Origin of the sequence: Aeromonas sanarellii, from assembly GCF_000820085.1 — a bacterium.
Lineage (GTDB): Bacteria > Pseudomonadota > Gammaproteobacteria > Enterobacterales > Aeromonadaceae > Aeromonas > Aeromonas sanarellii.
Map to the genome: position 1 here is coordinate 1 of NZ_CDBN01000007.1, position 55446 is coordinate 55446.

The window sequence follows — 55446 nt, forward strand, 5'->3', positions numbered from 1 at the left end:
CTGGTGCTGAGCCGCTTCGCCCAGCTGCTGCAGCTCGTAATGCAGCTGGCCGAGCAACTGGTCGTGCTGGCCCCGCAGCTCGAAGCGATAGCCGTGCAGCACCTGCCTGGCCTGGGGCGGGTGGGAGATGAGGGGATGGGGCTGGCCACAGTCGAAGTGGAGGGCGTGGATCCGGACAATCTTTGCCACCCGCTCGGCAAAGATTGCCAGCAGGGCGTCAAGATCCCGCTGTCCCAGCAACTGCTCCAGCTGCTGATAACGGTCCTGCCCGCTCAGGGGCGCAAGGCGCTCCATCTGCTGCACCCACTGCTCTATGCCATGTCCGAAGCCGTTCAATGACGATGTGTTTTCCACGTTACAGCCCTTACACCTCTCCACTCATTGCGTGGGTTCTTGCAATCCTTGTGCCCAAAATATGTCCGATGAAAAACAAAGGGGCTGGCTAGGCTTAACGGGATGAAACGGGAGGGAAAAAGGGGGAGCCTAGCCCCTTCCCGGGCCGGCTTCGCAGGGCATCGCAACGGCGAGTCGGCAGGCCTGCCGACGGGCAAGTCACGAAGAGAAAAGGGGAGGAGTGCGTGTACGCCGATGTGTTGATCCTGCTGCTGTTCGCCGTCCTGCTGGTGGCCATTTTTCGCCGCCTAGGCCAGCCGGTGATCCTCGCCTATCTGTTCGTCGGCATGCTGCTCGGCCCCCACGGGATGGCCATCGTCACGGGGCAGGCCATGATGCAGACCATAGGGGAGCTTGGCATCGTCTTCCTGATGTTCTCCCTCGGCCTCGAGTTCTCGCTGCCGCGCCTGCTCGCCATGCGCAAGCTGGTGCTGGGGGTCGGCGGCCTGCAGGTGCTGCTCACCTCCTTGCTGTTTTTCTGGCTCGCCTGGTGGTGGGGGCTGAGCCTCTCCCAGGCGCTGGTGGTGTCGGGCACCCTGGCGCTCTCCTCCACCGCCGTGGTGATCAAGCAGCTCGGCGAGCTCAAGCAACTGCATACCCGGCGGGCCCAGCTCGGGGTGAGCGTGCTCTTGTTCCAGGATCTCGCCGTGGTGCCCCTGCTGGTGATGATCCCCATCCTGGCCCAACCCGAGGTGCAGGGCAGTGCCCTGCTGGCGGAGGTCGCCTGGGCCTCCCTCAAGGGGCTGTTCGCCCTGTCGGTGCTGCTGGCGGTGGGCAAGTGGCTGCTGCCCATGGTGTTTCACGAGGTGGCGCGGGCGCGATCCGACGAGCTGTTCGTGCTCTGCACCCTGCTGGTGGCCCTGCTGGCGGCCTCCCTCACCCAGTGGATGGGGCTCTCCATGGCCCTCGGTGCCTTCCTGGCGGGCATGATGCTGGGGGAGTCCCACTACCGCCACCAGCTGGAGGTGGACATCAAGCCGTTTCGGGACGTGCTGATGGGGCTCTTCTTCATCACCATCGGCATGACCATGGACTGGGCCCTGGTGGCGAGCGCCTGGTGGCAGGTGCTGCTGTGCGTGGCCGGCCTCATCCTGTGCAAGTCGCTGCTGGTGCTGCTGGCGGGCCGGCTGATGGGGGAGCGCAAGCGCGACGCCATGGCGGCCGGCATCATGCTGAGCCAGGTGGGGGAGTTCGGCTTCGTGCTGCTGGCGCTGGCGAGTCACCACGGCCTGCTCGACCACCGGCTGGTCTCCCTGCTCATCGGCATCGGCGTCATCTCCATCGCCCTCACCCCCTGGCTGGTGTTGCGGGCCCTGGGGCTGGCCCGCTCCCTCACCGACAGCGCCCTGCTCTCCCGCGCCGAGGTCGCCCAGTCGGGCCTCGGCAAGCATCAGCACGTCATCATCGCCGGATTCGGCCGCGCCGGGCAGACCTGCGCCCGCTTTCTCAAACTCGAGGAGATCCCCTTTCTGGCGCTGGATCTCGACCCCGAGCGGGTGAGCGAGGCCAAGCTGGCGGGGGAGCAGGTGGCGTTCGGCGATGCCAGCCGCCGCGACATCCTGCTGGCCGCCGGCCTGCTGCGGGCCAGGCTGGTGATCATCACCTTCGACGACATCAAGCGGGTCGACGCCATGCTGACGCTGATCCGGGAGCTGGCGGGGGAGCTCAAGGTGCTGGTGCGCACCCGGGACGACAGCTTCCTCGAGCACTACAAGCAGGCCGGCGCCTTCGAGGTGATCCCCGAGTCCCAGGAGGGGGCCCTGATGCTGGTCTCCCACCTGCTGCTCAACTGCGACGTTCCCATCGGCCGGGTGATCCGGCGCATGGAGCACGAGCGCAGCAGCCAGTACCGCTTCCTGCACGGCTTCTACTGGGGGGGACAGAGCGCCGGCAATCTGGAGACGGACCAGCTGCTGGAGCGGCTGCACCCCGTGCTGCTGCACGATCAGGCCTGGGCGGTGGGGCACAGGGTGCGGGAGCTCGCCCTGGGAGAGGTGCGCATCAAGGCGGTACAGCGCGGGGAGCGCAGCCTGGAGCCGAGGGCGGAGCTGCGGCTGGCGGCGGGAGATACCCTGGTGCTCTTCGGCACCGCCGTCGCCATGGAGCAGGCGGAGCAGCGCCTGCTGGAGGGGCGCTAGGCTCAGGCCTCCTCGCGAAGGCGCTCCTCCCTTCGGCCAGGCAAGTCCAGAAATGCCTCTATGCGCTGGCGCTGCGCCATCGCATCCTGATACCCCAGCTTGAGCAGGCGCTGGCAGTAACCCGGATCAAACATCAGGAAGCTGGCCAGGCTGCTGCTCTCCTCGCCGTTCACCCCGAGCACCCGCAGCAGGCGGCGCACCTGGGTCGGCAGTCTGGCCAGGTAGTCGAGGGCGATGAGGTCGAGATCCTGGCTAGGCCGGATGACGCAGGTCTCCACCTGGCGCAGCTTCAGACGGCTGCGCTCCCGCGCCGGGATGAGCGACAGGGTCTGGTTGATGCGCCCGAGCCGCTCCAGATCCGAGTTCAGGGTGTCGGAGAAGACGGTGTTGAGCAGGTGGCTCGCGATGTTGGAGCTGGTCAGATGGCGTTGGCGGGGGGCCGCGCTCCCCTGGTGGGGGGAGTCCAGGGTGACCAGCAGGATCCGCTCCGCCCCCAGGTGGATGGCGGGGCTGAGCGGGCTCAGCTGGTGGATGGAGCCGTCCCCGTAGAAGCGATCGCCTATGGGGGTGGCGGGAAAGACGAAGGGCAGCGCCGACGAGGCCAGCAGGTGATCCGAGGTGAGCAGGGTGCGCAGGCCGCGCCGCCTGGCCCGCTCCCAGGGCTGATGCTCGGCCCGTCCCTGGAAGAAGGTGGTGGAGAGGCCGTCGTCGTAGTCGGAGGCCGTGATGGCGATGGCCTCCAGGCTGCCGTAGAGGATGTTGTCGTCGATGCGGTGATAGTCGATGAGCTGATCCAGCAGGCGGCGCAGGGGGGCGTTGTCGAACAGGTGGAAGGCGTGGTTGCTCTGGGGCGTGATGAGACCGGCCGAGCCCTGATAGAGGGTGCGCCACAGCAGCTGGCAGGGATGAAAGTCGAAGATGTGGTGGGTCTCGAAGCGTCGCCAGACCCACTCCAGCTTGCGCACCCCCAGGTGGAAGCAGGAGGCGTAGCAGGCCAGCGCCGTGATGTTGAGGGCCCCCGCCGAGGTGCCGCACAAAATGGGGAAGGGGATGCCGATGTTGCGGGGGTAGAGCTCGGCCACCGCCTTGAGGACGCCGACCTGATAGGCGGCACGGGCACCGCCACCGGTCAACAGAAGCGCTGTATTGGGTCTGGCCATGCTGCTGTCCCTTGTTGTGATGGCGTCACGGCTGATAAAAGGAGGTCGGTCATAGGGGACGCCTTATGGTGATCGCCAGGGCGGGTTGCCACCGCGCAATTTAACTATAAGACGTTGTATCGCGGATAAAAACGGGCCGCGCACGCATTTTTTGCGACCCGTTTTCCGGGCTCAGGCCCGAGGGGACGTCTGGCTCAGTTGATCGAAGGCGGCGAACACGGGGGGGCTCGCCAGGATGCGGCCATGGCCGAGACCCCGGGTGCTCACCAGCCGGGTGCGGCCATCCTGGGTCGCGCGCAGGGAGTCGCCATGGGGAGCAAATCTGTCCTCTTCGTCGTGCACTATGATGGCCTCGCCCGTCCGGCTGGCGAGCCGGCCCAGCGGGTCGACCGTACTGAGAGGGTGCTGGTATTCGTGTTCAATCTCCTTGACCACCGCATCGAACAGCCGGATGGAGTAGCCGGAGCGCGCCACCATGCCGTAGAGCTGGGGCACGTAGTCGAGCACGGGGGAGATGAGCAGCAGCGGCAGCGCATCCATGGCCGGGTGACGGCTGCTGAGGGTGACGGCGCCCCCCATGCTGTGGGTGATGACCCCCTGGACGGGACCGACTCGTTCTAGGATCTCGTCGAAGGCCCGCACGAAGCGGGGCAGGTGGCCCGTGCTCCCCTCGCTCAGGCCGTGGGCGGGGTGATCATAGGCCAGCGCCGTGAAGCCCTGGGCGGCGAGATGGCTCATCAGCGGATAGAACTGGCTGGCGCTGCCGGACCAGCCGTGCATCAGCAACCAGACCGGCCCCTGGCCGAGCCGGTAGCTCATCAGAGTGCCTTCGCCGGTGTGCATGGCCTGCTGCACCAGGCCGGCTGGCGTGGCGACCTCCCGGGTGAGCCGCTGCGGGGTGAGCAGCAGTTTGCTGGCGGTGCGTTTTGCGTGAGCGGGGGCCAGCGCGTGATGCAACCGGGTGCCGAGGCCCAGCAGCAACTTGCTCGGGCTGAAGCGGCGGGTGTTGAAGTAGATCTTGCTGCTCATGATGGTCCTGTGGTTTTTGTGTTCGAACGGTCGTGCTTTTTTGTGACTTTTTAAAAAGAAGGGCCGATCGGCTCAGCGCCAACTGGCCAGCAGGGCGGTCACCTCCGGCCAGAAGTGGCGGGCCGGATCCTCGCAGAGCGCCAGGGCGTGGAACACCTGATCCCCGAGGTAGAGGCCGTAGAGCCGATAGACGGCGCGCCAGGGATCGAGATCGCTGCGCCACTCCCCCCTGGCCTGTCCCTGCACCACCTGGCGGGCCAGGTAGTCGAGCCAGAAGCGCACCAGCTGGCGTGCCGCCTGCTGCACCTCTCCCTCCTGGGCCGAGGTCCAGGCATCGAGGAACATGCAGCGGCCGGCGAAGCTCTGGTTCCAGGCCAGCCAGGCCTGCAGCAGGGCGATCAGCTTCTCCTGCTGGGTCTGGTGCTGCTGCTGGCGCACCGGCTGGATCACCCGCTCCCGGAACACCTCGGCGGAGTAGGTGAGCACGGCGATCTGCAGGTTGTCGCGGGACTGGAAGTGGGCGAACAGACCGCTCTTGGACATCTCACAGGTCGTGGCGAGCGAGCCTATGGTGAGGCTCTCCAGCCCCTGCCGGCTCGCCTGCTCGAAGGCGGTCTGCAAAATCGTGTCGCGGGTCTGGCGTCCCTTGCTCATCCTGGTCTCCTCTGATGGCCGCGGCCAGCATAAAGTACGACCGTGCTAATTGTCGAGTCACAAACCACCATAGTGGTGGGGACAAGGGGCTGGTCAGCTGTCCTTGATATCCATCTGCTACAGGGCGATCACCGCCTGGGTGCGGTTCTTGACGCCGAGTTTGCGGAAGGTGGAGTGATATGGGCCCTGATGGTGGCAGGGGTTCAACTGTCCTTGATATCCATCTGCTGCAGGGCGATCACCGCCTGGGTGCGGTTCTTGACGCCAAGTTTGCGGAAGGCGGAGTGATATGGGCCCTGATGGTGGCAGGGGCTCAACTGTCCTTGATATCCATCTGCTGCAGGGCGATCACCGCCTGGGTGCGATTCTTGACGCCGAGTTTGCGGAAGATGGCGGTGATATGGGCCTTGATGGTGGCCTCGGAGACGTTGAGCTCCCAGGCGATCTGCTTGTTGAGGCTGCCGTCCCGCAGCATGATCAGCACCTTGTACTGCTGGGGAGTGAGGCTGGCCAGCTTGCTGGCGAAATCCGGGCCGTCGACGGGCTCGGGATGGAGGGAGACCCCTTCCGGCACCCAGTTGTCCCCCCCGATCACCGTATTGAGGGCGTGGACCAGCTCCTTCATGGGGGCGGACTTGGGGATGAAGCCCAGGGCCCCGAGCCGCAGCACCTGCTGGATGATGGCGGGATCTTCCGACGCCGAGACCACCACTATGGGCAGATCCGGATGGTGGCCGCGCAGATAGGCGAGCCCTTCGAAGCCATTGGCCCCGGGCATCTTGAGGTCCAGCAGCAGCAGGTCGACTTCGGGGTGCTCGGCGAGCAGGTGGGTCAGGCTGTCGATGGAATCCGCTTCCAGCAGCCTGGCGTCGTCGATGGCCATGTGCACCGCTTGATAGAGGGCGCCCCGAAACAGGGGGTGGTCATCTGCGATGACGATGGTAAATTGGCTGTCCATTGCTCACATTGTTGCTAACTGATTGTTTTGAAAAATCAAACTAGCACCGCTCCCCAAGAGGGTCAAACCCGCGGGTGCGCAAATGTGAGGCGACCGTCGGATGTCGTGCCGTTGGGGCAGATGGGATGGTCGTGAACAACCCACGCAGGAGGCAATCGATGGGATCCCTGGTATTGACGGTAGGCACAGGTTCCACCTGGGCAATGAGGGCGACGCTGGTGCTCGCCATGAGCGGGCTGGAGTGGCAGGAGCAGGTGTTCGATCTGGAGGATGCCAGGTCGCTGCAGCGGCTCAAGCGGGTGGCACCGGCCGGCCTGGTGCCCTGGCTGGATGACGGGACGCTGCGCATCCACGACTCCCTGGCCATCGCCGAGTACCTGCACGAGCTGTGCCCGGGGCGCCACCTCTATCCGGCGGATCGGGCCGAGCGGGCGTTGGCGCGCAGCCTGTGTGCCGAGCTGCACGCCGGTTTTCGCCAGATCCGCACCCTGCTGCCCTTCTTCCTCGGCGCGCCGACCCAGAGCGAGCCACCGGTGGAGACCCTGGGTGAGCTGGCGCGGCTGCAGACCCTCTGGTCCCAGGCGCGGGGGCCCTTCTACTTCGACGAGGCGGGCATTCTGGACGCCTTCTATGCGTTGATGGCCTATCGGCTGGCGAGCTACGGCATCCTGCTGCCCGGTCAGGCCGGCGCCTATCAGCAGGCCCTGCTGGCCTGGCCCCTGTGGCAGCAGACCCTGCTCAGGGCGCGCCTGCAGTGGCCGGTGGCGGCCCGCCAACCCGATTGACTCTGAGTGGCAAGACGACAGAGGGGAGCCATGGGCTCCCCTCTGTTCGCTTGATCTGCCGTTATTGCTGTCGGCCGGCGAAGACCACCACCACCTTGTCTTCCCCCTTCTCCCGCACGAAGCCGTAGGGGGCATCGGACAGCTTCTTGTGGCTGCCCGCCGCAATGGCCGGATGGGCGGCGCGGAACTGGCCTAGCCGTTGCCAGTGTTTGACCAGCTCGGCCTTCTCACCGCTCCCCAGCTCCTGCCAGTTCATGTCCGAGCGCACGCTCTGATCGAACACGCCGCCATCCTTGGCGAGCCCGCGTCCCGACTCGTCCCCGTAGTAGATCTGGATGCCACCCGGCAGCATCATGAAGCTGCTCGCGACCCGGCGCTGCAGCGCCACGTCCTGGTAGTCGCCGAAGAAGAGCTTGGTGTCGTGGGAGCTGATGTAGCTCAGCACGTTGAACTCGGGATCCTGGTTGATGCGGCTGGCGTAGCCGGCATAGGTGGGTTCGGCCCCCGCCATGCACTGGGCCTGGGGCAGGGCGAACTCCCGCTGATAGTCGAAGTTGATCAGGGAATCGAAGCCGTTCTGGTACCAGAAATCCTTGGCGACCCCGTGATCCCACACCTCGCCCACCATGTAGAAGGGGAGGTCGTCGAGCTTCTTGGTCGGGTTGGCAGCCTTCCACTCCTTGAGCGCCGTCGTCCCCGCCTCCTTGAGCTTGGCCCAGACGGCGGGCTCCAGGTGCTTGACGGTGTCGGCCCGGAAGCCGTCGATGCCAAAGCGACGCACCCAGTCGGTGTGCCAGGCGATGAGATAGTCGCTCACGGTGGCGTTGGGCAGGGCCTTGGCCCTGGTGTCTTTTTTCGCGGCCAGCAGCGGCGGCAGGCCCACCGGTTTGGTGGATTCGGTCAGGAAGTCCGGCAGCCCGGCCACCGAGCCGGTGACGTCGTCGGTGCCGGGCTGGGGATAGCCGGGCAGACCGGCCCGCACCCAGTCGGGCCCCCACCACTTGCTCCACTCGCTGGACTGGTAGTCGATAAACTGGTTGTAGCCATGCCAGTTGAGGCCGCCGCTCGGGCGCCATTCGTTCCAGCGGGTCGGCAACTTGCCGGTGTTCTGGGTGAGATCGGTGAGCCCCAGATCCTGCAGATCCGCCAGGGTGGCGTAGCCCGCGTGGTTCATCACCACGTCCAGGATGATCCGCATGCCGCGCTTGTGGGCCTCGTCCACCAGGGCCTTCAGGCTCTCCTCGTCGCCGTAGTTGGGGTCAATCCTGGTGAAGTCCAGCGCCCAGTAGCCGTGGTAGGCATAGAAGGGGAAGTTGCCCTGCTCGCCACCGCCGATGAAACCGTGCACCTGCTCCACCATGGGGGTGATCCAGATGGCGTTGATGCCGAGCTGCTTGATGTAGTCGAGCTTCTCGGTCAGCCCCTTGAAGTCGCCGCCATGCCAGGTGGCGACTTCGTCCTGGCCATCCTTCTGGCGGCCGAAGCTGTGATCATTGCTCGGATCGCCGTTGTGGAAGCGGTCGGTCAGGAGGAAATAGACGCTCGCCTGATCCCAGCTGAAGGGCTCGGTCTTGGCGGCCTTGACCGGCTCTAGCAGCAGCAGGCCGCCGCTCTCCTTGCTCGGCGTCAGGGTCAGCTTGCCCCCCTTGACCACCCCTTCCTGGCCGGAGTAGGCGTCCCGCAGCCGGGTGCCGTCTGGCCAGACCCCCTTGAGTGAGGTCGTCACCGGGCCGCCATCCCAGCTGATGCAGGGCTCTGTCGGGGGCTGGCGTTTGAACTCGCTCTTTTTGGTCGCCCGCAGCACCTTGAGGCTGGGGGTATCCGGGTTGAAGGTGAACTCGTAGTCCCCCGCCAGCATCACCCTCAGATTGAAGCTCGCCCCCTTGCTGCACTTGTTCATGGGCTGGGCGGTGCCGAAGGGGAGCGGCTTGGCCTCGGTCGGCCCGAAGCTGGTGCCGCAGCTGTTGCCGGCATCGCTGATGCGGATCTGGTGGCTGCCCTTGTCCAGCCTGTGGGTCAGGGTGACGGTGCCCTTGTCCAGCGCCAGCGCCTCGGCCACCGGTTTGCCATCCACATGGAGATAGACCTCGGGGGCGGCCAGCGCCTGGCCGGCGAACAGTGGCGTGGCCAGCACGGCGAGCCACAGGGCTGATGGACGGAGATCGAGACGAGACGAGGAGCGCATAGGCCATTCCTTGAGCTGAGTGGGGTCCGTTGAGGCACTCATTCTAGGGGCCATGATGCCGGGCTTGGACCGGCAAAATGCCGATTTGTGACGTCAGTTCAAATGGTTACGTTTTCAAGAATGGAAAAGTGTGAAGCGGGTGTCGCGCCCATGAAAAAAGCCGGTCAGTTGACCGGCTCGTTGGCGTTCGGGGCTCGTCACACGGTGAAGAACTTGAAGTTGACGAAGGCCACCGCGATGAAGGAGGCGACCATGCCGCTGATGCAGAGCACTGCCGGACGGATGGCGGGCCAGCGATGGGCCAGCAAGATGATGGCCAGCAGGGTCGGGTAGAGGCCGAACATGTAGCGCGGCATGGCGTTGAGGCCGGTCATCAGCGGTATGGTGGTACAGATGAACATCAGGGTCGCCTCGGCCCAGCGTTTCTGGCTGAACAGGTAGCCGTTCAGACACCAGCCGAAGATCACCATGATGGAGAGGTAGGCCTTGCGACCGCCCAGCTCGAAGCCGCTCAGCCACCAGTCCAGCGGGCTGTCCATGTAGCGGCCCCAGGCGACCTGGATGTGCTTGAAGGCGAGCGCATCCCCGGTCAGGTGGTAGAGGTAGACCATGTAGGAGAAGAGGCCGAGGGGGATGAGCCAGAGGGTGAATACCACCTTGAAGGCCCGCTCGGTGAAGCGGAAGAACTCGCGCCAGCCGTAGGCCTGCAGGGCCAGGATCAGCACGGGGAACACCATCATGACCCCCAGATTGCGGGTCGCCGAGATGAAGATGCCGAGGAAGGCGACCATCAGCCACTGCTCGCGATAGGCGAACAGGAACATCCCCAGCATCAGCGCCATGAACATGGGCTCGGTGTAGCCGGAGACGAAGTAGGCGGAGAAGGGGGAGAAGGCCAGCAGCCAGACCCCGAAGCGGGCGGTCTCATCCCCCAGCTTGAGCTGGCGCAACACCAGCAGCATCAGGGGCAGGCTGATGAAGAAGGCGAGGTTGGCCACCAACATCAGGCCGATGAGGCTCTCGATGTTGAGCAGGCTGGAGAGCCCGCCGGCGAGCATGGGATAGAGCGGCATGAAGGCCCAGTTCGCCGCATTGCCCTTGCTGAGCCAGCGCGGATAGAGGTCGTAGCCGTTCTCTATGATGCGCTGGAACCAGACGCAGTCGAACTGGCAGTAGGCCTGCAGCGGGCCTATGTCGGTGGTGCCGTAGAGCTGGACGCCGAAATAGCCCATGCCGTACAGCGCCACCCGGCTCAGCACGAAGGCGGCGACGATCATCAGCCAGTCGCGGCCGCTGATGCGCAGTGACGGGCGATAGGGGAGTGCAGCCCCGGTTGACGGGGCAGTATTGGTCATATCATTCATCAGGCAAAAACCCAGACGCGGGAGAGAACGTAGGTGAGCACGGTGACGGTCAGGGTGGCGATCACCACCGGCAACAGGCCGGAGAGACCGGCAAACAGCAGACCGCTCAGGATGAGGTTACGCACCGCCAGGGAGAAGAGGGCCACCAGCAGGAACTTGCTGGCGGCACCCTGTTTCTGGAAGGTGATGTAGCGGTGGCCGAAAAACGAGAACCAGAACGCCACGGCAAAGGCCAGGGTCGTGACCAGGTGCTCGGAGATGGCGGGCCAGGTATGGAACAGGGCGACTGAGGTGCCCAGATCGACGAGGGTGGCCCCCCCGCCGACGAAACCGAAGCGCACCAGCCGCCAGAATTCCTCGCGGGAGATCATTGGGGCGTCGGCTCCTGGTCATTCTGCTGGCCGTCGGCAGCCTGCGGTTTGTCCGCCTCGGGCCGGGCATACTGGCCGTAGACTCCCTCGATGAGGTAGACGGGGCGCTGCTTCACTTCCACGAACATGCGGCCTATGTACTCCCCGATGATGCCGAGCGACAGCAGCTGGATGCCGCCGAGGAACAGCATCACCGACATCAGGGAGGCGTAGCCCGGCACGTCGATGCCGAAGAACAGCACCTGGGTGATGATCTTGAGGATGTAGAGGAAGGCGATCAGGGAGACGCCGACCCCCACGTAGCTCCACACCCGCAGCGGCCAGCTGGAGAAGCTCATCAGGCCGTCGAGGGCGAAGTTCCACAGCTTCCAGTAGTTGAACTTGGTCTCGCCGGCGTGGCGGGCGGGGCGCTCGTAAGGGACGCCGACGGCGCGGAAACCGGCCCAGGCAAACAGCCCCTTCATGAAGCGGTTGCGCTCGGGCAGCAGCTTGAGGGCCTCGACCACCTTGCGATCGATGAGGCGGAAGTCGCCGGCGTTCTCCGGCAGCTTGGTGCTGGTGGAGAGCGCGTTGAAGAAGCGGTAGAAGCCGCCGGCGGTCAGGCGCTTCATGGGGGTGTCGGCGCTGCGATCCACCCGGATGCCGTAGACGGTGTCATAGTCACCGGTCTGCCACAGCTTGACGAACTCCAGGATGAGGGCAGGGGGATCCTGCAGATCCACGTCCATGGGGACGATGGCGTCGCCCTTGGCCTGGTGCAGGCCGGCGGTCATGGCCGCCTCCTTGCCGAAGTTGCGGGCCAGGTTGACCAGGGTGACGCGGGGATCGCGGGCGATGGCCTGCTCGACCACTTCGCGGGTGCGGTCACGGCTGCCGTCGTTGACGAACACGATCTCAAGCCGGTCTTTGAGGGGGGCCAGTTCGTTGTCTATCGCGCTGATGAAGGCGTCTATGCTCTCTTCCTCGTTGTAAACGGGCACGACCAGAGAGAGTCGAAAATCGGCATGCGACATGTGAACTTCCTTATTGAAAGAATTATTTTATAAAACAGCTTGTTGAGTCTTCAGCTTCACTGAGCGACGGTCAGGCGCACCGACTGGACGTTGAGCGGTGTCGGGGCGGAGAGCGCCAGGAAGTTGGGGTGCTTGGGATCGGCGGTCAGGGAGTCTCCCGGCAGGCTGAGGCGGATCTCGTTGATGCCCGCCTTGGCCAGCTTGACCGTGGTGGTGAAGTCATGACCCAGGGCCACCTTGAGCAGGGCGCCGGCCTCGGGGCTGTTGATCCTGGCCTGGATGGTGAGCTGCTCCGGTTGGGCCTGCTGCTTGGGCAGCACGAAATAGAGCCCGCCCTGACCGCTCAGCTCGGTGCCTTGCTCGCTCGGCTTCTTGGCCCAGCCTTCGCTGGAGAGGAAGCGGCTCGGCTTGGTCAGGTTGAGTTCGTTGCCCGGCTGGTAGGTCATGCTGGAGTTGTGCTCCCAGAAGCGGGTCTTGCCTTCCAGGTAATAGAGCTTGTAAGCCAGGCTCACGTTGGGGTGAGCGGCCAGGTAGAGGGTGTACAGGTAAAAACCGCTCAGTGCCAGGATGGCAGCCAGAAAACCGAACTTTTTGTAGGTCATATCACTCACTCGACGCCCGACAGATTGGTAGGCAGATTTCGCGCATATGCTAATCCAATTGCAAAAAAAGCATAGTGGATCACAAAAATATATTTGCTCACATATTAACCCTTGATTTCCCTGCTCTCCAAGCGGTTTTGGGCTCGTTCGTCACCGCTGTTTTCCGGGGAGCCTGTGCACCGCCGCCTGGCTGCCCTGGCCGTGCTCCTCTCAGGCAAACGGCTGATATTTATCATCCTTGTGGCAGGATCTGTCGCCATTTCGCCCAGGCACCGTTAAGATGGCTTGTCCCGCCGTCAAGGATGACTCATGAGACTGCTATCTCTGTGCGTGCTCTGCTGCCTGCCCCTGCAACCCCTGTGGGCGCAATCCCTCTGTCCTTCCCCGCTGCGCGTCGGTTTCGACGACTGGCCCCCCTATCACTATTACCAGCAGGATGGCGACAAACGACGGCTGCGCGGCTTTGCGATCGACTATCTCAACGCCATCTCGGCCCGGCTGGGATGCCGCCTCCTCTATGTTGAGCGACCCTGGAAACGGGGGCTGCACGATCTGGAGCTGGGGCGGCAGGACATCGCCATGGAGGCCTACTTCTCCGAGGACAGGGCGCGTTATGCCTGGTTCTCCATCCCCTACAATCCCGGCAGGACGGCGCTCTGGGTGCGCAAGGCCGGCACCGGCGATGAAGCGGATCTGGAGAGCTGGCTGGCCCGGGGGCACCGACTGGGGGTCACCCGGGACTACTACTATGGCGCCGAGATCACCGAGCTGCTGCGCCGCTACCCTGATCAGGTGAGCGCGGTCAACGATGTGCAGAATTACCGCAAGCTGGTGCTGGGCCGGATAGACGGTTTTCTCGGGGATAGTTTGGCCACGCCCTGGGGTCTGAAGAAAGAGGGGCTGTCGGAGGAGGTGGTCCCTCATGTGATGGGGATCTACGAGACGTCGACCTCTTTCATGTTGAGCAAGAAGACGGTATCGAGCGAATTCGTGCAGCGATTCAATCAGGCGATCCTGGCCGTCGGCAAGAGCGGGGAGCATGCACTCATCTGGCGACGCTACACCTCCGCCCGCTAGCAAAGTCGCCGCCATTCCCGCATCATGGGCACTTGACCGTGGCGCCTGACAGGCCGAAGTGAACCGATTTGAGGCAAGCGTGGTAAGAAGCATGGGTAAGAAGTATTGGTTGGCGTTGGCGAATCTGATCTGGCTCGGCTGCTGGCCGGCTGGCATAGTCCATGCCAACACTGAGCAAGCTGTGGTGGCCAGTCCCAGCATCCAGCATGACTGGTATCAGAACAGCACCGCAGAGCTGGCGCGCCAGGAGCTGGAGCAGCAACTGCAGGAGGCGGTGCTGGCCCAGTTGCACCCGGACTTCTACCGGCTCTGGCAACGGCTGCAGAAGACTCCGGCCGATCGGCGCGGCGCCCTCTATGACGAAGCCTTCGCCAAGCTGGCCCGCTTCCAGCAGGTCTGGCGGGCCATGGATCTGGTCGCTCGCGAACAGATGCAGACCCAGAAGCTCGATCTGAACCAGCCCCTGGCCCATGAGCCGGTCGGTGACAACCTGCTGGATCGGGTCAGGCAGCTCAGACCCCAGGTGGCGGAATACGACGCCGTGCGCGAGGAAGTGCGCAAGTTGCTGGCCATGCCCATGGCCAAGCGCTGGCCCAATCTGGAGATGCCGACCCTGAGGGCCGGCGAGAGTTCGGCCGAGCTCGGCCAGATCCGCTCCATCCTGAACGAGCTGGGGGATGGCGCCCCCAACCACCAGGACAGCACCTATGATCCCGAGACCGAGCAGGCCATCAAGCAGTTCCAGCGTCGTCACGGCCTGACCGCCGACGGCATCATAGGCCGCCAGACCCGCTCCTGGCTCAATACCGGGCCCGAGGTGCGCGCCAGCCTGCTGGTTCGCAACCTGTGGCGCCGGGATCTGGTGGATCACCTCGCCGGTCGCTACGTGCTGGTCAACATCCCGGATTACCGCCTGAGCGTGGTGGAGTCCGGCAGCGAGGTCTTCACCAGCCGGGTCATCGTCGGCAAGGAGCAGCGGGCCACCCCCATACTCGCGAGCGAAATCCGCTCCATCGTGCTCAACCCTGCCTGGCATGTGCCGCGCTCCATCCTGAGCAAGGACATTCTGCCGAAACTCGGGCGCGATCCCGCCTACCTGGATCGCGAGCAGTTCGAGGTGATCGACGGCGAGGGCAATCCGGTGCAGTTCAGCGAAGACGGCTGGCACCACGCGCTGGCATCCGGCTTCCCCTACCGGCTGCGGCAAAAGCCGGGGGACCACAATGCCCTGGGCCGCTACAAGTTCTACCTGCCGAACAACGACGCCATCTACCTGCACTCGACGCCGCGCAAGTCGCTGTTCGAGCAGGGGGCCCGCGCCTTCAGCTCGGGCTGCATCCGGGTTGAACACGCCGACGATCTGGCCGAGCTGCTGCTGGCGGACTCCCGCTATCAACCGGACAAGGTGGCCAGCATCCTGAAAGAGACCCAGACCAAGTGGCTGCCGCTCAGCACCCCGATACCGGTGTTCACCGTCTACTGGAGCAGCTGGATCGACGAGGAGGGACGCCAGCAACTGCGCAACGACATCTACGGATTCGACAGGGTCAGCTATCAAAGCCGCTTGTTGTGATCCTCGCCACAGAGTGAAGAGCCCGGCCTGTGCCGGGCTTTTTCATGGGCGTTTGCGGTTTGACAGCGCTTTTCCCGGCAGGTAGTTTCGGCCTCTGTATGACATTCATTCACCATGAGATGGACGGACAACGGATGCTGGAACAAGGGATAAGCCGACGCCGTCTGCTGCTGGGAGCCGGTTGCCTGATGGGCACCAGCCTGCTGTCGTTTCCGGCGGTGGCGAGCCGCAGCACCTCGGGGCGTGAGCTCAGCTTCTTCAACCTCAACACCGGCGAGCGGGTGCGTGCCAGCTACTGGGAAGATGGCCACTACCTGAGCGACGGTCTGGCGGAGCTCAACCATATCTTCCGCGACTACCGCCGCAACGAAGTGTTCAATATCGACAGGAGGCTGTTCGATCAGCTGTTCCTGCTGCAGCACAAGCTGGGCCGCAAGGGGGAGATCCAGCTCATCTCGGGCTACCGCTCCCCGGCCACCAACCGGCAGAAGCGGCGCAAGAGCCGCGGCGTCGCCAAGCAAAGCTACCACACCCTGGGCCAGGCGGTGGACGTGCGCCTGCCAGGCGTGCAGCTGGCCCATTTGCGCAGGGCCGCCTTGGATCTCAGCGTCGGCGGGGTGGGGTATTACCCGTCCGACAACTTCGTGCACCTAGATACCGGGCCCGTTCGCAGCTGGTGACAGGTGCACAGTGGTGTCGTATGTCGCCGATGAACGCTGGCAATGAGTGGGGGGCGGCTGCTAGGCTCTGGACTCCAACCAGAGGAGAGAAAGATGAAGCAGATTTTGATCGGGGGAGTGATCGCCCTGCTGCTGACCGGTTGCAGCAAGCTCAACCGGGAGAACTACGACAAGCTGAAAGTGGGGATCAGCTATGCCGAGGCGAGCGCCATCCTCGGCAAGGCCGAGCGTTGCGACGATGCCCTCGGCACCACCAGCTGCGTCTGGGGAGGAGAGGGCAAGAACATCAAGATCCGTTTCATCGCCGACAAGGCGACCTTCTTCAGCTCTGAAGGGATCAACTGAGTCAGATTCATCGGTTCATTGCCAACAAAAAAGCGCCGTCCGGCGCTTTTTTGTTGTTCGCGATCCGCTCAGGGCGACCAGAAACTGGCGCACTCAGTGGGTCGCGTACTGGTAGTTGAAGGTAGGCAGCCCCCACTTGAAGCGCACCGCCAGCAGCCGCAGCACGAAGCCGATGCCGATGGCGCCGAAGGCGGCCCAGTCGTTGGGCAGTCCCTGATCCAGGGCGAGGCAGTAGAGGGCGGCCGTCACCAGGGAGACGGCGGCATAGAGCTCGCGCTTGAACACCAGGGGGATGCGTTGGCACAAGAGATCCCGCAGCACGCCGCCGAAGACGCCGGTCACCACGGCCATGATGCAGGCGATGCCGGCCCCGTGCCCCATCTCCAGTGCCCGGGCGGCCCCGAAGATGGAGAAGACCACCAGCCCCAGGGCATCGAGGGCCAGGAACAGCTTGCCGAGGTAGCGCATCAGGGGGGCCGAGATGACCCCCGCCATGGCGGCGCCCGCCACTAGCAGCACGTATTCGGGGTGCTCCACCCAGAGCAGGGGGTAGTGCCCCAGCAGCACGTCCCGGATGGTGCCACCCCCGATGGCCGTCGCCGAGGCGATGATCACCACGCCGAACAGATCCATCCGCCGCCGGCCCGCCGCCAGCGCGCCCGTCATTCCTTCGGCCACCAGGCCCAGCAAGAAGAGTGCATGTAACATGAGATATCCCAGGGTGCGAGAAAGGCCCGCATCCTAACAATCCAGCGTTGGCGCGACAAGCACTCTTGCTAGTGCATTAGATTAAGTAATGAAAAGGGGGCTTTCGCCCCCAGTTTTGATCATGGCTTTCCGGCTCAGCGGCGCAGTTGCTCGGATCTGTACTGATCCACCCACATGGCGGTGGCGCCACAGATAGCGACCGGCATCACGAACAGGTTCACCACCGGGATGGCGGAGAAGAGGGTGACCAGGGCGCCGAAGCTCAGGCACTTGCCGCGGCGCTGCTTGAGGGCGTCGCGCATGGTGATGAAGTCGATCTTGTGGTTGTCGAACGGATAGTCGACGTACTGGATCGCCATCATCCAGGCGCTGAGGAGGAACCAGAGCACGGGGGCCAGGGTCTGTCCCACCACGGGGATGAGGAAGAGGATCAGGCAGCCGATGGCCTTGGGCAGGTAGTATTTCAGCTTGGTCCATTCGCGGCCGAAGGTGCGCGGTACATCCTTGACCACGTCCAGCATGCCGGTGTCGTTCATGGTCTCGCCGGTGAGGACCTGTTCCACCTTCTCCGCCAGCAGGCCGTTGAAGGGGGCGGCTATCCAGTTGGCCACCGAGCTGAAGATGAAGGAGAAGACCACCAGTATGGTGATCAGGGCGATGGGCCAGAGCAGGTAGTCGAGCCAGGAGAGCCAGCTCGGGATCTGCTGGTGCAGCCAGGCGAACAGGCCGTCCAGCTGCAGCAGCAGGGCGTAGAAGGCCCCGGCAAACAGCACGAAGTTGACCAGCAGGGGGATCATCACGAAGGTGCGGATGCCGGGCTGGCGCAGGAGGGAGAAGCCGCGCAGGAAGTAGTCTGCGCCGCTGACCGAATCTTTGACCATGTGGGGTGATTGGCTCATGTGAGCTCCATCAGTGAATGGGGAAAGTGCCAGCATATTACAAACAAGCCCTTGATTTGGTAAAGTCGCCGACTATTCCTTGTCTCTTGCCCGTTGCGACTGGCCGCCGGGCCTTGGGATGCTGCCTGCATCTGACAGGCAAAGCCGGGCTTGGCGCTGTGCCCGCCTCCTCCTTAATTTTCGTTACCGACATAGGCCGCCATGCGTCTGAAATTGATCAAACTCGCCGGTTTCAAGTCGTTTGTCGAGCCGACCCGCATCGAGCTCAATGCCGACATGACCGCCGTGGTGGGACCCAACGGTTGCGGCAAGTCCAACGTCATCGACGCCGTGCGCTGGGTGCTGGGGGAGAGCTCCGCCCGCCACCTGCGTGGCGAGAACATGACGGACGTCATCTTCAACGGCTCCGTCAACCGCAGCGCCCACGGTCGCGCCTCGGTGGAGCTGGTGTTCGACAACCCCCACAACCGGGTGCCCGGCGAGTTCGGCCGCTTCACCGAGATCTCGGTGCGCCGCGAGGTGCTGCGCGACGGCTCCAACCACTATCTGATCAACGGCCAGAAGTGCCGCCGCAAGGACGTCACCGACCTCTTCCTCGGCACCGGCCTCGGGCCGCGCAGCTACGCCATCATAGAGCAGGGCACCGTCAGCCGGCTGGTGGAGTCCCGCCCTGCCGATCTCAAGCTGTTCATGGAGGAGGCCGCCGGTGTCTCCCGTTACAAGGAGCGGCGACGTGAAACCGAGCAGCGCATCCGCCACACCCAGGAGAATCTGGAGCGCCTCGGCGACATCCGCACCGAGCTGGGGTCGCGCCTCGAACACCTCAAGGCCCAGGCCGAGACCGCCGAGCGTTACAAGCAGCTCAAGAGCCGCACCCGCGCCGCCAAGGCCGAGCTGATCGGCTCCGAGCTATGGGCGCTGGAGACGCGCCTCGGCGAGGCCAAGAGCGATCTGGCCCAGGCCGAGCAGGCGCTGGCGGCCCTCGATGCCAAGCGCACCGCAGACGAGGGCCGCCACGTCACGCTGTCGGTGGCCCGCCAGGAGGCCCAGGCCGAGCAGGCGAGCCGCCAGCAGCAGATCTTCCTCGGCGGCCAGGCCATCGCCCGCCTCGAGCAGCAACAGCTTCACCAGACCGAGCTGGGCCGCGACTGGCAGGCCAGGCGCCAGGCCCTCGGCGAGCGCATCGACGGGCTCAAGGCCCAGCTGACCAGCCAGCAGGAACAGCAGGCCGAGGGCGCCCTCCAGGCTGAGGTGGCGTCGGCACGCCTCGAGCAGTGTGAGCAGTTGCTCGCCGACCAGCAGGGCGTGCGTGCGGCGGCCGGTGAAGGGCTAGAGCAGGCGCGTCAGCGCCAGCAGCAGTGGCAGCAGCAGCTGGGCCAGTTGCAGGGGCGCCTCAACCAGACCCGGGCCGAGGTGAACGGGCTGCAGGAGCTGCAGGCCAAGACCCGGTTGGCCCGTCTCAAGCTGGAGGATGAGCAGGCCGGCCCCCTCGGCGGGGAAGGGGAGAACCTGCAACCCGAGCTCGACGCCCTGGCGGAGGCGCTCGCGCTCTCCCGCGCCCGCCATGATGAATCAGAAGAGGCCTGGCAGGCCGGCGTGGCCCGCCATGAAGCACTCAAGGCAGAGCAGAGTCGCCAGCAGGGATTGCTGCGGGAGCTGGAGGCCCGCCTCGCCACCCTGGATCAGATCCTGGGGGATCAGATGGCGGGCGCCACCCTGGCGGATCGGCTGCAGGTTCCCCCCGAGTGGGCCCGGGGACTGGACAAGGTACTCGGCCGCTGGCTCACCGCGACGCCTGCGGATGAGTGCCATCCAGAACAGCATGGGCTCTGGATCGGTCCGTCCAGGCCCGCGGTGCCGGGGACCCTGGCGGCCCAGATCGGGGGGGCGCACATCCCCGCCTTCCTCAACGCCATCTGGCTGGTGGGGAACCGGGAGGAGGCGCTGGCCCGCCAGCACCGCCTCTCTGCCGGTGAGTCGCTGCTCACTCCCGCCGGCGACTGGTTTGGCCCGAACTGGGCGGATCTCGGCGAGGGCAAGGCCCTCGGCACCCTGGCGCTGCTCGGCGAGCGTGAGCGGTTGCACACCGAGCAGGCCGCGGGCCGGGAGGCGCAGCGCCGGCTCGATGAGCTGCTGGCCGAGGCCGACGGGACTCGGGCCCAGCTGCACGGCGCCGTTGAGCTGGCCCAACGCACCCTGCGCGAGCAGGAGCAGCGGTGGCAGCAGCTGCGCGAAGCCTGGAGCCTGCGCGAGGGGCAGCGCCAGGAGCGGTTGCAGCGCCTCGGTCAGCTGGGGGAAGAGCTGGCCCGGCTGGCGCAAGAACAGGCAGAGGAGGCCGAGCGGCTGGACGTAGCCAGGACCCGGCTCGAGCAGGACGAGGCGGCCCTGAGCGAGTTGCAGGAGCAGGGGGAGGCGCTGGCCGAGGCGCTGCTGCTCGCCCAGGAGAAGGTGAGCGCGGCGGAGCGGGGACTGGAAGAGGCCCGTGCACGGCGGGAGCAGCAGCAGGCCGCCTGTCAGCGGCTGCAGCTGGAGCAGCAGAATCTGTCCCAGCTCATCGCCCTGCGGGAGCAGGAGCTCTCGCGCCTCGGGCTGGAGCTGGCCGAGCTCAAGGAGCCGGGGGCTGCGCCGGATCAGGATCTGACCCCCCTGCTGGTGGAGCAGCGCAACCTGGAGGCGCAGCAGCTTGCCTGTCATCAGCGGCTCGCCGAGCTGGAGCGTCAGCTGGCCGAGCTGGAGCAGGCCAGGAGCGCCGACCACAAGCAGCTGGTGCAGCTCCAGGAGAGGCTCGCAACCCTGCGCCTCGAGCGCGAGCGCAACCTCACCCGTCGCCAGGGGCTGCACGAGCAGTTCGAGGAGCTGGGGGTGAGGCTGGTGGATCTCGATCAGGCGCGGCTCATCGCCGCCGATCGCGGCAAGCTGCGCCAGGAGATCCAGACCCTGGAGGCTCAGGTGGAGGCACTTGGCGCCATCAACTTGGCGGCGCTTGAGGAGTATGAAGAGGCGAAAACCCGCGCCAGCTACCTGGAAAACCAGTGCCAGGATCTGGAGCAGGCGCTGGAAACCCTGAGCCAAGCCATTAAAAGAATTGATAAAGAAACACAAATACGCTTCCGCGACACTTTCGATAAGGTCAATGAAGATTTAAAATCCCTGTTTCCGAAAGTGTTCGGGGGGGGCAGTGCCTGGCTTGAACTCACCTCCGACGATATTTTGGAGGCCGGGGTGAGCATCATGGCGAGACCTCCGGGCAAGAAGAATGCTACCATTGCCCTGCTTTCCGGGGGGGAGAAGGCGCTAACCGCCCTTGCGCTGGTTTTTGCCATCTTCAGACTCAATCCAGCACCATTTTGTCTGCTGGATGAGGTGGATGCACCGCTCGATGAAGTGAACGTGGGTCGCTTCTGTTCTCTTGTCAAAGAGATGTCGAGCACAGTACAGTTCGTCTACATCAGTCATAATAAGGTCTCCATGGAGATGGCAGAGCAGTTGGTCGGCGTCACGATGCAAGAGCCCGGGGTTTCGCGCATAGTGTCGGTCGATATCGGCGAAGCCGTCGCTTTGGCTGAGCAAAACTAGAAAGAGAAGCAGCTAATGCAGGAATTGCGTTACATCTTGGTTGCCCTGGGCGGTATTGCCATCGCGGCATTGCTCATTCACGGGTTGTGGAGCAACAGAAAGAACCGTCAGGCACCGATCAAGGAGAAACCCCTGGGTCGGATGGAATCCAAGTCGCGGGAACGCGACAGCGATGCGTTCGACAGCGATGGTATCGGTCAGGTGCGCGTGGTCAGCGGTGGCCGCCGTGCCGAGCCCAAGCTCCACCACGATGAACCCCGCCAGCCGGACGTCAGCCGCCGTGCCGCCGCGCCCGCCTTCGATGATGAAGATGACGATGTCGATCTGCCGCCCCCCGTGGTGCGCAAGCCCGCCGCCCGCCCGGTGGCGCCCCAGCCCGTCTACCAAGAAGAAGAGGACGAGTATGAGGAGCCGAGCGCAGAGCCCGTGGAAGAGGCGCCTGCCGCGCCTGTGCGCAAGCCTGCCCAGGTGATCCGCCGTACCCCGGTACACCGTTCCCGCCCGCAGCGCGAACCCATGATGCAGCCGCTGGACGAAGAGCCGCTGGTGGAGCCCGCCTACGCCCAGGCGCCGACCTTCGGTGCCCGCGAGGCCGCTCCGCAGCAGGCGCCCCGTTATGCCCAGCCGGCACCGGCCTATGAAGAGCCTGCCTATGATGACGAGCCCGCCTATCAGGAGCCGGTTCATGCGACCGAGCCTGAACCCGCCCCGGCCCCGGTCGAGAAGATCTGGCAGGATGTCTATGTCATCAACCTGATGGCGCGTCCCGGCCACGATCTGCAAGGGGCCACCCTGCTCTCCTCCCTGCTGGCGCTCGGCTTCAAGTTTGGCGAGATGGACATCTTCCACCGCCACGAGGATCTGGGCGGCAAGGGCGAGGTGCTCTTCTCCATGATCAACATGGTCAAGCCGGGCACCTTCAACCCCTATCGCATGGAGCAGTTCAGCACCCCGGGTGTGTCGCTCTTCATGCAGCTGCCGCTGCGCAGCAATGCCGCCTTCGCGTTCGAGCACATGTTGCAGGCCGCCGATCAGCTGGCCAGCGATCTCGACGCCATGCTGACCGACGCCTCGCGCAGCCCGCTGAGCGACGATACCATCGCCCGCTACCGCCACGAGCTGGCGGCCTACGAGGCGAGCCGCGACTAATACGCCATGCGGGTCGAATGAATGAAAAGTGCGGTACCCAGGTACCGCATTTTTGTTTGTATTCTTACCCTGCCTACTTCAATCACAGTCCGAGACTTCCCCATGAGCGATATCCTTTCCCGCCACCGTCAACTGTGTGAGCTGCTGACCGAGTACGGTCATCAGTACTATGTGCTGGACGATCCGACCGTGCCGGACGCCGAATACGACCGCCTGATGCGCGAGCTGATCGCGCTGGAGGCCGAGCATCCCGAGCTGAAGACCCCGACCTCGCCGAGCGTGCGGGTGGGGGGCCAGCCGCTGACCGCCTTCAAGCAGGTGCGCCACGAGATCCCCATGCTGAGCCTGGACAACGTGTTCAGCGACGAGGAGCTGCTGGCCTTCGAGCAGCGCATGCGGGATCGCCTCAAGAGGGAGCTGAGCTTCACCTTCTGTTGCGAGCCCAAGCTGGACGGTCTGGCGGTGAGCCTGCTCTACGTGGACGGCCAGCTGGTGCAGGCCGCCACCCGGGGGGATGGCACCACGGGGGAGGAGATCACCGAGAACGTGCGCACCATCAAGGCCATACCGCTCGCCCTGCGGGGCTCGGGCTGGCCTGCTCGATTAGAGGTCAGGGGGGAGGTGTTCATGCCCAGGGCCGGGTTCGAGGCGATGAATGCCAAGGCGCTGGCGGCGGGGGAGAAGGTGTTCGTCAACCCGCGCAACGCCGCCGCCGGCAGCCTGCGCCAGCTCGACTCGCGCATCACCGCAAGCCGTCCCCTGAGCTTCTATGCCTATGGCGTCGGGGTAGGCGGCGAGCAACTGGGGGACTCCCACTTCGAGCGCCTCAACCAGCTGAAAGCCTGGGGCCTGCCACTCAGCCCCGAGGTGAAGCTGAAAGAGGGCGCCGTCGGCTGCCAGGCGTTCCACGACGACATCCTGGCCCGTCGTGGCGAGCTCCCTTATGAGATCGACGGCGTGGTCTACAAGGTGGATGCCATCCCCCTGCAGGAAGAGCTCGGCTTCGTGGCCCGCGCCCCGCGCTGGGCCACCGCCCACAAGTTCCCGGCCCAGGAGGAGATGACTCTGCTTGAGAATGTCGAGTTCCAGGTCGGCCGCACCGGCGCCGTGACCCCGGTGGCCAAGCTCAAGCCCGTGTTCGTCGGCGGCGTCACCGTCTCCAACGCCACCCTGCACAATGCCGACGAGATCGAGCGCCTCGGCGTCATGATCGGCGACACCGTGATCGTGCGCCGGGCCGGGGACGTGATCCCGCAGATCGTGGCGGTGGTGGAGGCGCAGCGCCCGGCGGATGCCCGCGCTATCCTCTTCCCCTGCCAGTGCCCTGTGTGTGGCTCCGCCCTGGAGCGGCTGGAGGGGGAGGCGGTGACCCGTTGCTCCGGCGGCCTGTTCTGCGAGGCCCAGCGCAAGGAGGCGATCAAGCACTTCGCGGCGCGGCGCGCCATGGACGTGGACGGCCTCGGCGACAAGATAGTGGAGCAACTGGTGGACAAGGGGCTGGTGAAGACCCCGGCCGACCTGTTCGGCCTCAACGCCATCCAACTGGCCGGTCTGGAGCGAATGGGGCAAAAGTCCGCCCTCAACCTGGTGGCGGCCATCGACAAGGCGCGCAGCACCACGCTGCCGCGCTTCCTGTTCGCCCTGGGGATCCGCGAGGTGGGGGAGGCGACGGCGCTCAACCTCGCCAACCACTTCCTCACCCTGGAAGCCCTGCGCGCCGCCTCGGTGGAGCAGCTGCTCGAGGTACCCGACGTGGGGGACATAGTGGCCAAGCACGTCTACTACTTCCTGCGCCAGCCCCACAACATAGAGGTGCTGGAGGCCCTGCTGGCCGCCGGCATCCACTGGCCGGTCATCGAGAAGAAAGCCGCCACCGAGCAGCCCTTTGCCGGCAAGACCTTCGTGCTGACCGGCACCCTCACCACCCTGTCCCGCAATGACGCCAAGTCGGCGCTGCAGGCCCTGGGGGCCAAGGTGGCGGGCTCGGTGTCGGCCAAGACCGATGTGCTGGTGGCCGGCGAGGCGGCGGGCTCCAAGCTCGCCAAGGCCCAGGAGCTCGGCATCACCGTCTGGAGCGAAGCGGAGCTGCAGCAGGCACTGCAGGGCTGACGGGCCCTGCCTTCACGCCAAACGAAGAACCCGGCCTGGTGCCGGGTTCTTCTTCTTTGGGTCATCACTCGCGCCAGAGGGTCTTGTAGCGCCACTTGTCGGGCAGGGTGAGCCGCCAGCGGGTCAGCTCGCTCTCGCTGAAGACATATTCGCCGCGCAGGGCGGCGCGCGGTGCCAGGGTTCCGGGTTGGGCGCCCGCCAGGATGGCGCCGATCAGCTCGGCCGCCCTGGCCCCCTGATCGCGGCCATCCAGCACCAGGCCGCCGATGGCCCTGCCCTGGCCCACCGAAAACTCCCAGAAGCAGAACAGCGGCACCGGGCTGTGGGCGCTGGCCCACGCCAGTACCTCCTGCTCGTTCACATGCCTGCCCTGATCGTCGGTGAGGGTGTGGTAGAGGCCGATAAAGATGGCCTGATAGCCGTTCTGCTTGGCATGGAGCACGGCCTCCTGCCACAGGCCGTAGTCGCCGATCAGCTGGCTGTTGATCAGGGTCTGGCCGACCCGCAGCTCGGTCTGGATCTTGAACTCGTCCTCGATGGCGGTGAGCGACACCTGGCTGGAATCAAACAGTACCAGCGCCTTCTTGATCCCCCCCATCAACTGGCTCATCTCGCTGATGTTGCGCTTGAGCAGGGGGCGCTCCAGCACACCGGTGATCATGGGATGGCCCACCAGCCCCTTGTGGCGCGGATTCTCGTTCATGCCGAGGAACACCACGGGCGTGCCCAGGGTGGCTATCTCGCCGGCCAGGTAGTTGATGGCGTTGTCATCGCCGAGCACCACCAGCTCCGGCCTGACCTGCCGGTAGAAGGCCAGGGCCTGTTCGGCGATCCGGTCGAACTCCTCGGGGGGACGGCGCTTGGTGTCCATGTAGAAGTGGCTGATGCGGTGGGCGCTGCCCAGATGGGCCTCCAGGCTGGCGTTGTAGCTTCGATCCCACAGGTATTCGGGGTGATAGCTGCTGATCACCAGGATCTCGGCCCCCCACAGCCGCAGCGGCAGGGCACACAGCAGCAGTAGCAGTCGCCGCAGTAGAGGCTTGGTCATGTCGCGTCCCATCGGACAGGCAGAGAATCGTCACTCATTATGTCCATTTTGGTGCAGGCCTGTCCCGGTCAATTACTGTCGGAGGGAAAATCTTTTTCCAGTTGGCCGGATGACGCGCCAGCCCGCCCCCCGTCTGGGATGCACAAGAAAAGCCTCTTTTGGCGCTGGTTGTGAACTGCCCCACCCCTCCGAAAACCTGTTCTGGATCAAGAAACGAGGTACCGCTTTGGTGCCTAATAGACCCCACATATAGGGGTAGGCATAAAAAAAACACCCATATATAGTGTTATAAAGCTGTGCATAAGTCGTCACCCTCTCAGTGTCAGCCCGGGTTGTCCAAGCCTTGGCTGAATTTGTTTGCGCCGGGGACGGGCGTGGAGAAGGGGACTCAACAAGGGTGAGCCGAGGGCGAGAGCCAGGCCTTTAACGCGGGGAAAATCGATGAAACCGGTAGTGATCAAACGCGATGGATGTCGTGCACCATTCAATGGCCAGCTGATCGCCGAGGCGGTGAGCCGGGCGGCGGAAGCTGTCAATCAAGCCAATCCGGCGCTGGCCGAACGCATCGCCGGCGCCGTCAGCCAGGAGCTGGAGGGGCGAGGCGAGGTGGACATCCACGAGATCCAGAACCGGGTCGAGAACCACCTGATGGCTTCCGACGACAAGGCCATCGCCCGCGCCTACATCGAGTACCGGCACGACAGGGATCAGGCCCGCGAGGCCCGTGGCCGGCTGGCCCAGGAGATCCGCGGCCTGGTGGAGCAGACCAACGCGGCCCTGCTCAACGAGAACGCCAACAAGGACTCCAAGGTGATCCCGACCCAGCGCGACCTGCTGGCGGGCATCGTCGCCAAGCACTACGCCATCAGCCACATGCTGCCCCGCGACGTGGTGCAGGCCCACGAGAGCGGCGATCTGCACTTCCACGATCTCGACTACTCCCCCTTCTTCCCCATGTTCAACTGCATGCTGATCGATCTGCAGGGGATGCTGACCCACGGCTTCAAGATGGGCAATGCGGAGATAGACACCCCGAAATCCATCAGCACCGCCACCGCGGTCACAGCCCAGATCATCGCCCAGGTGGCGAGCCACATCTACGGTGGCACCACCATCAACCGCATCGACGAGGTACTGGCGCCCTATGTGACCATCAGCTGGCACAAGCACCGGGAGGTGGCCGAGGAGTGGGGGATCCTGGACGTGGATGCCTACGCCATGGCCCGCACCGAGAAGGAGTGCCACGACGCCTTCCAGTCCCTGGAATACGAGGTGAACACCCTGCACACCGCCAACGGCCAGACCCCCTTCGTCACCTTCGGTTTCGGCCTCGGGGACAGCTGGGAGTCGCGCCTCATCCAGCGCGCCATCCTCGGCAACCGCATCGCGGGCCTCGGCAAGAACAAAAAGACCGCCGTCTTCCCGAAACTGGTGTTCGCCATCAAGGACGGCCTGAACCACAAGCCGGGCGATCCCAACTACGACATCAAGCAGCTGGCCCTGGAGTGCGCCTCCAAGCGGATGTACCCGGACATCCTCAACTACGACCAGGTGGTCAAGGTCACCGGCTCCTTCAAGACCCCCATGGGCTGCCGCTCCTTCCTCGGCGCCTACGAGGAACACGGCGAGCTCATCCACGAGGGGCGCAACAACCTAGGGGTGGTGAGCCTCAACCTGCCGCGCATCGCGTTGAAATCCCGCGACGAGGCGGATTTCTGGGACAAGCTGGATGCCGCCCTGCGGGTGGCCAAGCAGGCGCTGATGTACCGCATCGAGCGCCTGGACGGGGTCAAGGCCCGGGTCGCTCCCATCCTCTACATGGAGGGGGCCTGCGGCGTGCGCCTCAAGGCGGACGACAACATCAGCGAGATCTTCAAGCACGGCCGCGCCTCCATTTCCCTGGGCTACATAGGGGTACACGAGACCATCAACGCCCTCTATGGCACCGACGTCCACCTGTTCGACAGCGAGACCCTGCGCCAGAAGGCCATCGCCATCATAGCGCGGCTCAAGGCGGCCACCGACGAGTGGAAGGAGGAGACCGGCTACGGCTTCAGCCTCTACTCCACCCCGAGCGAGAACCTCTGCACCCGTTTCTGCCGCATCGACGCCAAGGAGTTTGGCGTGGTGGCCGGGGTGACCGACAAGGGCTACTACACCAACAGCTTCCACCTGGACGTGGAGAAGCGGGTGAACCCCTATGACAAGCTGGACTTCGAGGCGCCCTACCCGCCCATCGCCAGCGGCGGCTTCATCTGCTACGGCGAGTACCCCAACATCCAGCACAACCTGGAGGCGCTGGAGAACGTCTGGGACTACAGCTATGACAAGGTGCCCTACTACGGCACCAACACCCCCATCGACGAGTGTTACGACTGCGGCTTCACCGGCGAGTTCGAGTGCACCTCCAAGGGCTTCACCTGCCCGCGCTGCGGCAACCACGACCCGGCCAAGGTGTCGGTGACCCGCCGGGTGTGCGGCTATCTCGGCAGCCCGGATGCGCGCCCCTTCAACGCGGGCAAGCAGGAAGAGGTGAAGCGCCGGGTCAAGCATATGTAAGCGAGCAGACCCCACCCCAGCCCTCCCCTTGGCAGGGGAGGGGGCAAAGAAGCTCCTCCCCCTTTCGAAGGAGGAGGTTGGGAGGGGGTTGGCCGTTAACCCAGAGAACTCGAATGCACTACCACCAGTACTACCCGGTCGATGTGATCAACGGCCCCGGCACCCGCGCCACCCTGTTCGTGTCGGGTTGCGAGCACCAGTGCCCCGGCTGCTACAACCAGAGCACCTGGCGCCTCGATGGCGGCAGGCCGTTCGATGAGGCCATGAGCGATCGCATCATCCAGGATCTCAACGACACCCGCATCAAGCGCCGGGGTCTGTCGCTCTCGGGGGGGGATCCTCTCCACCCCGCCAACCTGCCTTTTGTGCTGGCGCTGGTGAAACGGGTGCGGGCCAAGTGTCCCGACAAGGACATCTGGTGCTGGACCGGCTATCGCCTGGATGAGCTTTCGCCGGCCCAGCGCGAGCTGGTGGCCTTGCTGGACGTGCTGGTGGATGGCAAGTTTGAAAAGGAGTTGGCAGACCCAGGCCTGCTCTGGCGTGGCAGCCGCAACCAGATCGTTCACGACCTCAACGCCTGGCGGGAAGGAGGGGAGCGGATCCCCTGTCTGGTTTGCAGTTGAGGCCTTGGGTGTTTATGGTTAGGCCAACCCCAAGACATCTTTCACGAGGAGCCCCATGAACAATCTGCTCAAGATCCTGCTGGCCATCTTCCTGCCCCCGGTCTGCGCCTTTATCCAGGTGGGTTTGAGCCTGCATTTTTTCATCAACATAGTGCTGACCCTGCTCGGCGGTCTGCCCGGCATGGTCCATGCGCTCTGGCTGGTGGTGAGCGACAAGCGCGGCTGATCCGCCCGATTGAAAAAGGCCAACCCCGGGGTTGGCCTTTTTTATTGCGCGCCAGATGGGGACTTTCCGGATAAGCCCCTTTGCCTGACACTGGCAGTCCGCTCAAGGAGCCGAGCGGTACAACGAAGAGGGAGTGTCAGTGCGTTTGAAACTGTTGTTGCTGTGGGCCAGCCTGGCCCTGCTGGGGGGCTGTGCCAGCCCCACCGCCAAGCTGAATCAGCCTCCGGTGGATGTCACCTGGGAAGAGCTGCCCGAATACTGGGTGCTGGTGGGGGATATAGGCACCTTTAACCCGGTCGGGGGGTTGCCGGAGAAGAAGCCGGTCAAGGGGTATGTGACCCTTCGCTATCTCATCGATTCCAATGGCAAGCTGTTCAGCCCCGAGGTGCTGGAATCCCATCCCCCCGGCGTGCTGGACCTCATTGCCATCTCCGGGCTGGCGAAGATGCGCTACCGGCCATCCGAGCAGAATCCACAAGCCATTCCGGCTCGGGTAGTGGCCCGATTCGAAGTGGAAGTGAAATGACAAACACCCCGGCCAGGCCGGGGTGTTTCGTGTGGGCTCTGTGCCATGGCGGCGCGGCTCACTGCTCCTTGCAGTCGTTGTAGCGGCTCTGCCACTCCCCGGCGTCATCGCGCATCTCGACGAATCCCTCCTTGCCCTTGTTCCACCAGACCACCTGATGATCGTCCGTGTAGCGGGCGCCGGAGGCGGAGACCGCCTGGGGCAGGGTGTAGTCCTTGCCATCGGGCAGGGCGAGCTTGACGAAGTTCAGACTCTCGTCCGAGAGGGAGAAGTAGCGCACCTGCACCTTCTGGTTCTGTTCGCACAGGTAGGTGACGGGATCCCCGCCGGTGACGCCCAGCTTGCCGGCGCCCAGATCGCAGCCGCCGAGCAGGGTCAGGGCCCCGGTCCCCAGTAGAAAGAGCTTGGCGTGTTTCATGTCGCATCCTTTGAACGGTGTCATATGGCATTGAGCCTAACAGGATGAGGATCAACTGCAACCTCATCATGGGCCCCCTGCGTCGGGATGCGTCCTGCCGACGGGCAGGAGGGCCGCCGCCTCGGCCGTGCGGCGGACAAAAAAACGCCCCGGCAGGCAAGCGGGGCGAAAGGGAGCCGTCCGATGGCAACAGAAAAGGGTCAATGGCCGAACCGCGTCACCTCGAAGTGGTTGAGCAGGCGGTGGATGAGGTAGCAGGCCAGCAGGGTGGCCACTATGGCCACCAGGATGCTGCTCACCCGGTAGAGGGCGCTGAACACCAGATCGTTGCCGGGCGTCAGGTACTGGCCGAACAGGATGCCGAGAGTGGTGAGGGCGCCGAACCCGACCCCGGAGCCGCTCGCCTCCTTCACATGGGCGTAGCTGAACAGCATGGCGCCGAGCCAGAGCACCGGGGTCACCAGCAGCAGCAACCCGGACCAGTCGTAGAGCACCAGTTGCCCGAGTATGCCGAAGCTCACCCCGAGCAAAGTGCCCATGGCCCGCTTGCGGGCATAGCCGAGGGCGCCGTTCCAGTGCATGGGGAAGAGCAGCAGCAGGGTGGTGGCCTGGGCCGACATGGAGTCGCGCAGATCGAGGGTCTGGAACACCAGGAATGACAGGGTGGCGATGCTGGCACCCAGCAGGGCCTCGTGACGCATCCGGTGCGGTGCCTTGGGGGAGGGGGCCGGGATGGGCCTGGCCTCTACGTCCGGGATCAGGGCCGTCATCAGATAGGCGATGAGCACCGACAGGACGCTGGCCCAGAGGTTGCTGAAGATAAGGTCGTTCAAGTCCGTCTGCGGATAGCTGGCAAAGTGCAGCATGATGCTGAGGCTGAGCACGCCATTGGCGCCGAACAGGAACAGGCTGCCTCTGGACATGGCGGCGAAGCGGTAGAGGAACAGCAGGAAGACCAGGGGGGTCATGAGCCCGGGGTGGCTGCCGAACAGGCCCCCCAGCAGGCCCACCTCCAGCCCGCACATGGCGGCGGAGGCGATGAGCTGGCGGGCGGCGTGGCCGTTCATCACCGGCACCATGCCGAGCAGCAGCACCGGGGTGACGGTGAAGAAGACCCCGTTGCTCCAGCCGAAGATCTTGCACAGCACAAACCCCAGGGTGCAGCCGAAGGCGATGCGCAGACACTGGCGCAGCTCGTTGGCGGTGAGGGGCCTGTGCCACAGGTTCATGGTGGTCATCTCAGTAGATGTAGTGCAGCAGGCTGAGCAGGCGGATCTGGCCGCGGGCCAGCAACCCGGTCAGGGTGTTGTCCGGCAGCAGTTGCACCGTGGCGCGGGCCCCGGCCGGCAGATGGGCGGGCAACTGCTCCAGGGTCAGGTGCAGGCGCAGGCGCTGGGCATCGCGCACCCAGCGATCGGACTCGACAGGATTCGCGAGCTGGCCGTTGGCGTCGAACTGGCCGGCGCTGACCCCGGCGTCCAGGCTGGCGACATGGGCCGGATAGAGGCGGCCTGGCTCGCCGTCGAAGGCGACGAGGGCCTGGCTGCCCGGGCTGACGTGGCGCAGGCTCTTCTCGCGAAAATCGGCGATCACGTCCACCTGCTCCGAGACCAGGGCCAGCAGGGGGGAGCCCGCGTTGGCCACGCTGCCCGGCTTGAGCTGCAGGTTGGTGATGATGCCGTCCTGGCTTGCATGGACCCGGCTGTAGGCGAGGTTGAGCTCGGTCTGGGCGAGGCGGTTGCGGGCCTGGCGCAGCAGCAGGTTGTCGTCGCCGGGCAGCCCCCGGCTGACGCGAGCCTGCTCTACCCGGGCCTGGCTGCCGAGCAGGTTGGCCCGGGCGGTGCGGGCGGCGCTGTCGGCGTCGTCCTTCTGCTGCTCCGACACCATGTGACGGCGATAGAGGGCGTCGATGCGGGCCGCTTCCCGCTGCTTCTGGTCGGCCTGGGTCCGCAGTGAGCTGTACTCCGCCTCATAGGCGGTCAGGGTCGCGTCCAGCTGGCGGTTCTGCTGCTCGGCCTGATCCAGGGCCAGCCTGGCCTGCTCGACCGCGAGTTCGAAGGGGACGGGGTCGAGGGCGAACAGCAGGTCCCCCTGTCTGACGTGCTGGTTGTTGGTCACGGCGACCTCGGTCACCTTGCCGCTGACCTGGGGCGCCATCCGGGTGACGACCCGGGTCGCCATGGCCTGGGGCGTCAGGGGCATCTTGATGTCGGCCAGCAGAAAGTAGCCAAACACCAGGGTGAAGCAGGCGATGGCCCACTTTATCCAGCGCTTGAATTGTTGATCCGGAGTCATCTCATTCTCTCTCTTCGTGCTGTGCGGCTATCTTGCCGAGGGCGTTGGTGGAGATGCGGTGCACAATGTCTTCAAACTGGGCCAGCTCCTGCTGGCTGATGCCGACGAGCAGCTCACGGCGTACCTCCATGATGCGATCCTCGATCTGATCGAGCAGCGCCTTGCCGGCCGGGGTCAGGGTGACGATGCGGGCCCGCTTGTCCTGGCTGCAGCAGTGGCGTTCCACCAGACCCTGCTCCTCCAGCTGGCCCAGGGTGCGCATCAGGGAGGGCAGCTCTATCTCCAGCGCCTCGGCCAGGGTCTTCTGGCTGAGATGGCCACCGAGCCGGCTGAGTTTCCACAGGGCGGTCCAGCGGGGATGGGTGAGCCCCAGGGGTGCCAGCTCGAGGTCGGCCACGGTGCGCCACAGCCGGTGCAGTCGCCCCAGCTGCTCGGCGAGGGAGAGCTCGCGCAACATCTCCAGATCCTTTCCCATGATGGGCTCCTCATTTAGTTAGCTTGCGAAGCATTATAATTGTTTCGCAGGCTAAGTAAATAGTGTGATGCAGGTCACGTTCAGATTCGGGGCTGCCGTGGTGTTTAAGTTTTTATATGGCTTTGCGGGCCAGCTAACCGACAGTGGCGCACCGGGGCGCTAGAGTGACGCCATGCCCGGCGCCGGCCCTGGTCATTGCTCCCGCCAGGCTGTGTCCGCACCCCGGGCCTTCTCCTGACGTTGCAAGGTAACAAGATGAAACTGCGCCACCAGCTGGTCACCCTCTCCCTCGGCCTGTCGCTGCTGCTGATCCTGATCCTGGGGGGACTGCTCGCCCTCTTCATCCGCCACCTGCTGGAGAGCAACCTGGAGGAGAAGGGGAGCGATCTGGCGCGGGTGCTAGCGGCGGACAACCGGGTGGTGCAGGCCCTGCAACTGGGCAGCGATCCCGGCCTTAGGGACTATGTGCAGGGGATCTGCAAGCGCACCGACGCCGCCTACATGGTGGTGACCGACGAGCACGCCCGGCGCCTGAGCCACCCCTCGCCCGAGCTGGTGGGCCAGACCTTCCGGGGGGAGGACATCTGGCCGGCGATCCACGAGCGCCGGAGCTACTGCTCCCGGGACGTGGGCACCCTGGGCCCCGCCATCCGCTGCTTCTCCCCGGTGATCGGGGCGGACGGAAGCGCCATCGGCGTGGTGGTGGTGGGGTATCTGATGCGGACGGTGGAGGGCATCTACCTGGATCGCATCGCCCTGCTCCTCGGTGCCATCGGCGCCGTGCTGGGCTGCGGCCTGCTGCTGGCGCTCTGGCTGCAGCACCGGCTGAAACGCACCCTGCTGGATCTGGAGCCTGAGACCATCGCCAACCGCTTCGCCCGGCAGGATCTGGTGCTGGAGGGGATCTCTGAGGGGATAGTGGCCCTCGACAGCCAGCACGGGATCACCATGCTCAACAGCGCCGCCTTCTACCAGCTGCGGCTGCCCGGCACCGGTCGCCACGCCCTGCTGGGTCACTCCCTGGCACAGCTGGCCCCCGCGCTGCTGCCGATCCTGACCCAGGAGGGCAGGGTACGCTTCACCGTGCAGGGGGAGGACTTCGTCGGTCACTGGCAGGAGCTCGGCGGCCGCGAGCCCGGCCGCATGCTGATCTTCAGCCGGCCGGACGGCACCGGCAGCCTCGGCATGCAGGTGACCCACCTGCGCCAGTACGCCGAGATGCTGCGCATCCAGACCCACGAGTTCGCCAACAAGCTCGGCAGCCTTTCCGGCCTGCTGCAGCTCGGTCACGTGGAGGAGGCGGTGGAGCTGATCCAGCAGGAGAACGAGGCCTGCCAGACCATGCTGCAAGGGGTGCTGCGGGCCATCGAGAACAAGCCGGTGGCCGGGCTCATCCTCGGCAAGTTCAGCCGGGCGCGGGAGCTGGGGGTGGAGCTGGTGCTGGACACCGGCTCGTCCCTCGGGGAGTACCCGGCGGAGGTGTCGGCAGATCTCATCACCTGCATCGGCAACCTGCTGGACAACGGCCTGCGCGCCGCCTGGGGGAACCGCGAGCACACCGCGCCCCGGGTGCTGCTCTCCCTGGATGACCTTGGCCGGCGGCTGGTGATCGAGGTGGAGGACAGCGGCGAGGGGGTGGACGAGGCGCTGGCGGATCATCTGTTCGACTATGGGGTGAGCCGCCAGACCGGCGATCACGGGGTGGGCCTCTTCCTGGTCCAGAAGACCGTGGCCCGCCGCGGGGGTGTGATAGAATGGCGGCGCACCACCGAGCAGACGACACTGTTCGGTATCTATTTGAATAAAAACCAATTGGTGTAAGTCATGAAGCCAATTTTCACGCTGATTATCGAGGATGACGAGCGGATAGGCGCCATGTTGGCGGAGCTGATCGCCTCGACCCCGGGGTATGCCTTGCCGGGGCGGGCCGGGAGCCTGGCCGAGGCCGATCACATGCTGCGTGCCACCGAGCCCCAGCTGCTGCTGGTGGACATCTCCCTGCCCGACGGCTCGGGGCTGGAGTGGGTCAGCCGGCTGCGCAGCCACAACCGGGAGGTATTCGTGATCATGGTCACCGCCTCCTGCGACGTGGAGACCATACAGCAGGCCCTGAACTTGGGGGTGCAGGACTACATCATCAAGCCCCTGCGGCTGTCCCGCATCCAGCAGAGCCTGGACGAGGTCCTCGTCCTGCACCGCCGCCTGTGCGAGCGCGGTTCGCTGGCCCAGAGCGATCTCGATCGGCTGCTGGGCAAGGGGCGGGGGCAGCCGCGGGAGGTACGCGAGACCCCCAAGGGGATCGACGCCATCACCCTGCGCCAGGTGCTGGAACTGCTGGCCGGCGAGCCGGATACCACCTTCTCCACCGACACGGTGGCGCTGCGTCTCTCCCTGAGCCGCACCACGGCGCGCCGCTACCTGGAGTTTCTGGAGTCCGAAGACAAGCTGGACGTGGAGCTCAACTACGGCCAGCGCGGCCGCCCGGAGCGCCGCTACCACTGGCGGCGGGAGCACTGACCCGGCGCCGGTGGCTGGCCGTTCAGACGGGCAGCGCAGACTCGCAGCGCAGACAGAAAGGGAGCCAGGGGTTCCCTTTCTGCTGTCCGGTCCTTGCCCTGTTTTTTATGTCGTCTGGCCCGCTCTATCTGGGATCACCCGAGAAGGGGTGCAGGACGGTGCGGGCGCGCTCGAACAGGGCGATGAGGTGATCCGCCACGGCCCGCACCCGCCGGGAGTGGGCGAGATCGCTGTGGATCACCAGCCAGATGGGCTGATCCACCCCGAGCTCCGGCAGGAGGCAGACCAGATCCGTCTGGTGGGCGAGAAAGTGGGGCAGCACCGCGAGCCCGAGGCCGGCTTTGGCGGCGGCGTGTTGTGCCGCCAGGGTGCCTGTCTCCACCCGGCAGGGGCGGCCGCGCAGCATGCGGGTCATCCATCTGGCGGCGGGCAGGTGGCTCTGGGTTTCGTTCCAGCCGATGAAGTCATCCCGATCGAAGCTGGCGGCATCCCCCCCGGGGCTGCGGGCATCCAGGTAGGTGCCGCTTCCGTAGAGACCGAACCCCAGGGTCCCCAGGCGCCGGATAGTGAGGTTGCCGGCGTCGGGCTTGACCATGCGCACCGCGAGATCGGCATCGCGCCTGTGCAGGTTCACCGTCTGCACCCCGGTGACCAGCTCCACCCTCAGCTCGGGGTGCTGGGCAAAGAGCGTCGGCAGGGAGGGGATGATGAGGGGATTGGCCAGGTTCTCGGCGGTGGCGAGGCGCACGGTGCCGGCCACCTGTCCCTGCAACTGCCCCGCCTCGCCAAAGGCCAGCCCCGCATGTTCCAGCGCCTCGGCCCGCTCCAGCAGGGCCTCACCGTCGTCGGTCAGGCGATAGCCCTGCTGGTGGTGGCTGAACAGGGGCAGGCCGAGGGCCGCCTCCAGCCTGTCCAGGCGCCGGGAGACGGTGGCCACCCCCATGCGAAGGGTGTGGGCGGCACCGCTCAGGGTGCCGCTGCGGGCGATGGCCAGGAAGACGCGGGCGTCGTCCCAGAGCAGGGTGTCGTGCATAGGCTTTCCATCATCGGAAAATAGGTTACCAGTTATCTCTATATCTCATTCATTTTCGGAAGACCATACTGCCCTGCAACTTGTCAGGGAGAACACACGATGCAACGACGAACTCTGGGTACCAGCCTGCATGTCTCCGCCCTGGGGCTGGGCTGCATGGGGATGAGCGAATTCTACGGGCCGAGGGACGACGAACAGTCCCTGCGGGTGCTGGCGGAGGCGGTGGAGCGGGGCATCGACCTGCTCGACACCGCCGACATGTACGGCCCCCATCACAACGAGGCGCTGATCGGGCGCTTTCTCGCGACCCGGCGGGGGGAGGTGAAGGTGGCCACCAAGTTTGGCATAGTGCGCCAGCCCGGGGAGTACAGGCGCACCCTGGACAACAGCGCCCGCTATGCGCGCCAGAGCTGCGAGGGTTCCCTGCGCCGCCTCGGCATCGAGCAGATCGATCTCTACTATGTGCACCGTCTCGATCCGGCCCATCCCGTCGAGGAGACCATGGCCGGGCTGGCGCAGCTGGTGCAGGAGGGCAAGATAGCCCGCATCGGCCTGTGCGAGGTGAGCGAGGCTACCCTGAGGCGCGCCCATGCCGTGCACCCGGTGGCCGCGGTGCAGACGGAATATTCCCTCTGGACCCGGGAGGTGGAGACGGCGGTGCTGCCCGCCTGCCGCGAGCTGGGGATAGGTCTCGTGGCCTACTCCCCCCTGGGGCGCGGTTTTCTGACCGGGCGCTACCAGCAGGAGGCGGTGTTCGAGGAGGGGGATTTTCGGGCCAGTCTGCCGCGTTTTCAGGGGGACAACCTCGCCACCAACCGCACCCTGGTGCAGGCGGTCATAGCCCTGGCCCGGCAGAAGGGATGCTCGGCGGCGCAGGTAGCCCTGGCCTGGCTGCTGGCGCAGGGGGAGGACATTGTGCCCATCCCCGGTACCCGGCGCCTGACCCATCTGGAGGATAACCTCGGCGCCCTGTCGGTACGCCTCACGCCTGCGGAGCTCGGGGCCCTGGGTCAGGTCATCCGGACCTTGCCGGTGGCGGGGGAGCGCTACACCCCTGAGGGGATGAAGGGGGTGAACGCATGAGCGCTTCGCACTCCGCTCGCCGTGGGGTGGTCAGCTCGCCCCGTTGAGGGGCACCACCGGGGCGGGAAAACGACAAAGGGAGCCTGGGCTCCCTTTTTGCGTGTGTGGCGCCGGCTATGCCCCTTCCAGCAGGGGGCGGCGGGTTCGCGGCTTGAGCTGGGAGAGCATGACCCCGGTCAGGATGAGGCCGCCCCCCAGCAGGTGATAGCCGTGGATGGGCTCCCCCAGGGTGATGACGGCGATGAGGGCCGTGCACAGGGGCATCAGGTTCATGAAGACCGAAGTGCGCTCCGCCCCCAGGGTGGCGAGGCCGCGCATCCAGCAGTAGGCGGCGAAGATGGAGGAGGCGAGGCCGGCGAACAGCACCATGCTCCAGCCCTGGGCGGGAATGGCCAGGGAGTCGGCAGAGAGGGCCACCGGGATCAGCAGCAGCACCGCCAGCAGGATCTGCAGGTAGAGGTTGAGCCAGGGGCCGAACGGCAGCTGCCAGCGGCGGATCAAGAGGCCATAGAGGGCATAGCTGGCCGCCCCCAGCAGCATCATGCCATCGCCCGGGTTGATGCCGCTGTGCAGCAGCGCCAGGGGATCCCCCTGACCCAGCAGCCAGAGCACCCCGAACAGGGAGAGGCTCATGCCGAGCAGCGCCTGCTTGCCCGGCCTCTGGCCGAAGCAGCAGGCCCCGATGAGCAGGGTGAGCAGGGGCAGCAGGGAGCCGATGACCCCCATGTTGGTGGCCGAGGTGCTGTGGGCGGCGTAGTAGGCGAGGCACTGGTAGAGCACCATGCCGAGCAGGGAGAGCACCAGCAGCTTGCCGAGCCAGGGGCGGATGTCGGCCCGGCGGCGCCACAGCTGCGGCAGACAGAAGGGGGTCAGCGCCAGGGCGGCGATCTCCCAGCGATAAAACGAGATGGCGGCGGGATCCAGCACGCCGGCGGCGGCCTTGGAGACCACGGTATTGGCGGCCCAGATCAGGATGGCGAGAAGGGGGAAGAGAAAGGGCATAGGCACTCCTTGGTACGATGGGGAGAGTCTAGCCTTGTCTTGAACGAGGTAAGTAGCGTAAATAAGACATGTCATAACCGCTTTGGGACAATCTGCATGGGCAGCCTCACCCTGGCCGAGCAGGATCGCCTGCTGGCCGACCCCAACCCCCTCTACTTTCGCTACAGCCAGATCCAGGGGGGCAACGCCTGCGCCGAGCACGCCCACCCCTGGGGCCAGCTCAGCCTCATCAGCCTGGGGGTCATGGTGGTGGAGGTCGGGGGAGAGCGGCTGGTAGCGCCTCCGGACTACCTCATCTGGGTGCCGGCTGACCTGCCCCACACCGCCTTCAACGAGCAGACCCTGGATTACACCTCCATCTACGTGAGCCACGAACTGGCCCCGCGCCTGCCAAGGGAACCCCAGCTGCTGGCCCTGACCCCCTTGCTGCGGGCCCTGCTGGAGGATTTTACCCAGCGCCGGGTCGGTCACATGGAGGATGAGTGGGACGCGCGCCAGGGGGCGCTCTTCATCGAGAAGCTGGCTCGCACCCGCTGCCAGCCGAGCTACCTGCCCCAGAGCCGGGATCGCCTGCTCGCCCCCCTGCTGGCGGCGCTGCAGGCGGCGCCGGAGGACAACCGCACCCTGGCCCAGTGGGCCAAGGTGTTGCACAGCACCGAGCGCACCCTGGCGCGGCGCTGCCAGAAGGAGCTCGGCATGAGCCTGGGGCAGTGGCGCACCCGGCTGCGGCTGGTGAAGGCACTGGACTGGCTGCGGGGCGAGATGCCGGTGCAGGAGATAGCCTGGCGCCTCGGTTACGCCTCCACCTCGGCTTTCATCGCCATGTTCCAGCGTGAGCAGGGCTGCGCCCCCCAGCGCTATCGCCAACAGCTGGGGATCGGCGCCGGGCAGGCACAACTCTGACCGCGACCGCACCAGCAATGAAAAGGGCGCCCGCAGGCGCCTTTGTGGATCACGGGATGAGCTTAGAAGAAGCCGAGCGGGTTGATGTCGTGGCTCACCAGCAGGTTCTTGGTGTTCTGGTAGTGGTCCAGCATCATCTTGTGGGTCTCGCGACCGATCCCTGACTTCTTGTAGCCGCCGAAGGCCGCGTGGGCCGGGTAGGCGTGGTAGCAGTTGACCCAGACCCGGCCGGCCTGGATGCCGCGCCCCATGCGCCAGGCCAGGTTGCTGTCGCGGGTCCAGAGGCCCGCCCCCAGCCCGTACTGGGTGTCGTTGGCAATCGCCAGGGCATCCGCCTCGTCCTTGAAGGTGGTGACCCCGAGCGCCGGCCCGAAGATCTCCTCCTGGAACACCCGCATCTTGTTCTGGCCGTGGAAGATGGTGGGCTGGATGTAGAAGCCCCCCTCCAGTCCGCTCACCTTGGCCGGGCCGCCGCCGATCAGCATCTTGGCCCCTTCGCCGCGGCCTATTTCCATGTAGCTCAGGATCTTGTCGAACTGCTCGCGCGACGCCTGCGCACCGACCTGGGTGGCGGTGTCGAGGGGGTTGCCCTGCACGATTGTGCGGGCGCGGGCCAGCACCCTGTCCATGAAGTCGTCATAGATGCTGGCCTGCACCAGGGCGCGGGAGGGGCAGGTGCACACCTCGCCCTGGTTGAAGAAGGTCATCAGCATCCCTTCCACCGCCTTGTCGATGTAGCTGCTCTCGTGCTGCATCACGTCGGCGAAGTAGATGTTGGGGGACTTGCCCCCCAGCTCCACGGTGGAGGGGATCAGCTTGTCGGCAGCGCAGCGCAGGATATGGGCGCCTACCTCGGTGGAGCCGGTGAAGGCGAGCTTCTGGATCCGGTTGCTGGTGGCCAGCGCCTGGCCCGCCTCGGCGCCGAAGCCGTTGACCACGTTGACCACGCCGGGAGGCAGGATGTCCTTGATGAGATCCATCATCAGCATGATGGTGACCGGGGTCTGCTCGGCGGGCTTGAGCACGCTGCAGCAGCCGGCCGCCAGCACAGGGGCCAGCTTCCAGGCCGCCATCAGCAGCGGGAAGTTCCACGGGATGATCTGGCCGACCACGCCGATGGGCTCCTTGAAGTGGTAGCTGACGGTGTTCTGATCCAGCTCGGCGGCGGAGCCCTCCTGGGCACGGATGCAGCCGGCGAAGTAGCGGAAGTGATCCACCACCAGCGGAAGGTCGGCGGCCAGGGTCTCGCGCACCGCCTTGCCGTTCTCCCAGGTCTCGGCGACGGCGAGCCGCTCGATGTTCTGCTCGATGCGATCGGCGATGCGCAGCAGCAGGTTGCTGCGCTCGGTGACGCTGGTCTTGCTCCAGCTGGCGAACGCCTTGTGGGCGGCGTCCAGCGCCAGCTCGATGTCGGCGGCGTCGGAGCGGGCCACCTCGCAGAACACCTTGCCGTCCACCGGCGAGATGTTTTCAAAGTAGCGGCCGGCGCACGGCGCCACCCAGTCGCCACCGATGAAGTTGTCGTAACGGGACTTGAAGCTGACCAGGGCACCTGCCTGACCGGGAGCGGTATAAATCATCTCATCATCCTTATGTGTGTGTGGTCCTGACCGGGCTGGCGGGCAGTCCGGTTGCGTTGGGTATCGCAAGGGACGTGCCAGAGGAGCTGACCAGTAGATGAAAAGTTACAAAAACGTTATCAAATGGGGTGCGGCGGCGTATCTTGATTAACCAGTGATCCCGGTCGTGGCGACGAGGCTGTGCCGTTTCTGGACAGTGGCCGCGACACTGTGCCCTTTGTGAACAGGAGGCATGATGAGCGAACTTCCCCAATCCAGCCCGAGCCCAATCCAGCGCTCCTGGGAGCGCTGCCTGCACCAGGGGCTCAGCCGCCAGCAGAGCGCCGAGCTGGACCTGCTGCCCCAGGGGGAGCTGTCGGCCCGTCAGGAGCAGCACAGAACCCTTATCACCTGCTTCCAGCACTTCGTGCTGCCGCTCTTTGCCCAGCTGCTGGCGGGCAGGCCCTGCCGGTTGTTGCTGTGCGACGCCGAGGGGGCCATCCTGGCGGTGAGCGGTGACGACGGCTTCGCCCGCCACGCCGAGCGGATCTTCTTGCGCAGCGGCGCCCGCTGGGGGGAGGCGAGCAAGGGCACCAACGCCATCGGTACCGCGCTGGCCGAGCAGAGCGAGGTGCAGGTGCTGGGGGCGCAGCACTTCTTCGCCCAGCACAGCTTTCTCAGTTGCAGCGCCTGCCCATTGCTCGGGCCGGACGGGCAACTGCTCGGCGTGCTCGACATCTCCACCGATGCGGCCCACCACGGCGGCGATATGCTGGGCACGGTGCGACTGCTGGCCATGACCCTGGAAAACGCCCTGCTGGCCCGCCAGCCGGGCTGGCTGGTGGATCTCGATCCCCAGAGCCTCTGGTCCGCCCGTCTGCTGCTGGGGGAGGGGGGCGAGCTGCTCGGCGCCAACCGGGCCGGTCGGCTCTGGCTCGGCCAGCACCCTTTCGACGGCCCTCAGCTGCTGCGGGATCACCGCGGCCTGCGGCTGGTGCCCGAGCCGACGACGCTCCCGTCCCTGCCGGCCGCACCGCCCGCCACCGCCGGAGTCCCTCTCAAGATGCTGGAGCGGGGCATCTCATTGCTTATCGAGGGGGAGACCGGCAGCGGCAAGGAACATCTGGTGCGCGCCCTGCACGCCCAGTCGAGCCGTCGGGAGAGCCCCCTGGTGTGCGTCAACTGCGGCGCCCTGCCGGCGGAGCTGGTGGAGGCCGAGCTGTTCGGCTACGTCGGCGGGGCCTTCAGCGGCGCCCGCAGCCAGGGTAGCCAGGGTTATCTGCGTGCCGCCCACGGCGGCATCCTGATGCTGGACGAGATCGGCGAGCTGCCGCTCCTGGCCCAGACCCGGTTGCTGCGGGTGCTGCAGGAGCGCGCCGTCACTCCGGTTGGCAGCCACAAGCCCGAAGCGGTGGATTTCTGGCTGGTCAGCGCCAGTCATCGGGATCTGGCGGCCATGGTGGCGGCCGGGACGTTCAGGGAAGATCTCTACTACCGGATCTGCGGCTGGCGCCAGCAACTGGCGCCGCTGCGGGCCTGGCCGGCGCGCGAGCGGCAGGCGCTGATCTCGCGCCTGCTCGCCGAGATGGATCCCGCCCTGCGCCTGACCGATGAGGCCGAGGGACAGTTGCTGGCTCACCCGCTGCCCGGCAACGTGCGCCAGCTCAAGCAGGCGCTGGAGGTGGCCTGCGTGCTGGCGGAGGGTCAGGGCTGGATTGAGCCTGCTCACCTGCATCTGCCGGAGGCGGCGGGCGTGCAGGTCCCATCCCATGGGGCCATCACCCTGCGCCAGCAGAACCGGCAGCGGGTGCAGCAGACCCTGGCCGAGTGCGGCGGCAACGTGAGCGAGGCGGCGCGCCGGCTCGGCATCAGCCGTACCACCCTCTACCGGGCACTGCGAAAGGAGGGGTGAAGGGTGTTGCGACGCCCTGCGCTTGTGTAGACTGCCGATGGAAGGACCTTTTCTCTTTATTTTTCCATCGCATGGAGTGCGCAATGACCAAGATCATGACTGACGGGGCGGCCCGTCTCTCCCCCGGCTCTGGACAGACGATCTCCGTTTTCATGCCGGTGGTCGCCAGCCCGGTGCGTGTCGGCTGAGCCGGCACCGGCCTGCGCCCGGCGCGTGTCACAACCTTGGATCTGGATCAGCGCGGTCCGGAGCCACAAGGTGTAGGGTTAAAGCCCCTTTTCAGGTGTGATGTCGATGATCCCTTCCTATTCCCGCATGACGACGCTGTTGTTCTGGTGCCTGCTGGCGGCGAGCCTGCTGGCCATGGTGATATTTGAATTCGGTCCCGAGCGACGGGTCGATATCCTGAGCCAGGCCGGGATAGCCGTCCGCGCGCAGGATGACAGGGTCCATGACGGCTCCTCGGTCGCGACCCTGAGCGAGGGCGCTGGCCGGCCCGCCATCGACTGCACCCTGCGCCGCCAGTATGAGTACCCCTTTTGCGAGCTGATCCTGACGCTGACCGACCCCGAGCAGGGGCTGGATCTCTCCCGGTTCACTGGGGTGCGGGTGAAGCTGGATGCCAAAGGGCAGGGAGAGCAGGCCTGGCGCCTTTATCTGCGCAACTATGACCCCGCCTACTCGACGCCGGCGGATGAGAGCTCCCACAAGTTCAACGAGGTGCTCTTTACCTCTGATGATTTTGGCAGCGAGCAGGATGTGCCTCTGAACGTGTTTGCGCCCAGCTCCTGGTGGGTGCAGCAGTACAATATTCCGCTGGCCCAGCAGGGGCCGGATCTGCACCATGTCTATGCCATCGAGATCGCCTCAGATGACAAGATGCAGCCGGGGAATTACCAGCTGCGGCTGGACCGGCTGGAGTTTTATGGTCGCTGGGTGCGCCCGGGGGACTTTTACCGCGGCCTGCTGCTGAGCTGGCTGGCGTACGGGATCCTGCTGTTTCTGATCCAGAATCTGCTGTTCGGGGACAAGCTGCGCAAGGCCCGCGAGGCGCGCCTGGCGGCGGAGGCCCTGAGCGAGAGCCTGTGCGAGCAGCATCGCCGCACCGAGGAGGAGGCCCGCTACGATCCGCTCACCGGGGCCCTCAACCGGCTCGGCGGCGAGAAGCTCTTGAGCGAGCTCGGCGAGATGCCACTCTCCTTCATCTATATCGACATCGATCACTTCAAGCGGGTCAACGACGGCCACGGCCACCCCATGGGGGACGAGGTGCTCAAGCACATGGTGAGCGAGCTGTTGCGCCACTGTGACTCCCTTTGCCGCCTGGTTCGCTGGGGAGGGGAGGAGTTTGTGCTGGTCTGCCTCCATTACGAAGAGGCCAGGGCCGCCGCCCTGGCCGAGCGGCTGCGGGGGGCGCTGGAGGCCTATGCCCAGTGGCCGGAGGGGCTGGCCATCACGGCGTCGTTCGGGGTGGCCGAGCGGCGCGGCGAGCCGCTGGAACACGTTCTCAAGCGGGCAGACGAGGCGCTCTATCAGGCCAAGAAGCGGGGCCGCAACCGGGTCGAGAGGGGATGAGCCGGTTCGGGATGGCTGGAGCCCGGGCGGCGCCCCCGCTATGATGCGCCCCGTCCATTCATCTCTGGAGGCATTCCCATGGCACAACATATCGGCGCTCTGACCCTGCTGGTGGCCGACTACGACCAGGCCATCACCTTCTTCACCCGGGGGTTGGGGTTCGAACTGCTGGAGGACACCCCCCTCAAGGAGCCGGGCAAACCGGGCAAGCGCTGGGTGCGGGTCGCCCCCGGGGGCGCCTGCGGCTCGGCCCTGCTGCTGGCCCAGGCTGCCAGCGAGGAGCAGCGGGCCGCCATCGGCCGGCAGGGAGGCGGCCGGGTCTTCCTCTTCCTCGAGACCGACGACTTCTGGGGGGACTACGAACGCATGCGGGAGTACGGCGTCCATTTCTGTGAAGAACCCAGGTACGAGCCTTACGGCACCGTGGTGGTGTTCGAGGACATCAGCGGCAACCGCTGGGACCTGCTGCAACGCACTGCTGCCAACTGAATCTGAAAACGTTTATCATCCCGCCCGTCATAAAGTCATAAAAGTGTCACAGAAAGTTCTAATAATTGGCGCACCCATCTTCACAGAGGAGAGAGAAGGGATATGGCTAAGCGAATTCTGGTGGTCGAGGACGAGGCACCGATCCGCGAAATGCTCTGCTTCGTGCTCGAGCAGAAGGGATATGAGACGATTGAAGCTGAAGATTACGCCGACGGACTGGCGAAGGTGCGCGAACCCTACCCCGAACTCATCGTGCTGGACTGGATGATGCCGGGCGGCAGCGGCATCCAGTTCATCAAGCAGCTCAAGCAGGATGAGGTGACCCGCCAGATCCCGGTGGTGATGCTGACCGCCCGCGGCGAGGAAGAGGACAAGGTGCGCGGGCTGGAGGCGGGGGCCGACGACTACATCACCAAGCCCTTCTCCCCCAAGGAGCTGACCGCCCGCCTGCATGCGGTGATGCGCCGGGTCTCCCCCACCTCGGTGGACGAGGTGATCGAGGTGCAGGGGCTCAAGCTGGATCCGGTTTCCCACCGGGTCAGCGCCGAGGAGAAGGCGCTCGACATGGGGCCGACCGAATTCAAGCTGCTACATTTCTTCATGACCCATCCCGAGCGGGTCTACAGCCGTGAACAACTGCTCAACAACGTCTGGGGTACCAATGTGTACGTGGAGGACAGGACGGTGGACGTCCACATCCGCCGCCTGCGCAAGGCCATCGAGGAGACGGGGCACGACAGGCTGATCCAGACGGTGCGCGGAGCCGGTTACCGCTTCTCGACCCGTCTCTAGGGACTCCATGCCGGCCACGCCCGCCGGCTGATCCTCGCTCTTTGCCGTCTCTAGGAGACCTGAATGTTGCAACCTTACGCCTGGCGGCGACAGTTGTGGCGAATGGCGTTCTTCTACGCCCCTTTCGTCTTGGTAGGTTGGTTAATCGATTATCTCGCGCTCTGTCTGCTGGTGGCGACCGTGCTGCACCTGGGCTGGCACTACCGCTTCCAGAAGCGGCTGTCGGACTGGCTGTGGCACGATCGCAGCCTGGTCCCCCCCCACGGCAGCGGCAGCTGGGAATACATCTTCAACGGCATCTACAAGCTGCAGCAGCGCCACCGGGCACGGCGGCGCGAGCTGGCGGGGCTCATCCGCCGCTTTAGGGAAGGGGCCGAGGCGCTGCCCGACGCGGCCGTGGTGTTTCGCACCGACGGCAGCATCCTCTGGTGCAACCGGCTGGCGGAGCAGCTGCTCGGTTTTCGATGGCCGGAGGACGCCGGCCAGCACATCGGCAACCTCATCCGCCATCCCGCCTTCGTCGCCTACCTCGGCAAGGGGCAGTATGACGAGCCGTTCGAGATGGCGTCCCCCATCAACGAGGAGAAGTTCCTCGAATTTCGCATCATGCCCTACGCCGAGGATCAGGCCATGCTGGTGGTGCGTGACGTGACCCGGCTGCGCAGCCTGGAGAAGACCCGCAAGCACTTCGTCTCCAACGTCTCCCACGAGCTGCGCACCCCGCTCACCGTGCTCAAGGGCTATCTGGAGATGACCGAGGAGCCGCCCCCTCCCGCCATGTGGGCCAAGGCCCACAGGGTGATGATGGAGCAGACCATCCGCATGGACAACCTGGTCAACCAGTTGCTCACCCTGTCGCGCATCGAGGCCGCCCCCACGGTGGATCTCTCCCATCTGGTGGACATGCCCGCCATGCTGGGGCTGCTGGAGCAGGAGGCGCGGGCGCTCTCCGGCGAGCGGGGGCACCAGATCGTGTTCAACGTGCAGTCGAACCTCTTCGTGCGCGGGGATCAGGATCAGCTGCGCAGCGCCGTCTCCAACCTGGTCTACAACGCCATCCACTACACCCCGGCGGGGCGCAAGATCACCGTGGAGTGGCGCCAGCAGGGAGCCATGGCGCTGTTCGTGGTGCAGGACGAGGGGGAGGGGATTGCACCCGAGCACCTGGCGCGTCTCACCGAGCGCTTCTACCGGGTCGACAAGGCCCGCTCCCGCCACACCGGGGGCTCCGGGCTTGGCCTTGCCATCGTCAAGCATGCCCTGAGCCATCACGATGCCCAGCTCGAGATAGAGAGCCGGGTCGGGGCGGGCAGCCGCTTCAGCTTCCTCATCCCCGCCCGGATGGTGGTGGTTAAATAGTCTTTTCCGGCAATGAGTTAGAACGAAAGGAGGGCTGCGTCTGCAGCCCTCCTTGCTTGTGGGCAATTCCCTGGTCATGTCATCAAAGTGTCACATTAAATCCATAAATTTGTCACTGCCAGGTCAGATACTGGCGCCGTTTCAAGAACGGACCTTCTGTAACTTTGGAGAGGGTGATCGGGTTTGAACCACGTATCAACGTCATGCTGACGATTGCCTTCTGCAACCTTGGACTTGGAGAGATTGGATGAAACTCAACAAACTGGCTGGTGTCATCGGATTCACCGCAGCAACCCTGTTTTCTGTCAGCGCCCTGGCTGCCGGTGTGGATAAAGACCTGTCGGAATATGCACCGACCAGCGGCATCTCGGGCAACCTGTCCTCTGTCGGCTCGGACACCCTGGCCAACATGATGACCCTGTGGGCCGAAGAATTTAAGCGCATGTACCCCAACGTCAACGTGCAGATCCAGGCCGCCGGTTCCTCTACCGCGCCCACTGCCCTGACCGAAGGCGTCGCCCAGTTTGGCCCCATGAGCCGCGCCATGAAGGCCGGTGAAGAGGAGGCCTTCGAGAAGCGCTACGGCTACAAGCCGACCGCCATCCGCGTCGCGGTCGACGCCCTGGCCGTGTTCGTCAACAAGGACAACCCCATCAAGGGGCTGACCATGTCGCAAATCGACTCCATCTTCTCCAGCACCCTGAAGTGCGGCGAAGCCAAGGCCGCCACCAAGTGGTCCGATCTGGGTCTGGATGGCAGCTGGTCCGGCAAGGATCTGCAACTGTTCGGTCGCAACTCTGTGTCCGGTACCTACGGTTACTTCAAGGAACACGCCCTGTGCAACGGTGACTTCAAGAGCGGCGTGAACGAGCAGCCGGGTTCCGCCTCCGTGGTGCAGTCCGTCTCCTCCTCCCTGAACGGCATCGGCTACTCCGGCATCGGCTACGTCACCTCAGGCGTGCGTGCCGTGCCGCTCTCCAAGGATGGCAAGACCTTCATCGAAGCGACCTCGGACAACGCCATCACCGGCAAGTACCCGCTCTCCCGCTTCCTGTACGTCTACGTGAACAAGCATCCGAACAAGCCGCTCTCCCCCATGGAGCAGGAGTTCGTGAAGATGATGCTCTCCAAGGCGGGCCAGAACATCGTTGCCAAGGACGGCTATGTACCTGTGCCGGCCAAGGTAGTGCAGGCCGACCTGAAGAAGCTGGGCATCATGTAATCCCCCGTCTCCTTCAGAAAAAAACGAGCCCCAAGCGGGCTCGTTTTCATTGGTGCGCCCTGGGATCTTTTTGGTCGCAGGGCGCAGCGCCTGGCTTGCGCCGGACGGCGGCATTTCCGAGAATAGGGCAATTTCATGGTAAAGGACTTTCTCATGCGCGCCTCCTCTCTCTCCCAATTCATCCTGTCGGCCCTGTGCGGCGCCTTGCTGGCCGGTTGTGCCCAGTCACCGACGGGCCGCAACCAGATGCTGCTCTTCTCCCCCCAGCAGATGAACCAGCTGGGGGCCGACTCCTTTGCGCAGATGAAGCAGCAGGAGAAGGTGAGCAAGGATGCCAGGATGAATGCCTATGTGGCCTGCGTGGCCAAGGCGGTGACCGCCCAGGTCCCCGCCAGCTATGGCATCACCAGCTGGGAGGTGGTGGTGTTCGATTCCAAGGAGGTCAACGCCTTCGCCCTGCCCGGCGGCAAGATCGGGGTCTACAGCGGCTTGCTGAAAGTCGCCAAGAATCAGGATCAGCTCGCCACCGTCATCGGTCATGAGCTGACCCACGTGCTGGCACAGCACTCCAACGAGCGGCTCTCCCGGGATCAGCTGACCGGCATCGGCCTCGCGGTGGCCGACGCCGCCATCGGCAGCAGTGACAGCCTCGGGGGCGCGGCCACCATGGCTGCCCTGGGGCTGGGGGTTCAGGTGGGGATAGCTCTGCCCTATGGCAGAACCCAGGAGAGCGAGGCCGACAGGCTGGGTCTGGAGCTGATGGCCCGTGCCGGCTTCGATCCGGCGCAGGCCATTCCCCTGTGGCAGAACATGAGCGCCGCCGCCGGCGGCAAGGCGCCGCCCCAGCTGCTCTCCACCCACCCAAGCGATCAGAGCCGGATCGCCAATCTGCAGGCCCAGCAAGCCGAAGTGCTGCCCCTGTATCAACAGGCGAGAGCCTCAGGTCTGGTGCCCCAGTGCAAGGCATAAGCCTGCGCCTGGCCCGTCCTGCCGATGCCGCCGCCATGACGGTGATGCAGCGGGCCAGCTGGCTGGCGGCCTACGGCGGCGTGCTCGGCAGCGACATGCTGGCCCAGCTGGCCGTCACCGACCACCTGCAGATCTGGCGTCGCCGGCTGGCAGAGCCAGGCCCCGTCCCCATGCTGATCTGCCGGGACGAGGTCGTGATCGGCCTGCTCTACTGGCAGGCGTGCGTGGAAGAGGGGCTCATGACGGCGCGCATCCGGGCGCTCTATCTGCACCCGGATCACTGGCGTCAGGGGCACGGCAAGCGGCTGTGGCAGGCGGTGGCGGTGCAGATGCGCCGGGCCGGTTGCGAGTGCGCCAGACTCTGGCTGCTGGATGGCAATCACATCGGCGAGGGGTTCTACCTGCGCCGTGGCTTCGTGTTCGACGGTCAGGAACGCACCCTGACGAGCCTGGGACAGACCTGTCAGCAGCGACAAATGTTCCGTTTGCTTTGATCTCTCTCCCGTTTTTCGCCCTCGGTCACTTTATTTTTTTTGCGAATTAATACAATGTGCCCCATCTGGACAGACTGGGTGGACGGCTCCACCGCAAGGGAGTGTGGCATGTATTACGGATTTGATATCGGCGGCACCAAGATTGCGTTCGCGGTGTATGACGGCGCCCTGACCCTCTGCCATGAGGAGCGCATGAGTACCCCGGGCAAGGATTACCAGGCGCTCAAGCAGGCGATCCGCGAGCGGGTCGAAGCGGCCGATGTGCGTTTTGGGGCGAAAGGAGCCGTGGGGATCGGGTTTCCTGGCATCCTCAATCGAGACGATGGGAGCATAGTGGCGGCGAACCTGCCCGCCATCCACGGCCGCCACCTGGGGGCCGATCTGGCGGAGCTGCTGGACCGCCCGGTCAGGGTGGACAACGATGCGAACTGCTTCCTCTGGTCCGAAGTGCACCAGGGGGCCGCGGAGGGGGCCGGCAGTGCGCTGGCCGTCACCATAGGGACGGGGATCGGCGGCGCCGTCTATCTGGCGGGTCGGCTCATCCAGGGTCGCAACTGGCTGGCCGGCGAGATCGGGCACTATCCGCTGCCCGCCACCATCCTGATGAAATACCCGGATTTGCCCCGTCCCCGCTGCGGCTGCGGCCGCCTGGTCTGTTTCGAAACCTATGCCTCCGGCACCGGGCTGGAGCGGCTCTATCACCACTTTCGGGGAGAGCGTGCCAGCGGGCACCAGATCGTTGAGCGTGCCGAGGCCCGGGAGCCGGCGGCGCTCTCCACCCTCGACTGCTGGCTGGAGATCCTGGCGGCGGGCCTTGCCACCGCCATCTCGGTGATCGATCCCGATGTGGTGGTGCTGGGGGGCGGTCTCAGCGGATTGCCCGCCCTGTATGACGAGCTGCCCAAGCGCCTGCCCGGCCACCTGCTGCCCGGTGTCGCCCTGCCCGAGATCCGCGAGGCCCGCTTCGGCGGTGCCGGCGGTGTGCGCGGTGCCGCCCTGCTCAATCTGTGAGATCGGACCTAGGGTCTGATCTCCCCGAATCAAGGAGTCATCATGACCCGTCTTGAAATCTGTATCGACAACCTGGAATCCCTGTTCACCGCCCAAGAGGCCGGCGCGGATCGCATCGAGCTCTGCTCTGCCCTGGGCCTCGGCGGCCTCACCCCCTCCCACGGCTTCATGCAGCAGGCCGCGCGCCATGCCACCGTCCCCGTCTACGCCATGATCCGTCCCCGCGCCGGGGATTTCTGCTTTGGTGACGGCGAGTTCGAGATCATGCTGCAGGACATCGCCGCCGCCCGTGCCGCCGGTCTGCAAGGGGTGGTGGTCGGTCTGCTGGATCAGGCGGGGCGGGTGCCCGCCGCCAGGCTCAAGAAACTGGTCGAGGCGGCGGGCCCCCTTGGCGTCACCTTCCATCGCGCCATCGATCTCAGCTCAGACTGGCGCGCCGATCTGGAAGTGATCCTGGCCGCCGGTTGCGAGCGCATCCTGAGTTCGGGTCACGCGCCGACCGCGCTGGCGGGGCTCGAGACCCTGCAGGCGATGCAGCAGGCGCTGGCGGGTCGCGCCAGCCTGATGCCCGGCGCCGGGGTCAATGCGGACAACGTGCGCACCATCATCGAATTTACCGGGGTGAGCGAGGTGCACATGTCCGGCATGGGCTGGCGCGGCGGCATGGTGCCCCATGGCGTCAACATGGGCACCTCGGACGACGGCCGGGTCAATATCACCGACGGCGCCAAGGTCGCGGCGGTGCGGGCCCTGCTGGATCAGGCTTGAGGGTGAATTGACGCGGCGGCATGGTGTCCCTCCCAGCGGGGTCAACATGAGGAGCTCGGACGACGGCCGGGTCAATATCACCGACGGTGCCAAGGTCGCGGCGGTGCGGGCCCTGCTGGATCAGGCCTGAGGGTGAATTGACGCGGCGGCATGGTGTCCCTCCCTGCGGGGTCAACATGAGGACCTCGGACGACGGCCGGGTCAATATCACTGACGGCGCAAAGGTCGCGGCGGTGCGGGCCCTGCTGGATCTGGCCTGAGGGTGAATTGACGCGGCGGCATGGTGTCCCTCCCTGCGGGGTCAACATGAGGACCTCGGACGACGGCCGGGTCAATCTCACCGACGGCGCCAAGGTCGCGGCGGTGAGGGCCCTGCTTCAGGCCTGAGGAGGGATTGGCGCAGCCGTTTCTTCCCCCTTCGCCCCTCGCGGGAGAAGGGCCCGGGGATGAGGGGCGGATGTGAACTCCCTCCCAGAGGCTGGGAAATCAGGACCGTCGCCCGCAGCACCTCGCGAAAAAGTCTGTTATCATCCCGTCTCTTTTACCATCAGGACCCGGAGCAACCTCTCAATGTCCCAATACGACTCTATCGAACAGAAGGCCAGCTACGGCATCGGCCGTAACATGGGCGACCAACTGGCTCAGCAAGCCTTCGCCGGTCTGGATATCCCGGCCCTGCAACAAGGTCTGGCAGATGCCCTGAACGGCCTGGAGTTCGCGGTCAGCCGTGACGATATCAACGATGCCTTCCAGGTGATCACCGCCCGCATGCAGGAAGAGCAGGAAGCTGCCGCCAAGGCCGCTGCCGCCGAAGGCGAAGCCTTCCTGGCCGACAACGCCAAGCGCGCCGAAGTGAAGACCACCGACTCCGGTCTGCAATATGAAGTCATGGTCGAAGGCAATGGCGCCGTGCCGGTTGCCGGTCAGTCCGTGCGCGTGCACTACCACGGTACCTTCACCCACGGTGGCGTGTTCGACAGCTCCGTTGCTCGCGGCCAACCGGCCGAGTTCCCGGTGACCGGCGTGATCGCCGGTTGGGTGGAAGCGCTGCAGATGATGCCGGTTGGCTCCAAGTGGAAGCTCTACATTCCGCAGGATCTGGCCTACGGTGCCCGTGGCGCCGGCTCCATCCCGCCGTACTCCGCTCTGGTATTCGAAGTGGAGCTGCTGGACATCCTGTGATCCGGCTGGCGTGATGCAAACGGCGACCCTGGGGTCGCCGTTTGTTTTTGGACCGCCCAAACGGGCCATGTGCCTTCGGCGGGGATTTGGATATAGTCAGAGCGTCGTCCATTCCGGCCATGTGAGGGTGACACGCCATGGCAGCTATCATCGAGGTCGTCGATCTCGTCAAGCACTTCCCCGGCGTCAAGGCGGTGGACGGGCTCAGCTTTGCCATTCCCGCCGGCAGCTGTTTCGGCCTGCTCGGGCCGAACGGGGCGGGCAAGACCACGACCATAGAGCTGCTGGAGGGGATCCTCACCCCGGACAGCGGCCAGATCCTGTTTCACGGCGCCCCGCGCGGCCCGGATTATCGCTCCCGCATCGGCATCCAGTTCCAGCACACGGCGCTACAGGATTTCCTGACGGTGCGCGATACCCTGCGCCTGTTCGCCAGCCTCTACCCCAATCCCTTGCCACGGGAGCTGCTCATCGATCTGTGCGCCTTGGGCGAGTTCATCGACAGGGACAGTCGCAAGCTCTCGGGGGGCCAGCGTCAGCGCCTGCTGCTGGCCCTGGCCCTGCTCGGGGATCCCGAACTGCTGTTTCTGGATGAGCCCACTACAGGACTGGATCCCCAGGCGCGCCACCACTTCTGGCAGCGAATAGAGGCGATCAAGGCCCAGGGCAAGACGGTGGTGCTCACCACCCACTACATGGACGAAGCGCAGCAACTGTGCGATTTGATTGCCATCGTCGATCACGGCCACCTGCTCAGTCTGGATACGCCGGCGGCCTTGCTGGCGCAACACTTCGACGGCGTGCTGGTGCGCCTTGGGGGGCACCCGGCCCTGGCTGGGCTCGGCTATCCCCTGCGTCCGGTAGGCGATCAGGTGGAGCTCTGTTGCCCCGACGTGGCGACCCTGCTGCCAAGGCTGCTGAGTCTGGGCGTGCCGCTCACCGGCATGCAGGTGCGCTCCCCAAACCTGGAGGATCTCTTTTTGCACCTGACCGGCCACAGCCTGCGGAGCGGCGCATGAACGCCGCCTCATGGTGGCGCCCTGCGGCGCCTGCCAGCATGTTACCGACACCAGCCTGTTCAAGGAGCGGAAGATGACGGGATCCCTCAGGCGCATAGGTGCGCTCTTCTATGCCCGCAACCTGGAGTTCGTGCGCGATCGGGCCGCCCTGGTGTGGAACCTGGTCTTTCCACTCCTGCTGGTCATCGGCTTCTCCCTCATCTTCTCTGGCCCGCCCAGGCCGCTGGTGCAGATCGGCGTGCTGGGGGAGCTGCCCGCCACTTACGCCCCGCTGCGCGCCGTCCCGCTGCTCAAGATCATCCCCTATGACGAGGAAGCCAGGGGCCGGCTCAGGGTGCGCCACCACCAGCTGGACCTGCTGCTCTCACCAGAGGCGCACCGCTACTGGGTCAACCCTGACGCCCCCCAGGGGGCCATGGCCGAATACCTGCTGCGCCAGGCGGTGCAGGCCCCCTTGCAGAGGGAGACCCTGAGCGGCCGGGCCATCCGCTACGGCGACTGGCTGCTGCCCGGGGTGATCGGCATGAACCTGATGTTCTCCGGCCTGTTCGGGGTCGGCTTCGTCATCGTGCGCTATCGCAAGAACGGAGTGCTCAAGCGGCTGCGGGCCACCCCGCTCTCGGCCGCCGAGTTTCTCTGTGCCCAACTGCTGTCACGGGTGCTGATCACCCTGGTGGTGAGCCTGCTGGTCTTCCTGGTGGCCCATTGGTTGCTGGATGTACCCCTGCTCGGGTCGGGCTGGCTGTTGCTGCTGATCGCCCTGGTCGGCGGCACGGCCATGGCCTCCCTCGGGCTGCTTATCGCCGCCCGGATCCAGAACGAGGAGCTGGCGAGCGGTTTGCTCAATCTCATCAGCTTGCCCATGATGTTCTTATCCGGCGTCTGGTTCTCGCTGGAAGGCTCTCCTCCCTGGCTGCAGGCCTTGGGGGCGCGCTTGCCGCTCAGCCAGATCATCGAGGCCGCCCGTGCCGTGATGCTGGAAGGGGCCGGGTGGCAGGCGGTGGCGGGGACCCTGGGTCAAGTCATGGTGTTTGCCCTGGTGTGTGTCACGCTGGGGGCGGTGCTGTTCAAATGGAGCGCGAAATGAAGCCAATTCTGTGGTTGCTGCTGGTGGCAGCCTTACCGGTGCATGCCGGCACCCTGCGCTGCAAGAGCGCCCTGCTGACCGAGGGGGACACCACGGCCGAACTGCTGATCCGCTGCGGTCAGCCGCTGCTCAAGGAGGATCTCACCCGCTACGAGGAGAACGGCTTCGGGGCGAGGATGACGGTCAAATATGCTGAGCGCTGGACCTACAACTTCGGCAGGAGCGAGTTCATGCAGTTTGTCACCGTCGAAAACGGCGTCATCACCGAGATCGAAGACGGCCCCCGCGGCGGCTGAGTCCCCGGCCGGGATCTCACCCCATGTGCCGCCCTGTGGCTCCCGGCTTCATCCCCCCTCTATCCCCGGTTTCAATGCCAGAGAGCGTGGCTGCCCGATATTGGTTCATCCCACCCAATAGCGGGCCTGCCGGCAGAAAAACGAGCCTGATGAGTGAGTTATCAGCAGATTTCTCTGCCCCATCACGGTGCATTCGACATTTTTGCGAAAAAAAATCCTCATAGGATGGAAGGCTT

The 55446-nt window shown here is 65.3% G+C and carries 50 protein-coding genes and 4 pseudogenes; 33 read left to right on the forward strand and 21 right to left on the reverse strand.

The window, feature by feature from the left end; genetic code table 11:
• Positions 1-354 (reverse strand): annotated as a pseudogene (locus BN1132_RS01055) (GGDEF domain-containing protein); the annotation flags it as partial.
• Positions 355-578: 224 nt separating this feature from the next.
• Here BN1132_RS01055 and BN1132_RS01060 point away from each other — a divergent pair.
• Positions 579-2531, forward strand: a complete 1953-nt coding sequence (locus BN1132_RS01060; RefSeq protein ID WP_042074250.1) for a monovalent cation:proton antiporter family protein — start codon at positions 579-581, stop codon at positions 2529-2531.
• 2 nt (positions 2532-2533) lie between these two features.
• Here the strand turns inward: BN1132_RS01060 and BN1132_RS01065 are convergent, their stop codons facing one another.
• The 5 genes and pseudogenes from BN1132_RS01065 to BN1132_RS01080 all read right to left on the reverse strand — a co-directional run bounded on the left by BN1132_RS01065 (position 2534) and on the right by BN1132_RS01080 (position 6332).
• The gene (locus tag BN1132_RS01065) at positions 2534-3691 is read right to left on the reverse strand and encodes a patatin-like phospholipase family protein (RefSeq protein WP_042074252.1); all 1158 of its coding nucleotides are present in this window, start codon (positions 3689-3691) and stop codon (positions 2534-2536) included.
• 171 nt (positions 3692-3862) lie between these two features.
• Complete coding sequence (locus tag BN1132_RS01070) at positions 3863-4720, reverse strand: alpha/beta hydrolase (protein ID WP_042074253.1); 858 nt, start codon at positions 4718-4720, stop codon at positions 3863-3865.
• Between the two features lie 72 nt (positions 4721-4792).
• Entirely contained in the window at positions 4793-5374 is a 582-nt protein-coding gene (locus BN1132_RS01075; RefSeq protein ID WP_042074255.1) for a TetR/AcrR family transcriptional regulator, read from the reverse strand.
• 203 nt (positions 5375-5577) lie between these two features.
• A pseudogene (locus BN1132_RS20415) lies at positions 5578-5681 on the reverse strand (LuxR C-terminal-related transcriptional regulator); the annotation flags it as partial.
• A gap of 6 nt (positions 5682-5687) precedes the next feature.
• Positions 5688-6332: a response regulator transcription factor gene (locus tag BN1132_RS01080; RefSeq protein ID WP_042074256.1), complete on the reverse strand. Its 645-nt coding sequence runs from the start codon at positions 6330-6332 to the stop codon at positions 5688-5690.
• A gap of 158 nt (positions 6333-6490) precedes the next feature.
• Here BN1132_RS01080 and BN1132_RS01085 point away from each other — a divergent pair, with 158 nt between their 5' ends.
• Positions 6491-7117: a glutathione S-transferase N-terminal domain-containing protein gene (locus BN1132_RS01085; protein ID WP_042074258.1), complete on the forward strand. Its 627-nt coding sequence runs from the start codon at positions 6491-6493 to the stop codon at positions 7115-7117.
• Between the two features lie 61 nt (positions 7118-7178).
• On the opposite strand, the gene BN1132_RS01090 is transcribed toward BN1132_RS01085, so the two are convergent.
• From BN1132_RS01090 to BN1132_RS01110, 5 genes are all read right to left on the reverse strand, one after another.
• Positions 7179-9302: an alpha-amylase gene (locus tag BN1132_RS01090; RefSeq protein WP_042074259.1), complete on the reverse strand. Its 2124-nt coding sequence runs from the start codon at positions 9300-9302 to the stop codon at positions 7179-7181.
• A 197-nt stretch (positions 9303-9499) separates the two neighbouring features.
• Entirely contained in the window at positions 9500-10666 is a 1167-nt protein-coding gene (locus BN1132_RS01095) for a membrane protein (protein WP_042074260.1), read from the reverse strand.
• Positions 10666-11037: a GtrA family protein gene (locus BN1132_RS01100; RefSeq protein WP_042074261.1), complete on the reverse strand. Its 372-nt coding sequence runs from the start codon at positions 11035-11037 to the stop codon at positions 10666-10668. The genes BN1132_RS01095 and BN1132_RS01100 overlap by 1 nt, the downstream gene beginning before the upstream one ends.
• Positions 11034-12050: a glycosyltransferase family 2 protein gene (locus tag BN1132_RS01105; protein ID WP_042074262.1), complete on the reverse strand. Its 1017-nt coding sequence runs from the start codon at positions 12048-12050 to the stop codon at positions 11034-11036. The genes BN1132_RS01100 and BN1132_RS01105 overlap by 4 nt, the downstream gene beginning before the upstream one ends.
• Before the next feature lie 56 nt (positions 12051-12106).
• Positions 12107-12652 (reverse strand): hypothetical protein, encoded by a 546-nt coding sequence (locus tag BN1132_RS01110; protein ID WP_042074263.1) that lies wholly within the window; start codon positions 12650-12652, stop codon positions 12107-12109.
• Between the two features lie 309 nt (positions 12653-12961).
• On the opposite strand from BN1132_RS01110, the gene BN1132_RS01115 reads away from it, so the two are divergent.
• From BN1132_RS01115 to BN1132_RS01130, 4 genes are all read left to right on the forward strand, one after another.
• Positions 12962-13729: a substrate-binding periplasmic protein gene (locus BN1132_RS01115; RefSeq protein WP_042074264.1), complete on the forward strand. Its 768-nt coding sequence runs from the start codon at positions 12962-12964 to the stop codon at positions 13727-13729.
• Between the two features lie 91 nt (positions 13730-13820).
• Positions 13821-15302 carry a L,D-transpeptidase family protein gene (locus tag BN1132_RS01120; RefSeq protein WP_042074265.1) on the forward strand — a complete coding sequence of 494 codons (1482 nt, stop codon included), beginning with the start codon at positions 13821-13823 and terminating at the stop codon, positions 15300-15302.
• Between the two features lie 134 nt (positions 15303-15436).
• The gene (locus tag BN1132_RS01125; RefSeq protein WP_042074266.1) at positions 15437-15982 is read left to right on the forward strand and encodes a peptidoglycan L,D-endopeptidase MepK; all 546 of its coding nucleotides are present in this window, start codon (positions 15437-15439) and stop codon (positions 15980-15982) included.
• A gap of 93 nt (positions 15983-16075) precedes the next feature.
• On the forward strand, positions 16076-16327 hold the full coding sequence (locus BN1132_RS01130) for a hypothetical protein (protein WP_042074267.1): 252 nt from the start codon (positions 16076-16078) through the stop codon (positions 16325-16327).
• Positions 16328-16420: 93 nt separating this feature from the next.
• Here BN1132_RS01130 and BN1132_RS01135 read toward each other — a convergent pair whose 3' ends face one another.
• Positions 16421-17035: a trimeric intracellular cation channel family protein gene (locus BN1132_RS01135; RefSeq protein ID WP_042074268.1), complete on the reverse strand. Its 615-nt coding sequence runs from the start codon at positions 17033-17035 to the stop codon at positions 16421-16423.
• Positions 17036-17169: 134 nt separating this feature from the next.
• Positions 17170-17934 carry a sulfate transporter CysZ gene (gene cysZ, locus BN1132_RS01140; protein ID WP_042074270.1) on the reverse strand — a complete coding sequence of 255 codons (765 nt, stop codon included), beginning with the start codon at positions 17932-17934 and terminating at the stop codon, positions 17170-17172.
• Positions 17935-18135: 201 nt separating this feature from the next.
• On the opposite strand from cysZ, the gene BN1132_RS01145 reads away from it, so the two are divergent.
• The 3 genes from BN1132_RS01145 to ligA all read left to right on the forward strand — a co-directional run bounded on the left by BN1132_RS01145 (position 18136) and on the right by ligA (position 24768).
• Positions 18136-21510 (forward strand): AAA family ATPase, encoded by a 3375-nt coding sequence (locus tag BN1132_RS01145; RefSeq protein WP_042074271.1) that lies wholly within the window; start codon positions 18136-18138, stop codon positions 21508-21510.
• A 15-nt stretch (positions 21511-21525) separates the two neighbouring features.
• A complete protein-coding gene (gene zipA / locus BN1132_RS01150) occupies positions 21526-22659 on the forward strand; it encodes a cell division protein ZipA (protein ID WP_042074273.1) in 1134 nt (377 codons plus the stop codon).
• A gap of 102 nt (positions 22660-22761) precedes the next feature.
• The gene (gene ligA / locus BN1132_RS01155; protein ID WP_042074274.1) at positions 22762-24768 is read left to right on the forward strand and encodes an NAD-dependent DNA ligase LigA; all 2007 of its coding nucleotides are present in this window, start codon (positions 22762-22764) and stop codon (positions 24766-24768) included.
• A gap of 64 nt (positions 24769-24832) precedes the next feature.
• Here the strand turns inward: ligA and BN1132_RS01160 are convergent, their stop codons facing one another.
• On the reverse strand, positions 24833-25816 hold the full coding sequence (locus BN1132_RS01160) for an ABC transporter substrate-binding protein (RefSeq protein WP_042074275.1): 984 nt from the start codon (positions 25814-25816) through the stop codon (positions 24833-24835).
• A gap of 441 nt (positions 25817-26257) precedes the next feature.
• On the opposite strand from BN1132_RS01160, the gene nrdD reads away from it, so the two are divergent.
• The 4 genes from nrdD to BN1132_RS01180 all read left to right on the forward strand — a co-directional run bounded on the left by nrdD (position 26258) and on the right by BN1132_RS01180 (position 29750).
• Positions 26258-28375, forward strand: coding sequence for an anaerobic ribonucleoside-triphosphate reductase (nrdD, locus tag BN1132_RS01165; protein ID WP_042074278.1), 2118 nt, complete (start codon positions 26258-26260; stop codon positions 28373-28375).
• Between the two features lie 113 nt (positions 28376-28488).
• Positions 28489-28998 (forward strand): anaerobic ribonucleoside-triphosphate reductase-activating protein, encoded by a 510-nt coding sequence (gene nrdG / locus BN1132_RS01170; RefSeq protein ID WP_042074279.1) that lies wholly within the window; start codon positions 28489-28491, stop codon positions 28996-28998.
• 55 nt (positions 28999-29053) lie between these two features.
• Positions 29054-29224 (forward strand): YqaE/Pmp3 family membrane protein, encoded by a 171-nt coding sequence (locus tag BN1132_RS19250; RefSeq protein WP_042074281.1) that lies wholly within the window; start codon positions 29054-29056, stop codon positions 29222-29224.
• 139 nt (positions 29225-29363) lie between these two features.
• A complete protein-coding gene (locus tag BN1132_RS01180) occupies positions 29364-29750 on the forward strand; it encodes an energy transducer TonB (RefSeq protein ID WP_042074282.1) in 387 nt (128 codons plus the stop codon).
• A 58-nt stretch (positions 29751-29808) separates the two neighbouring features.
• On the opposite strand, the gene BN1132_RS01185 is transcribed toward BN1132_RS01180, so the two are convergent.
• The 4 genes from BN1132_RS01185 to slyA all read right to left on the reverse strand — a co-directional run bounded on the left by BN1132_RS01185 (position 29809) and on the right by slyA (position 32938).
• Entirely contained in the window at positions 29809-30168 is a 360-nt protein-coding gene (locus BN1132_RS01185; RefSeq protein WP_042074284.1) for an MliC family protein, read from the reverse strand.
• Between the two features lie 200 nt (positions 30169-30368).
• Positions 30369-31397, reverse strand: a complete 1029-nt coding sequence (locus BN1132_RS01190; RefSeq protein ID WP_042074382.1) for a DUF2955 domain-containing protein — start codon at positions 31395-31397, stop codon at positions 30369-30371.
• Positions 31398-31407: 10 nt separating this feature from the next.
• Positions 31408-32463, reverse strand: coding sequence for an HlyD family secretion protein (locus BN1132_RS01195; protein ID WP_042074285.1), 1056 nt, complete (start codon positions 32461-32463; stop codon positions 31408-31410).
• Position 32464: 1 nt separating this feature from the next.
• Positions 32465-32938, reverse strand: coding sequence for a transcriptional regulator SlyA (gene slyA, locus BN1132_RS01200; RefSeq protein ID WP_042074286.1), 474 nt, complete (start codon positions 32936-32938; stop codon positions 32465-32467).
• Positions 32939-33193: 255 nt separating this feature from the next.
• Here slyA and BN1132_RS01205 point away from each other — a divergent pair, with 255 nt between their 5' ends.
• The gene (locus BN1132_RS01205; protein ID WP_042074287.1) at positions 33194-34759 is read left to right on the forward strand and encodes an ATP-binding protein; all 1566 of its coding nucleotides are present in this window, start codon (positions 33194-33196) and stop codon (positions 34757-34759) included.
• Between the two features lie 3 nt (positions 34760-34762).
• Positions 34763-35455, forward strand: coding sequence for a response regulator (locus BN1132_RS01210; RefSeq protein ID WP_042074288.1), 693 nt, complete (start codon positions 34763-34765; stop codon positions 35453-35455).
• Between the two features lie 124 nt (positions 35456-35579).
• Here BN1132_RS01210 and BN1132_RS01215 read toward each other — a convergent pair whose 3' ends face one another.
• Complete coding sequence (locus tag BN1132_RS01215; protein ID WP_042074289.1) at positions 35580-36488, reverse strand: LysR family transcriptional regulator; 909 nt, start codon at positions 36486-36488, stop codon at positions 35580-35582.
• A gap of 99 nt (positions 36489-36587) precedes the next feature.
• Here BN1132_RS01215 and BN1132_RS01220 point away from each other — a divergent pair, with 99 nt between their 5' ends.
• On the forward strand, positions 36588-37571 hold the full coding sequence (locus BN1132_RS01220; RefSeq protein WP_042074291.1) for an aldo/keto reductase: 984 nt from the start codon (positions 36588-36590) through the stop codon (positions 37569-37571).
• 114 nt (positions 37572-37685) lie between these two features.
• Here the strand turns inward: BN1132_RS01220 and BN1132_RS01225 are convergent, their stop codons facing one another.
• Positions 37686-38573 (reverse strand): DMT family transporter, encoded by an 888-nt coding sequence (locus BN1132_RS01225; RefSeq protein WP_042074293.1) that lies wholly within the window; start codon positions 38571-38573, stop codon positions 37686-37688.
• Between the two features lie 96 nt (positions 38574-38669).
• Between BN1132_RS01225 and BN1132_RS01230 the strand changes: the two genes are divergently transcribed.
• Positions 38670-39476: an AraC family transcriptional regulator gene (locus BN1132_RS01230; protein ID WP_042074294.1), complete on the forward strand. Its 807-nt coding sequence runs from the start codon at positions 38670-38672 to the stop codon at positions 39474-39476.
• Between the two features lie 62 nt (positions 39477-39538).
• On the opposite strand, the gene exaC is transcribed toward BN1132_RS01230, so the two are convergent.
• The gene (gene exaC / locus BN1132_RS01235; RefSeq protein WP_042074295.1) at positions 39539-41056 is read right to left on the reverse strand and encodes an acetaldehyde dehydrogenase ExaC; all 1518 of its coding nucleotides are present in this window, start codon (positions 41054-41056) and stop codon (positions 39539-39541) included.
• 235 nt (positions 41057-41291) lie between these two features.
• Between exaC and BN1132_RS01240 the strand changes: the two genes are divergently transcribed.
• From BN1132_RS01240 to BN1132_RS01320, 16 genes and pseudogenes are all read left to right on the forward strand, one after another.
• Entirely contained in the window at positions 41292-42947 is a 1656-nt protein-coding gene (locus BN1132_RS01240) for a sigma-54-dependent Fis family transcriptional regulator (RefSeq protein ID WP_042074296.1), read from the forward strand.
• A gap of 294 nt (positions 42948-43241) precedes the next feature.
• Positions 43242-44522, forward strand: a complete 1281-nt coding sequence (locus BN1132_RS01245) for a GGDEF domain-containing protein (protein WP_042074298.1) — start codon at positions 43242-43244, stop codon at positions 44520-44522.
• Positions 44523-44600: 78 nt separating this feature from the next.
• Positions 44601-45011 (forward strand): VOC family protein, encoded by a 411-nt coding sequence (locus BN1132_RS01250; protein ID WP_042074299.1) that lies wholly within the window; start codon positions 44601-44603, stop codon positions 45009-45011.
• Positions 45012-45113: 102 nt separating this feature from the next.
• Positions 45114-45803, forward strand: coding sequence for a phosphate regulon transcriptional regulator PhoB (gene phoB, locus BN1132_RS01255; protein ID WP_005338414.1), 690 nt, complete (start codon positions 45114-45116; stop codon positions 45801-45803).
• Between the two features lie 63 nt (positions 45804-45866).
• A complete protein-coding gene (gene phoR, locus BN1132_RS01260) occupies positions 45867-47162 on the forward strand; it encodes a phosphate regulon sensor histidine kinase PhoR (RefSeq protein ID WP_042074300.1) in 1296 nt (431 codons plus the stop codon).
• A 247-nt stretch (positions 47163-47409) separates the two neighbouring features.
• Positions 47410-48384 (forward strand): PstS family phosphate ABC transporter substrate-binding protein, encoded by a 975-nt coding sequence (locus BN1132_RS01265; protein ID WP_042074302.1) that lies wholly within the window; start codon positions 47410-47412, stop codon positions 48382-48384.
• A 153-nt stretch (positions 48385-48537) separates the two neighbouring features.
• Positions 48538-49353 (forward strand): M48 family metallopeptidase, encoded by an 816-nt coding sequence (locus BN1132_RS01270; protein ID WP_157005276.1) that lies wholly within the window; start codon positions 48538-48540, stop codon positions 49351-49353.
• The gene (locus tag BN1132_RS01275) at positions 49341-49847 is read left to right on the forward strand and encodes a GNAT family N-acetyltransferase (protein WP_042074304.1); all 507 of its coding nucleotides are present in this window, start codon (positions 49341-49343) and stop codon (positions 49845-49847) included. The genes BN1132_RS01270 and BN1132_RS01275 overlap by 13 nt, the downstream gene beginning before the upstream one ends.
• 108 nt (positions 49848-49955) lie before the next feature.
• Positions 49956-50858, forward strand: coding sequence for an ROK family protein (locus tag BN1132_RS01280; protein WP_042074305.1), 903 nt, complete (start codon positions 49956-49958; stop codon positions 50856-50858).
• A gap of 42 nt (positions 50859-50900) precedes the next feature.
• Positions 50901-51626, forward strand: a complete 726-nt coding sequence (locus BN1132_RS01285) for a copper homeostasis protein CutC (protein ID WP_042074307.1) — start codon at positions 50901-50903, stop codon at positions 51624-51626.
• Between the two features lie 16 nt (positions 51627-51642).
• A pseudogene (locus BN1132_RS01290) lies at positions 51643-51756 on the forward strand (copper homeostasis protein CutC); the annotation flags it as partial.
• Between the two features lie 146 nt (positions 51757-51902).
• A pseudogene (locus tag BN1132_RS20420) lies at positions 51903-52013 on the forward strand (copper homeostasis protein CutC); the annotation flags it as partial.
• Between the two features lie 183 nt (positions 52014-52196).
• On the forward strand, positions 52197-52808 hold the full coding sequence (locus BN1132_RS01305) for a BamJ family beta-barrel-assembly machinery protein (RefSeq protein WP_010673478.1): 612 nt from the start codon (positions 52197-52199) through the stop codon (positions 52806-52808).
• Between the two features lie 137 nt (positions 52809-52945).
• Positions 52946-53827: an ABC transporter ATP-binding protein gene (locus BN1132_RS01310; protein WP_042074312.1), complete on the forward strand. Its 882-nt coding sequence runs from the start codon at positions 52946-52948 to the stop codon at positions 53825-53827.
• A gap of 73 nt (positions 53828-53900) precedes the next feature.
• Entirely contained in the window at positions 53901-54914 is a 1014-nt protein-coding gene (locus BN1132_RS01315) for an ABC transporter permease (protein ID WP_042074384.1), read from the forward strand.
• Positions 54911-55210, forward strand: coding sequence for a DUF2845 domain-containing protein (locus BN1132_RS01320; RefSeq protein ID WP_084202532.1), 300 nt, complete (start codon positions 54911-54913; stop codon positions 55208-55210). Before BN1132_RS01315 ends, BN1132_RS01320 begins: the two co-directional genes overlap by 4 nt.
• Positions 55211-55446: the final 236 nt, after the last annotated feature.

What these genes read in the sequence shown, in the direction of transcription:
- BN1132_RS01065 (WP_042074252.1), bottom strand. Translation starts at nt 3,691, where the DNA reads ATGGCCAGACCCAATACAGCGCTTCTGTTGACCGGTGGCGGTGCCCGT.
- BN1132_RS01070 (WP_042074253.1), bottom strand. Translation starts at nt 4,720, where the DNA reads ATGAGCAGCAAGATCTACTTCAACACCCGCCGCTTCAGCCCGAGCAAG.
- BN1132_RS01075 (WP_042074255.1), bottom strand. Translation starts at nt 5,374, where the DNA reads ATGAGCAAGGGACGCCAGACCCGCGACACGATTTTGCAGACCGCCTTC.
- BN1132_RS01080 (WP_042074256.1), bottom strand. Translation starts at nt 6,332, where the DNA reads ATGGACAGCCAATTTACCATCGTCATCGCAGATGACCACCCCCTGTTT.
- BN1132_RS01085 (WP_042074258.1), top strand. Translation starts at nt 6,491, where the DNA reads ATGGGATCCCTGGTATTGACGGTAGGCACAGGTTCCACCTGGGCAATG.
- BN1132_RS01090 (WP_042074259.1), bottom strand. Translation starts at nt 9,302, where the DNA reads ATGCGCTCCTCGTCTCGTCTCGATCTCCGTCCATCAGCCCTGTGGCTC.
- BN1132_RS01095 (WP_042074260.1), bottom strand. Translation starts at nt 10,666, where the DNA reads ATGAATGATATGACCAATACTGCCCCGTCAACCGGGGCTGCACTCCCC.
- BN1132_RS01100 (WP_042074261.1), bottom strand. Translation starts at nt 11,037, where the DNA reads ATGATCTCCCGCGAGGAATTCTGGCGGCTGGTGCGCTTCGGTTTCGTC.
- BN1132_RS01105 (WP_042074262.1), bottom strand. Translation starts at nt 12,050, where the DNA reads ATGTCGCATGCCGATTTTCGACTCTCTCTGGTCGTGCCCGTTTACAAC.
- BN1132_RS01110 (WP_042074263.1), bottom strand. Translation starts at nt 12,652, where the DNA reads ATGACCTACAAAAAGTTCGGTTTTCTGGCTGCCATCCTGGCACTGAGC.
- BN1132_RS01115 (WP_042074264.1), top strand. Translation starts at nt 12,962, where the DNA reads ATGAGACTGCTATCTCTGTGCGTGCTCTGCTGCCTGCCCCTGCAACCC.
- BN1132_RS01120 (WP_042074265.1), top strand. Translation starts at nt 13,821, where the DNA reads ATGGGTAAGAAGTATTGGTTGGCGTTGGCGAATCTGATCTGGCTCGGC.
- BN1132_RS01125 (WP_042074266.1), top strand. Translation starts at nt 15,437, where the DNA reads ATGCTGGAACAAGGGATAAGCCGACGCCGTCTGCTGCTGGGAGCCGGT.
- BN1132_RS01130 (WP_042074267.1), top strand. Translation starts at nt 16,076, where the DNA reads ATGAAGCAGATTTTGATCGGGGGAGTGATCGCCCTGCTGCTGACCGGT.
- BN1132_RS01135 (WP_042074268.1), bottom strand. Translation starts at nt 17,035, where the DNA reads ATGTTACATGCACTCTTCTTGCTGGGCCTGGTGGCCGAAGGAATGACG.
- cysZ (WP_042074270.1), bottom strand. Translation starts at nt 17,934, where the DNA reads ATGAGCCAATCACCCCACATGGTCAAAGATTCGGTCAGCGGCGCAGAC.
- BN1132_RS01145 (WP_042074271.1), top strand. Translation starts at nt 18,136, where the DNA reads ATGCGTCTGAAATTGATCAAACTCGCCGGTTTCAAGTCGTTTGTCGAG.
- zipA (WP_042074273.1), top strand. Translation starts at nt 21,526, where the DNA reads ATGCAGGAATTGCGTTACATCTTGGTTGCCCTGGGCGGTATTGCCATC.
- ligA (WP_042074274.1), top strand. Translation starts at nt 22,762, where the DNA reads ATGAGCGATATCCTTTCCCGCCACCGTCAACTGTGTGAGCTGCTGACC.
- BN1132_RS01160 (WP_042074275.1), bottom strand. Translation starts at nt 25,816, where the DNA reads ATGACCAAGCCTCTACTGCGGCGACTGCTACTGCTGCTGTGTGCCCTG.
- nrdD (WP_042074278.1), top strand. Translation starts at nt 26,258, where the DNA reads ATGAAACCGGTAGTGATCAAACGCGATGGATGTCGTGCACCATTCAAT.
- nrdG (WP_042074279.1), top strand. Translation starts at nt 28,489, where the DNA reads ATGCACTACCACCAGTACTACCCGGTCGATGTGATCAACGGCCCCGGC.
- BN1132_RS19250 (WP_042074281.1), top strand. Translation starts at nt 29,054, where the DNA reads ATGAACAATCTGCTCAAGATCCTGCTGGCCATCTTCCTGCCCCCGGTC.
- BN1132_RS01185 (WP_042074284.1), bottom strand. Translation starts at nt 30,168, where the DNA reads ATGAAACACGCCAAGCTCTTTCTACTGGGGACCGGGGCCCTGACCCTG.
- BN1132_RS01190 (WP_042074382.1), bottom strand. Translation starts at nt 31,397, where the DNA reads ATGAACCTGTGGCACAGGCCCCTCACCGCCAACGAGCTGCGCCAGTGT.
- BN1132_RS01195 (WP_042074285.1), bottom strand. Translation starts at nt 32,463, where the DNA reads ATGACTCCGGATCAACAATTCAAGCGCTGGATAAAGTGGGCCATCGCC.
- slyA (WP_042074286.1), bottom strand. Translation starts at nt 32,938, where the DNA reads ATGGGAAAGGATCTGGAGATGTTGCGCGAGCTCTCCCTCGCCGAGCAG.
- BN1132_RS01205 (WP_042074287.1), top strand. Translation starts at nt 33,194, where the DNA reads ATGAAACTGCGCCACCAGCTGGTCACCCTCTCCCTCGGCCTGTCGCTG.
- BN1132_RS01210 (WP_042074288.1), top strand. Translation starts at nt 34,763, where the DNA reads ATGAAGCCAATTTTCACGCTGATTATCGAGGATGACGAGCGGATAGGC.
- BN1132_RS01215 (WP_042074289.1), bottom strand. Translation starts at nt 36,488, where the DNA reads ATGCACGACACCCTGCTCTGGGACGACGCCCGCGTCTTCCTGGCCATC.
- BN1132_RS01220 (WP_042074291.1), top strand. Translation starts at nt 36,588, where the DNA reads ATGCAACGACGAACTCTGGGTACCAGCCTGCATGTCTCCGCCCTGGGG.
- BN1132_RS01225 (WP_042074293.1), bottom strand. Translation starts at nt 38,573, where the DNA reads ATGCCCTTTCTCTTCCCCCTTCTCGCCATCCTGATCTGGGCCGCCAAT.
- BN1132_RS01230 (WP_042074294.1), top strand. Translation starts at nt 38,670, where the DNA reads ATGGGCAGCCTCACCCTGGCCGAGCAGGATCGCCTGCTGGCCGACCCC.
- exaC (WP_042074295.1), bottom strand. Translation starts at nt 41,056, where the DNA reads ATGATTTATACCGCTCCCGGTCAGGCAGGTGCCCTGGTCAGCTTCAAG.
- BN1132_RS01240 (WP_042074296.1), top strand. Translation starts at nt 41,292, where the DNA reads ATGAGCGAACTTCCCCAATCCAGCCCGAGCCCAATCCAGCGCTCCTGG.
- BN1132_RS01245 (WP_042074298.1), top strand. Translation starts at nt 43,242, where the DNA reads ATGATCCCTTCCTATTCCCGCATGACGACGCTGTTGTTCTGGTGCCTG.
- BN1132_RS01250 (WP_042074299.1), top strand. Translation starts at nt 44,601, where the DNA reads ATGGCACAACATATCGGCGCTCTGACCCTGCTGGTGGCCGACTACGAC.
- phoB (WP_005338414.1), top strand. Translation starts at nt 45,114, where the DNA reads ATGGCTAAGCGAATTCTGGTGGTCGAGGACGAGGCACCGATCCGCGAA.
- phoR (WP_042074300.1), top strand. Translation starts at nt 45,867, where the DNA reads ATGTTGCAACCTTACGCCTGGCGGCGACAGTTGTGGCGAATGGCGTTC.
- BN1132_RS01265 (WP_042074302.1), top strand. Translation starts at nt 47,410, where the DNA reads ATGAAACTCAACAAACTGGCTGGTGTCATCGGATTCACCGCAGCAACC.
- BN1132_RS01270 (WP_157005276.1), top strand. Translation starts at nt 48,538, where the DNA reads ATGCGCGCCTCCTCTCTCTCCCAATTCATCCTGTCGGCCCTGTGCGGC.
- BN1132_RS01280 (WP_042074305.1), top strand. Translation starts at nt 49,956, where the DNA reads ATGTATTACGGATTTGATATCGGCGGCACCAAGATTGCGTTCGCGGTG.
- BN1132_RS01285 (WP_042074307.1), top strand. Translation starts at nt 50,901, where the DNA reads ATGACCCGTCTTGAAATCTGTATCGACAACCTGGAATCCCTGTTCACC.
- BN1132_RS01305 (WP_010673478.1), top strand. Translation starts at nt 52,197, where the DNA reads ATGTCCCAATACGACTCTATCGAACAGAAGGCCAGCTACGGCATCGGC.
- BN1132_RS01310 (WP_042074312.1), top strand. Translation starts at nt 52,946, where the DNA reads ATGGCAGCTATCATCGAGGTCGTCGATCTCGTCAAGCACTTCCCCGGC.
- BN1132_RS01315 (WP_042074384.1), top strand. Translation starts at nt 53,901, where the DNA reads ATGACGGGATCCCTCAGGCGCATAGGTGCGCTCTTCTATGCCCGCAAC.
- BN1132_RS01320 (WP_084202532.1), top strand. Translation starts at nt 54,911, where the DNA reads ATGAAGCCAATTCTGTGGTTGCTGCTGGTGGCAGCCTTACCGGTGCAT.